Here is a 57,671-nt window from a genome sequence, read left to right on the forward strand (position 1 = left end):
AGATCGAACCACGCGGCCCCATCGAGACCGAAGCAGCCCGCCGCCTCGCCGACGATCTCAAGAACGAGTGATCACCCGGTTACCCAACACTTTCTAAGACGCGGCGCGCTCTCCGGCCACCGGGTAGTTCAGCAGGGCGAACCGCGCCAGGGAACGGACCTGGTCGAAGGTCTTGAGAGTGTCGAGGTCCTCCAGGCCGAACCATGCGGCCCCGTGCACCTCTTCGAGCTGCGCCTCCACGGCCTGTTCCCGGGTGCCCGGCTGCCGCTGGACGTAGAAGAACTGGACCAGCGCCGCCGTCGGGAAGCCTTCGCGCTCGATGTCCACATAGAAGGGCACAGGTTCAGGAGTAGCGTTGTGGTCGGCCGGGTGGATGGCCCGCTGACTGGAGATCGCCTCCACCAGTAGCCCCGTCTCCTCCTTGAACTCGCGCACCGCCGTGCCCGCGAAGGACTCCCCGGGCTCGATATGACCGCCCGGCGGAACCCATTTGTCGAAGCGATTGTGGTGCACGAGCAGCACTTTGCCACGCTCGACGAGGTAGCCCGAGCAGCAGTACACCAGACCGATGTCGCGGGACGTCTGGCCGTCATTGATCAGAATCGAGCGAGGCACCCCGCCACGATAGCCCACAGGAAACCACTCAAACTCCCGTCCAGGTGAAGCAAGTTCAGCGCAGTGTCAGCAGCGCGCCGATGACATGTCATCGGCAATGACAGCGCGATGTCATCGCGTCCACGTCATCGCGGGACGGATCGTGGTCGTATCCCCGGCCTGCAGCTCCCGCTCGCGGCCGGCGATGCCCCTGTCCGTCGAGGAGAGGTCCCCGATGTGCTCTCGTCCGTCCCCGTGGCGTGCCCGGTACCAGCAGCGGTTTGCGGCTCCGCAGACCGTGGTGGTGCAGCCCACGACCTGGTGCAACCTGGGCTGCCTGTACTGCTACCTGCCGTTTCGCAAGCTCAAGCACCAGATGCCCCCGGAGGTGGCCGAGGCCCTGACGCAGGCGGTGGCGCAGTTCAACGACAGCGGCCATCCGATCGGGATCGTCTGGCACGGCGGGGAGCCGCTCGCCGTGGGCCAGCAGAAGTTCGCCGCCCTGCTCGCGCCGTTCGAGGCCCTGCGGCGGGCGGGCCGAGTCCATCACTATGTGCAGACCAACGCGACGCTGATCACCGAGACGTGGTGCGACCTTCTGGCCGCGTACGAGGTCCGCGTCGGGGTGAGCGTCGACGGTCCGGCCGCCTTGAATGCCGAGCGTGTCGACCTGCGAGGCAAGCCCGCCTTCGACCGGATCCTGCGCGGAATCGCGCAGCTGCGCGAGCACGGCATCCCGTTCTCCGTCATCTCAGTGGTCGGCACCCTGGGCATCGCGATGCCGGAGGATCTGCTGGAGTTCCTGACCTCGCTGGGCGCCCACTCCGTGGGCTTCAACATCGAGGAGATCGAAGGGGTCAACACCAACCGGCAGCCGCCCACCGCGGTCCAGGCCGAGGAGTTCTGGCGCCGCACCCTTACCTGGACCCGTGAGCATCCTGGCGCCCCGGCAGTCCGGGAAGTCGAACGCCTCGCCGAATACCTCCAGCTGATCCGGTCCGGCCGGAGAGCTGAGTGGGACGGGCGCCGCCTCGACCCGATCCCCACCATTTCCTGGAAGGGCGACGTGGTCCTGCTCTCCCCGGAACTCGCGGACACGGCGGCGCCCGAGTACGGCAACTTCGTGGCCGGCAACATCCTCGACCGCCCCCTGCCCGAGATCCTCCGGGATGCCCACAGGCTGCGCTACGTCCGCGACTTTCTCACCGGCCTGGACCGCTGCCAGGCCGAATGCGAGTTCTTCGACTTCTGCCGCGGAGCCCAGGCCGCCAACCGCTACTTCGAGAACAGCGACCTCACGACCACCGAGACCAACTACTGCCGGGTCTCCCGGCAGGCCCTGGTCACGGCCCTGTCCACGCTCGCAACCAAGGAGGCTGTTGCATGAAGATCCTGAACCGACTCGCCACATCCGACACCCCCGTCGTGATGGAGTTGATAGCCACGCACGACGTCCCGACCCCGGTGATCGTTGAAGCGACGTGGGACAACCGGCCCACGTGGGACAACTGGGCGAAGAACCCGGCCCCCTTCGACAACCGCCCGACCTGGGACAACTGGAACAAGAAGAAGTAGCCCGCGCCGCTGCTGGCACGCCCCCCGAGGGGGCGTGCCAGCAGCGGCGACCGAGCCACCGCGTTGAAAGGCCTTTGATGAACACCCGCACGATCCGCCGTACGAGCGTCACGCTCCCTGCCCTGAACGAACCGGGTCTCTACCTCTCCAACGTCACCTCTCTGGAGGGTAGCCGTGGCCGGGTGGCGGAGTTCCACTACGCCGACGCCGACCTGCGGGACCTTGACCTGGCCAACACCCACCTGATGGACGGGCGGATCACCGGCCTCAAGGCCCAGCGCACCCGCCTGGAGAAGCTCCGCGTCGACTCCGTGGAGTTCACCGGCTGCGACCTGTCCTCGCTGCAGTGGACCGACAGCAAGATCTCCCGAGCCGTCTTCCGTGACTGCAAGCTCATGGGCGCCGCCCTCGAAGACGTGACGCTCGGCAACGTCCTATTCGAGAACTGCAAGCTCGACTACAGCACCCTCACCCGGGTCCGGACCACCGGACCCGTGATCTTCGCCAACTGTTCGCTGCGCGAGACCACCTTCGCCGCCGCTGACCTCGGCGCCGCCCTGATCGATGACTGCGATCTACGGCTGACCGAGTTCGACGGCGGGAAGTACCGCGGCCTGGACCTCCGGGGTAACGACCTCTCCCAGCTCCGCGGCCTGGCCTCGCTCAAGCAGATCGTCATCGACCAAGCCCAGACACTCCAGCTCGCTGATGCCCTCACCGCCGAGCTGGACGTCACATTCGGTGAAGATCTCGACGACAAGTAGCCCCGCACCCGCCCTGGGGAGGCACGGCCATGGGCCCACAGCTCGTATTCCACACCTTCGACGACCTACGCGGCCGGTGCGACATCGCGCCGATCCGGCAGACCGCCAGCGAGTCCGGATACGACGACGGCGCCATCGTCCCCGACGAGAACTGGAAATCGATCACCGCCACTGACGCCGAGCAGCATCGTGCCGATGACTCGGTGCCGGACAACATCCGGATCGAACTCGTACACCGACCGCTGCCGGACCTCGACTCCGACGACTTGGCCGGCCGCCTCGAAGCCGCCGCCCGCCTCGACCCCCTCGACGGCCGCTGGCCCACCAGCCTCCTGGGGTGCGCGGCCAGCCCCGGCCACTGGGCCACCACCACAGAGGACTCCGCCACCGGGCGCCGGATCGGACTGCACGTCGACAACTTCGACCGGCTGCCGTACGCCCGACGCCACCAGGGCCGCCGACGGCTCTGCCTCAATCTCGGCCCCGGCCCGCGCTACCTGCTCATCGGCGACCGCGACATTCAGCAGATCTGCCGCACGCTCCACGCCAACCTGGACCGGCACTACCCCCACACCGAGGACATCCGCCGGTACGTCGCCGCAGGACACCCGCTGCGTTGCCTGCGCATCCGCCTCGATCCGGGCGACGGCTACATCGCTCCGACCGAATTCCTTGCTCACGATGGCTCGACCGCTGGTATCGACCAGCCCTCCGTCGCCGCCTTCTGGCTCGGCCAGCCACCGAACGCGTCATGACCGATCAGGCACGAGACAGAGCTCAAGGACCGGGAGACCCGAGCGTGGAGGCGAGGGTGCCGCACCCTGCGCTCGCCCCCGCCATCGCCTGGCCCACGCTCGGCATGTGGGTTCGATGGGACGGCGAGCGTCTCGACCTCGTGTCGCTGGCGCCCACACGCGGCACCACAGCGGATCAGGTCCTGCTGCCGTGCTCCTCGGAACTCCTGATACAGCTCGGGAAGATCTCGCTCGGCAACAGCCGTGCCGGCCTGTACGCCATGCGCCTGACGGAGGACGGGGCGGACCACCGTCTGGTGCTCTGCCAGCGAGGTTGGGAAGGTGCGGTCCGAATCAGCGGAGCCGTGTCCTCGGTCGCGGAGCCGCTGTACGGGAAGACCCGGGCGGCCATGCTCGCAGCCGGCCGCGAGCATAGAGCCGCAGGCAAACAAGACGGGTCAGCGCAGTGGAGCGCGATGGCCCGTCAGCTGCTCATGGCCAAGCGTGCGAGTCGGCGCGGACGCAGTGTCCGAACGGTCTCAGGCGGACTGCCAACGCTCGGCAAGCACCGGTGACCGGAAGGACGAAATGTGGCAAAACTCCGGGCATTCCGAGAGATTCAATATCCGACGCTACCGTTACGTGAGGAAGCGTCCTCCGACGATGCCCAGCGCATCCTGCGCCGGGTTCCGGCTGGAGCACCACATAATGCGGATCAAGAACGATCATGAAGGGCGAAGCGGATGCGCCGCACCCTCTGCCGGCGCCACGGAGCATCCGGGATGTCTCCTGCACCCGGTCCAGTCCTCCACAGACCGGTGCACCGACGCTGCAACTGTGCGGCACACCCCTCGTCTGCGATACGCGCCGTCATCCCTGCCGGCTGTGAGAAAGAGGCTTCACCGGCATGCTCGTCATGCCTGCAGCGCAGCAGCAGGCACGGGAGTCGGGTGGAGCGGTCGGGTAGCTTGTCGGTGTGGCGTCGTGCGGCGAGGATGGCGGGGTGATCGAACGTGACCATGCGCCGAACCCCGGGACGGGACTGCTCGGAGCGAACTTCAGTCGTCGCAGCCGTCTGGAACCGACCGACGACCGGGCCGGGGCCGGGCGGTGGATCGCCATCGACGAGTCCAGCTACCACGGCGATCAGCTGCACGGCGGCGACCGCTACATGGTCATGGGCTCGGTGGCCATTGATGACGCTGATGCTGCCGCCATCGTGGACACCCTGCGTGTCGAGGCGCGGATCCAGAAGTCCGCGACAGAGCTGAAGTTCCAGAAGATGTTCGCCGGCACGGCTGCGGGCCGGCGCCGTCACCTCCTGGGCGACCTGCTGGCACCCGATGGTCCGCTCCATGACCGCGCCTCGGTATACGCGATCGACAAGCACTACTTCGTCGCGGCCAAACTTGTCGACCTCCTGCTGGAGGAGCGGTTCAACGCCATGGGCATCGACATCGTCATGAACGGCGTCGCCAGGCAGTTCGCCCTGGACCTGGCCACCGAAGGCCCCCGGGCGATGGGCCGCGACGGCTTCGACCGACTCATCACCACCGCCGTGGGCTTCTTCTCCAAGAGGAACCGTACGGGCGACCATGTCACCGTCGACGAGCTCTTCACCGTCATCCAGCAGTGCCACGCCTACGCCCGCCGCCGTAAAGCCCCGCAAGCGAAGAAGGCGACAGCGGTCTTGGAGATGCTTCGAGAAACCCGCCGCGAAGCCGAAGCCTTCGCCCGTGAACGTCCGGCCAAGGCCACTCCGACCGGAGAGCTCGGGTTGCTCGACGACTCCACCGATCCGCTCGTCACCGCCGTGCCGACGGTTATCCTCCACGCCTCGATCCGACACGGCGGCAAGCTCCAGGTCCTCGCGGACGACCAACGGCTGCTGACCGACGACAAACTCGACGTCCTGGAACGCGGGGCGACAGCCGTGGGTCTGGTGCAAGGTCTGATCAAGCAGAGCCACCTTCAGAGCCTGGTCCGCGGCCGTTCGGTGGACCACCCCTCCCTCCAGCTCGCCGACCTGGTGGCAGGCGCCGGCCGGGCGGTTGCGCGATGGCACAACGGCCAGGACGACCCCGCCGGACAAGACCTCCACCCCATGGTGGCGCCACTAGTCGATCCCGGCGGTCTGCTCATGGATGAGAAGCCCGACGATTTCGCGCGAGTCGACACCGCCCGCGCGAAGCGCCGCTGAACGCCGTGCGCTGCCGCAGAGTCACCTGCGGCTCGAGCACCGGATCGGACGCTGCCCGCCCGAGGTGCTGTGCCGTCGCTGCCCCTGCCGCCGCGCAGAGAGCTGATGCCCCGTGCCCGGCCAGCAGTCGACGAGCCCTTCCGTACGGCAAGTGGAATATGCGCGTGTCGCATGCGAGGGAGGTGGATGCTGGTGTAAGCAGGCGTGAGACCCCGCGGCCGTAGACGTCCGGCGGGGGCAGGGATCGGGGTGGGGCTCGTGACAGAAAGCGCGTACGAGGAGCTGCAGAGCGGCCGGTTGGGGCCGACCACGTTCGAACTGCTGCGGAGGTTGGTTCACCAGGTCCGCCGTGGCACCGGTTTTCCGCCCCCGGAGGGGCACACGGTGTGGAGCGATGACGCGGCTTACGACGTGATTAGTGCGATGTTGTCCCAGGAAGGAGCGGGACAACGGTTCGTGACCGTCTGCTTCACCCAGGCCGCCGACGAAGCCTCTCTGGAACGACTTTTTCTCACGTCGATCAAGAACTTCCTCATCGACGAGGCGAAGAAGACACCGCGAGGCAAGCTTCGGCGCCGTATCGCCCGGCTGATGGGCGAGGACGCGGCCTACCGCAAGCTCAAGGGTTCCCCGCCGCGCTGGGCACTGGCCGACCACGCCGAAGGAGCCGTATGGCAGGGAGATCTCGACGATCTCATCGCCCAGGCCGCACAGGTGAATGGCGTCGGCATCACCCGCTGGAACCACTCCGGCCCCACACCCCAGCAGACCGTGCACGCCCTGATGGCCATCCTGCTGTCCGTGCTGCAGTGCGCACAGGGAGCGGTACGGGAGGAAGACCTCGCCAAGGTTCTCGAGGCCCGGTTCGGGCTTCTGGCACCGGCCCGCATGACCCCTCTGTTCGCCGACGAAGGGACCGTCGCCGCCATCGTCGAGCAGCATGCAGCCACCACCTCACCGGACCCGGCCGGGGTCGAAGGGGTTGCCGAGGACATCTGGCAGCGTCTCTCACCCAACGAGCGTCTGCTGCTTCCCTACTTAGACAAGGACGCCCACCACGCGGCGCAACTACTGGAGATCCGGCAAGGCCATGCGGCGCTTGTCCTGTCCAACCTCAAGACAATGCTCCGTGATGCCCTCTCCGCTGACAGTGACCCCCAGGTCGTCATGGCTGCCCTGTTGCGGCGCTGCAGCGAGGCTGCGCCGTGAACAGCCCCAGTTACGTCGTCTGGACCCAGTGAGAAGAGAATGCGCTGATGGACCACAGCCGAGGAGACGGGGGAGACGGCATGAGCTCTGTCCACACCACTGCCTACCAGAGGCTTCTAGCCGCCGCAGCGAGCCTGAAAGTACCCGACGCCGTCCACCGAGTGGCCACCGCAGCACCCCAGGACCCCCGCCCCGGCCAAATCTGGCGCGCGATGTGGGAGGACACCATCCAGCTGTTGCTGATCACCACGGCCTGTGACGACGACACCGCGCGCATCGTGCCGGCCTCATTCGAGCGGTACGCCGACGCCGACACCCTGCTTCTGCCCGCCCAGGCAACCACCCTGGAGCAGCCGCTGGCCCTGTGGTGGGGCCTGGAGACCACCGTGCCGTGGTGTGTGCTGGACCGGCAGGTCAGCGAGCTGACAAGCCGCCCCGACAACCTCACCTCCCGTGCGCTCGCCGACACAGTGACCGGCGCCCAGTGGGGAAGCCGTACCGTCTTGTCCTCAGCGGCAGACGAATACCGCGCCGTTCTCACCGGCCACTTTGAGGTCCTCGGCTCCGCATGGTGGGCCCCGCAAGGATCGGGAGGTCTCTCCGAGCTCCTTGGCGAGCACGGAATCACCGTCAAGCAGCTCGCGGCCGAACTGAAACTGCCTCCCCCTCTGGCGCTGGACGTGTGGCGGGGCCAGCAGCCCCTCACCGCCGAACAGGCCGCCACGCTCGCCGCACTCCTCGGCCAGCCCGCAGCCCGCTTCCTCGACGCCAACCCCGCCCTGCCACCCGCCGTCGTCCACGAACTCAACCGGCCTCTGCGGCGCAGCCAGGTCAAAAAGCTCTCCGCCCAGTACAACGAGACCGAACACGCCGCCCGTCTGCGCGCCGCCTATGGCGTCTACACGCTCGCGGCACGCGACGACAACCGCACCCAGCCGAACTGGACCGCACGCACCGACCGCTACTTCGAACTCCTCCTGGACTAATAGAGAAGAGGGGGTACCCCCCGAGTGGTCAACTACGTGCTCGCCAGCACCGCCCGCACCCAGGCCGCCGCCATGATCACAGAACTCGAAACGGTCCGCCCCGGCGCCGTCGAACTCCTGGCACAAGGCGCCCTCGCGGAACTGCGGACCTGGCCCGAACTCACCGTCAAAGACGTCCCCGAGAACGAGGCAGCCCAAGGCTGCAGCGTCGCCGGCGCGTACGACTACGGCCCCCCACCCCGCCTGTCCGTCGCCACCTCCAACAGCCACGCACGGCGGGACTTCACCGCCCTGCACGAACTCGGTCACCACCTGCAGAAGAACAGCTTCGACCTCATGGAGCCCTTCAGCAAGGAAGCCGACCGCGGCGTCCTCCTCGAAGACGCCTCCTGCGACGCGTTCGCCGCCCAGATCCTGCTCCCTGCACACCTCGTCGACCAGCACCTGGACGCCAAAGGGCCCACCGCCTCAGCGATCACCCTCCTGTGGGAGACGAGCAACGCCTCCCGCATGGCCGTCTGCGTACGAGCAGCCCAGCACCTCCCCGCCCCCGGTCACGTTCTCCTCCTCGACCCCGTCGGACACCTCGCTTTCGCCGCCTCCCACGGTCTGCCGCCCCTGCGGCGCGGCAGCTTCCAAGGCGACATCCCTGTCATCGACCGCGCCTTGGCCGGCCCCGGCCGCGTACAAGGACGGACCCAGGTCCGCTACCGCGACGGCATCCTCGGACGCGAACTGCACACCGATACGGCCCCCATGGACGGCTACATCGTCGCCGTCCTCGTTACCGACTCCGCCCCCTGGCGCGCCTTCACCCCGCCCACCACCGACACCGGCCCCCGGTCACGCGACTACATCTGCGCGAACTGCGACGAGAACTACCGCTCCTTCGAACCCGCCTGCCTGCGCTGCCGCGTCCCTCACTGCCCCGAATGCGGCCGCTGCGCCTGCCCGCCCCGCACCCCCGGCCGCTCCTGCCCCGGCTGCTTCCTCGAGCACCCGCCCGCGATGTTTGCCCCGGACAGCGACCGCTGCCTCGACTGCTCCTGACACTCCTCCAGCCACACGCGTCTTCCTACCCGCGAGTTACGTCGTCTGTCCCAGGCGAAGCACCCCACCCGGGGTGCTCACGGAACCCGGGCGCCGGCCGCGGGGACCCGTAGGAACGTCGCCGGCAGGAACAGCAACATGGCTATCCAGATCACCGCAGTGCGCCTGACGGTCGGCGGAACCGCGCACGAGCACATCACCCACCTGTGGTGGACCGAGCAGGCGACTGGCAAGACCGGCGACAACACCCGGTCCCAGATCGTCCACTGGATCGAGAACAAGGCCGGCAAGGCCTACACCAGTGACGCAGCTGGCCGCAGCACGGAGGTGCTCGTGGTGACGCCCACCCGAGGCGAGAAGTACCTGCGGACCCACGCCGACGGCGTATGGACCAACAACCTTCTCGCCCTTCCCAGGCGCTGACCCGCCACAACCCCGGGCACTTGGCGCGCCGCCCCCGCAGCGGCGCGCCGGGGTACCCCGGCATCCACAGTCCGAACACGCGCTCCCCACTTCAGGAGGACCCCATGTCCCACGACACTCACGGGCCTAGGCCCGTCACGATCATCGTCAACGCCCGCCCCCACATCTGGGAGGCGAAGGAGATCACCTATGAGCAGGTCGTTGACCTCGCCTACCCCGGCCAGCCGCCGAATGACCAGGACACCTACACCGTCCGCTACAGCCGTGGGCACGACGGCCACGGAACAGGCAGCCTCACCGCCGGCCACAGCGTCCGGGTGAAGAAGGGAATGGTCTTCGATGTCTACCGCACTTCTCGCTCGTGACCCCGACCTGTCCCGCCTCATCGACGACGGCTATGTCATCACCGTCCACGCCGGCCACATCATCGTCCGGATCCCGTACGTCACCGAGAACCGCACTGTCGAGCGCGGCTTCCTCGCCCACCCGATCACCGTCAGCGGAGACCGCCTCGTCTCCGGCACCGACCACCGCATCTGGTTCGGCGGCTCCACGCCCTGCACCGAGCACGGCCACCCCCTGCCCCTGGCCACCCCCGAGAGCCGGGTGATCGCCGAGGGCATGCAGGCGAACTTCATGCTCTCCAGCAAGCCCCCGGACGGCTACCCCGACCAGTACACGAAGATCACCGCGTACACACGGATCATCGCCGACCACGCCCGCGCCCTCGCCCCCTCGGCCACGCCCACCCCCGGCGCCGCGTGGCAGGAGATCGACGACGACACTCCCTTCGCCTACCGCGACACTGCCACCTCCCGCGCCGGCATCACGGCCATCAATCACCGCTTCCGAGGACAGCGCATCGCGATCGTCGGCCTCGGCGGTAGCGGAAGCTACATCCTCGACCAGGTCGCCAAGACCGAGGTCGACTCGATCCTCCTCATCGACGGCGACACCTTCGACAACCACAACGCCTTCCGCGCACCCGGCGCACCCACCCTCGACACCCTCCGCGAACGCCCCTCCAAGGTCACCTACTTCGCCTCGCTCTACGCCAACATGCACCGCCGCGTGACCGGCTGCGCGCAGTACCTCGACGAGGACAACCTCGACCTCCTCTACGGGGCGACGTTCGTGTTCCTCACCTCCGACGACGCCGCCAGCAAGCCGCCCATCATGGACTGGCTCGAAGCCCACGACGTGCCGTTCATCGACGTCGGCATGGGCATCGAAGAGATCGACGGCAACCTCAGCGGACTGCTCCGTGTCACCACCAGCCTCCCCGGCCGCCGAGACACGGCCCGCCAGCGCATCCCCCGGCCGGCACCCGAACGCGACGCCTACGCAAGCAACATCCAGACCGCGGACCTCAACGCGCTCAACGCCGTCCTGGCCGTCATCCGATGGAAACGCTCCCTCGGCATCTACGCCGACGCCACCGACGAGGCCCACGCCACGTACTCACTGATCACCAACGAGATCGCCAACGAGGACCTTCCGTGACCCCGCAAGACACCCTGCGCCCGGTCTTCACCGAGACCTTCCCCGAGGCCATGGGGGCAGGAGTGCTCTACATCTCGATCCCGTACCGCACCTGTGGCCACCTGTGCTGCTGCGGATGCGGCCACGAAGTCGTCACGCCGCTCTCCCCGGCCCAATGGTCCCTCGCTTACGACGGCGAGAACGTGTCACTGACCCCCTCGATAGGCAACTGGTCCCTCCCGTGCCAGTCGCACTACTGGATCCGTGACGGCCACGTCCGCTGGGCCCGCCGCTACTCGCCGGCGGAAATCAACCAGAACCGAAACCGGGACGGCCGCCTGCTGGCCGTCCACGACACCAGAGATCCCCAGCCGAAACGACGGGAAGGGTTCCGCCGCCGTCTCCGGTTCTGGCACCGTCCGTAGACCGACGGGCGAGCCCCCCCCACCGCCCTGCCGGACAAACAGACGCCCACAACGCACTTAGCGACGTTGATGGGGCCTCAGGGGCGAATGGATGTGACGGTGGTTGAGATGCCCTTGTCGAGTTGCTGCCACAGGGCTTCGTAGAACGGATCCTAGTCTAGGGAGCCGCCAGCGGGAGCCCGCCCACGGCTCCCAAGATCGCCCGGACAAGTCCTACTCTAGCGGCGCTCGTTCGCAACACGCTCACAAGGACAGAAGAACCCGCACCTTGTACCAGGTGCGGGTTCTTCCTCGTCGTGGGATGCTCAGCTTCGCCCCGGGAACAGATCGCATGCGTTCATGGTCGCCTGCGCATCTTCCGCCGGGTCGAGCGCGAGCGCCCCGCCCTCTGCGCGAGATGCAGAGGCGGAGCGCTCGTTCACGTCAGGTCAAGAACCGGCAAGTCCGCGAAGCACGTACTGAGACATGCTCCCGTTGCACGTTAATCCTGCGGGATTTCGAGGACGATGGCGTTCTGGCCAATGATTCTTGCGTCAGATTGCCACAATGACCATGGATTCTAGGCACAGAGAGCGCACCTGGCCGAGTTTCCCTACCGCTAACGCAGCACCTCGCGACACCCGCGGCACGGCGAGTCAAGGTGCTTCATTGGCGATTGTTTGTCGGTGTGAGGTCTCAGGAGATGCTTGACCGTTTGCGCTCTGGACATGGTTGACACGTTCGGCTGAACGTCCGCTGTCCTCCACCTGCCGGTGCGGCAGGGGTGCGCTTCCGTCGGAGTCGTGGCTGCACAAGAGTCGGCCGAGTACCGCTACGGGGCTGTCCGCGAAGTGCTCGGCGGGTCTCCGATCAGTGAGGTCGCGGCCCGCTACGGCACCTCGCGCCAGACCCTCCACAGCCGGCGGCGGCGGTTCGAGCAGGAGGGCATGCCCGGTCTACTGGATCGCTCCCGTCGGCCGCGGAGCAGTCCCACGCGCCTGTCCGCCGAGGTCGAGGCCGAGATCCGCGAGCTGCGCCGCCGGCATCCCCGGTGGGGTGCCAGCCGGATCTCCCACGAGCTGTCCGCCCGCGGGCTGGAGTCGGCGCCGTCGCGGGCAACGGTTCACCGGGTACTGTCCCGCAACGGCGTGGTCCGTGCCCAGGAACAGCAGCATCCGCATGGTGCTGGTCTGGATGGCCAAGGGGGACACGCTCGCCCAGCTCGCGGCCCATTTCGGCGTCGCGACCGACACCGCGTGGCGCTATGTCAACGAGGGCCTGGACGCGCTCGCACCCCTGACGCCCACGCTGGAACAGGCACTGTCAGCCTCCGGCGAGGAACGCCGCCCGCTCCTGGACGGCACCTTGATTCCCACCCGGCGCTGCACCGCTGTGGCCACCGAGGTGAACCCGGACCCCTTGTACAGCGGCAAACACCGCGACCACGGCATGAACGTGCAGGCGCTGACCACGACGGAGGGCGAGCTGGTCTTCCTGGGCCGGGCCCGCCCCGGCTCCATCCACGACCTGAGCGCCGCCCGGACGGCATCATGGACGCGGTCACCGCAGCCGACGTGGAAACCCACCGCCGACTCCCGCTACCAGGGCGCCGGCGGCATCGTGCGTACTCCGATCAAGGGCCCCCAACGGCAAAGGACACAACGGCTGGGAGAAGCAGACGAACTCCGCCCCGGCCAAGCCCCGCGCCGCCATCGAGCACCCCTTCGCCATGCTCAAACGCTGGCGCGCACTCGACCGACTCCGCATCAGCCCCAACCGGACCACGACAGCCATCCACGCGATCTTCGCCATCACCCGTCAACGATCTTCACTCACCAGCGCGTAGATCGGAGCGAGCCACTGGCGCGCCCTGAATTACCCACCAGAGTCATGAGGCTGATCAAAGTCCCCGCGTCACCACGCCCTGCGGCTCGCCGTTGACCGTCACAGCCGGATCGGCCTCCACCACACGCACAGACATATCGATCAGTTCGGGGCGGGTGTTGGCTGATTCAGCTGCCGAGAAGTGTCGCAGGTTGGACGAGCCGTCAGCGAACGGACGGACAGTGTGGGCCAGAAGACGGGTCAGTTCCTCGTCGAGACCGTGCTGCAGAGGGGTGCCGTCGGGGCCGAAGGAATCGATCTCGCGCTCGACAAGCTGCTTGCCGGTGGCCGCGTGGGTGGCGGTGAAGTGCAGGATGCCGCTCTCGTTGTAGCGGAACTTGATCTCGATCCTGTTCCGGTGGATGTCCTGCTCACGGGTCGGTAGATCCACCTCGATGTTGGCCAGAGGGAAGGCACGATCGCTGTCGGCCGGGTAGCCGGCCTCGCCCTCGATCACCGGCACGCGCACGAAGGAAGCGCCCGGCGTGTCCGGGCAGAAGTTGGCCGAACCCTCTGCGGGGAGCGTGGCGTTGCGTCGGATGATGGCGCGGAAGCCCTTCTGTTCGCCCGCGCTCACAGCCGTGCCCAGGTCGTAGCTGGTCACCAAGGAGAAGTCGCTGTCATCACCGAGTTCGCCGTCGAGGGAGGCCGCGTAGATGGCTGCGCCTCGGGCGACGGCAGTCATGGGCCGGCACAGGCCGCTGTCGACGATGCGGTCGTGGCCGAGGAGCTCGCCCAGGGCGTGACGCGCCTGGGGGATCTGCGAGGTGCCGCCGATCATCAGAACCGAGTCGATGTAGTCCGCGGTGATGGCCAGGTCTTCCAGTGCCTGGTGGACCGGCTCCAAGGCGCGGGTGATGAGCGGGGTGACCGTCTCGGTGTACTCGGCCGCGGTGATCCTGACCTCACGCCTCGAGATCGAGGGGGCCAGGCCGACCGGAAGGTCGAAGAAAAGCGCGCCGTCCATCGGCACGGAGGACAGGGCGATCTTCGTCAGTTCGACCGCCCGGCGCCACCGGCGTCGTTCGGCCTTAGTGAGCTGGTCCGCGGCCAAGCCGATCTTCTGCTGGATCAGCTTGGCCAGCACGTTGTCGAACTCCAGGCCTCCGAGAGCGGTGATGCCGCGGGAGGTCCGTTCCTCGAAGAGGCTGTCGTCGTATTCGAGGACGGTGACATCGATGGTGCCGCCGCCCCAGTCGAAGACGAGGAAACGGCCGGGGATCGGGACATCGTGGACATACGAGATCGCAGCCGCGGTGGGCTCGTTGAGTAGGGCCCGGACCTTCACTCCGCCGAGCGCTGCTGCGGCACGGGTGCGGTAGCGAGCACCGCCCGTGGCATTGGCGGGGACGGTGACGACCGCGTCGGAGAGGTCGAGCAACTGGGCCGAGACACCTTCCTTCATCCGACTGAAGAGTGAGGCGGCCGCGACCGTGCTGTGGAACTTCTCCGAGCCAACCCAGACGTGGTGTTCCTCAAGCTGAGCTGCCGCGTCAAGGCCGTCGATGTCGCCGTTCTTCTCGGCACCGGAGCGAGTGCCAAGCATGCGCTTCACGGCGTCGAGCGGCTCGCTGGTACCGGTCTTCGCCTCCCAACCGAAGCAGAGGGTGCGCTGGAGGTCACGGACGGACAGCGCGGAGGGGAAGAGCTGCTCGAACTCCGACATCCGCCACTGGGCGGGCACGTTGTCGCCGTCGACCGGCAGCACTTCGGTGGTGTGCCCGTTCCAGTGGGCCACCACGGAGTTGCTGGTGCCGAAGTCGATTCCGAAAGTCATCGCGTTTCCCTCCACGTCATCCGGCGATCCTCGTTACCTCCAGGGCGGGAGCGTGACCCGCCGTTTCGCCGCCTGTTGCCTCTGTTCTGCCACTTTTCGGGTTCCTGACCCCGGTGGGGTTTCTTCCTCTCCTGCGGTGCAGAAGCCTGCTTCTCCGGCTGCTTGTCCTCATTTTTGGCATGGGTTGCTCTACGCCTCTGCCCGGGCGTCATTTCCGCGGGCGGGATCTTGGCAACGGCCCTCAACCAGCCGCGTTCGACGAGCTTCCCCGACTCCTTGTCGACGTACGCGGGCGCGACGACTTCAAAGGTGACCGGGCCTCTCTTCATCACGCCGGGCTGGTCCTCCACGACGTTGAACAGCGACTGATCGCCAACGTCGCCAACGATCTGCAGGCCGGCCTTCGCCGCCTCGTGGTCGAGGCGGGTCAGCACCACCTTCAGGGTCTTCGCGTCCAGTGCCTGCCGGTGCAGGAGCGCCAACTGGGCCAAGTGCATCTGGCGTGTGCGGACACTCTCCAGCACACCCTTGCGCACAGCCTCGGTGAACTGGGGAAGCACTCGGCGCATCAGCTCGGCACGGAAGGCGGAGACCAGATCAGCCTCGATCTCCTTGTCGGCCAGAGCTGCACCCAGTTTCTCCGTCGCCGCGTCCAACTCCTTCTCCACCAAGGGCAGGAGCGTCTCGTTGACCGACTTCAGGATCGCAGCGGCGTCCAAGGCCCCTGGGGTGAAATCGGATACGTGGCTCTCCGTGAACCGCCAGGGAGCGGCCTCGGCCGCCCTGCGCTCCCCACGATTCCGCACGCTTCCGCTGTTCGGCCCTCGTCCCCGTATGGGCCGGGATTTATCTCGGGGACCAGAACCACTGTCGCCTTTACCGGCTCCGTTGCTCACGATGTGCTGCTCTCTGAGTCTTCAAGGGCTGTGTTGTCTTCAGCAGCCGGGGAAAGGCGCTCTGTCGCCCTGGTGATTATTTCTCGGGCCGCCTCGGTACGAGACCACTCGCGGTCGCTGTCCGTGGGCGGCTCGGTGAGCCTCTGCAGAGGTTCGGGCGGAAGTTCCAGCCGGTGGCTCGTGCCGGTGGGGTCCTTCCAGCGGTGTGGGGCGAGCGGGACGGCGAACGAGGGTACTTCCTGCTGCTCCCGCTCGGCCTTCTCGATCATGTCCTTGGCGCGGTTGATCCGAACGCGGCCGCTGTCGTCGAGTTCCCTCCTCAGAGCTCGCCAGGCCTTCTTCCAGTCGTCTGCCCCGTCAGGCACGCCGAGCACCAGACAAGGGCTGAGCAGCTGGTCGCGCTCTCCGGAGGGACGGTTTTCCAGAAAGTCCCGATTCTTTCGCAGCACGGCTACGGCACCTCCGCCGAGCTGCTCCCGTACCGGAGGACGGCCTTCGGCGTCCTGCTCCAAGAGTTTGAGCGACTCCGTCATCTCCTGGCCGGCGCGCAGGTAGGCCTGGATATTCTGGGCCTCCCAGCGCACCGGCTGCGAGTGATGCCGAAGCCTTGCGGCCATGGTGAGCGCCGCTTGCCTCCGCTGCTCCGCGGTCTCGTCGTCCCCGCGGAGGAGTGCACGGTGCATCTGCCGCACGGCTCTGATCAGGGTCCGGACGCCGATCCAGCCGTTGAACTTCTTGTTGCTCGCGCTGTGCGCACGGGGGTGGACCCTCTCCAGGAGGACCCACAGCCGCTCGTCGGCGACGAGGTCGTCCGGGACCTCCCCGGTCCGCTGCACCTCGCGCAAGGCGTCAAGGAGCTTCTGTGCCGGCGGAAGGAGCTCGGTCCACTCATCCGCGATGGCCTTGGCCTCGTTGGCCTGCAGTCTCACCAGCAGACGCCAGTCCTGCGGCCAGCCACGGCCGGGTTCCGTTCCCGGGCATGCCTCCCGGCGTTCCCGTTCCAGGGGCCAGGCCAGCAGGTCCATCTCCTCGTCGGTGAGGGACGCCGGGTCCAGGCGGGCGCGGAAGTAGGCAGCGCGGGAGGTGCCGTCGCGCTCGGGGACCTCGCTGATCCACTCCTCGTCGATGCAATCGTCGAGAAACGGCCGGGGAAGCTTCGCCAGGAGCGCCCTCTGCCGAGGGGCTGGCAGGTTGGTCTCCGTCAGGCGACGCTCGTCCTGGTAGATCTGCCACATGCTGCCTGGCTCCCCCAGGAGTGGCAGCGGCTTGTCCTCCAGCAGGGCGCGGGCGCGGTCGTTGAGCCGGCCGTTGAAGACGTCCAGCCCGTGGTTTTGTGCCATGACGAGCAAGGAGACACCCGAGACCGGGTCGTCCTGCCGGGACGCTGCGTCAGCCGCAGCCCGCGCCAGCTTCTGCGCGGAGAGCGCTCCGGTCTCCGCCTTCAGTGCGTCGGGCAGCATGAGTTCAGCGAAGGAGCAGGCGCACTCCCAGGCCTCCCGGTCGGCGAATCCTTCAGGGACCGGTTGAGGCATGACCGGTTCCGGCGTCGGCTGCTTCTGCGGCGGAACGACCGGCACGGGGCTACCGACGGCTTCCGCGACTTCCGGAGCTGCTCCGACGGTCCGGCCCTGGGCGCGGGCTTGGCGGAGGGCGAGGCGGCGGGCGATCTCGCGCTGCCGCAGCTCCTCCAGTCGGGCCTGCTCGTCGTGGCCCGCTCCCAGCGGGATTCCGGCCGTCATCAGAACTCCTCCGCGAAAATGCGCACCTGCTCGATCACCGCGGCAGGGGTCCGGTCCAGGCTGTAGGAGTCGGCGAAGGCGATCCTCTCGGCAAAGCCACCGGCACGGACCTCGTTACGAAGTGCCTGGAGCCGTTCGTTCCCACACTCCTCGGCGGCGGACTCCAGCGGATGCTTGACGGCGACCGCGACGGGCTCGCCGGTGAAGTCCGAGGTGAAGAGCGCCACCGGTCCGGCAGCGGTCTCCTTCAGGCTGACGTTGGGCTCCTCCTCCGCCCATCCCTTCAGCAGAACGGCGTGCTCGTTCGGGTCGATCTGCAGTTTCCGGCCGCGCAGGGCGTCGGTCAGGTCGCGGGCGAGCCGCCAGTCGTACAACGGGTGAAGGCGCATATTGGAGTAGTCGCGCAGACAGGCGTAACAGGAGCTGCGGCAGTTCTGCGCATGATGGTCGGCTTCCAGGTCGTGCACGTACCGGTCGACCGCCTGGAGGAACTCCTCGATGTGCTCCTCCGAACCGAGATAGGTGCTGAAGCCCGCGCCGTTGTCGAGGCTGTCCGCCAGGTAGGCCATGACAGGAGCGGCCACCGGAGCGTCCGAGCCGTGGATGCCGCTGAGGAGTTCCTCCGGCTGCACGTCCAAGTGAGGGGCGGCGGCACGGCGCAGCAGAGCCGCCAGCGAGTACCAAGCGGCGCGCCTGCCGTGGTATGCCTCGGGGAAGCCGTCGATCTGCTGGGACTTCGAGATGTCGAAGCGGAGGCTCCGGCTCGTGTCGAGGGCGTCCTTGGCACCGATGAAGAGCATGTCGGTGTGCTGGATGGCGCCGAGGGCGATCTCCAGGTCGGCTTCCGCCTTGGGGTGGTCCAGAGCGACGTATCCGCGCCACGGGCCGGTGTTCTTGGCGAACCGGAAGAGCTTTCCGGCATTGGTGTTGACGATGTAGCGGTCGCCGCTGCCGGTGTGGACGACCATCCAGTCGTCGGCGGCACGGTGGATGCGCGGGGCGGTCTTCTCCAGGTCAGTGGCGGTCCGTGCGCTGGTGGCGTTGGAGCCGAACTCCCGGTAGCCGTCGTAGTCCCGTGCTTCGTGGGCGGCCCGGAAGCCTGCGGGTTCCCGGAAGGGGACGGCCCTGTAGTACTTGCTCTCCGCGCCGCAGGCTGGGCAGGTGCCCGCGCTCCCGGTTTCCGGGTCGACGACGGCCCGCGGATCCACGTGGGAGCAGATCCGGCACATGGCGACCAACTGTTCCGGTCCGAACGGATCTTCGGCGGCTTGTACTCCGCGACCGCTCGGGACGAGGGAGACCACTCCCTTGGAGCGCAGCAGACGGCCGTCCTGCGGGGTTTCGCTGCCCGGTGCGAACTTGCTTAGGGCGACGGCCAGGTCGCGGTTGACGGAGTCGGCCGGCGGCCAGGGGAAGGTCTTCTGCGGGATACTCCGGTAGAGGAGGCGGGAACGGGTCGGGAAGCCGAACATGGGCAGTAGACCCGCCTCTGCCAGACGCTGGCTGAGGTCGGAGTGGCCGACCGTCTTGGCTGCCACCTCGTCGACCTGGCCGAGGAGTTCCTCGATGGCGGCCACCGGCTCGATGGCGGCGATGCTTTCCGGTGTTCCGGCCCGGAGGGCGGCGGCAGCGGCTGTGACGCGGTCCGGACGCTCGGCTATCCAGCGGCGGACGGCACCACGGTGCGTCGGCCAGTCGGCGGCGAGGCCGAACTGTCCGTGGACGTTGGTCGTCATGTCCGGCCCCTTCCGGCGGTCCTCCGGCTGCAGGGGCTCGAAGGCCTGGCGCAGGACCTCTCCCAGCAGGACCCGCCGGAAGACGGAGACCATACCGAGGACCAGGTAGGGCGGCGGAGTCGGATCGTTGGTGATGGCTTCCGGTCGGGCGAAGTAGTGCTCGTCATGACTGCGGCCGCGACAGACGGTGAGGGCCACGGCGACCGGACTGTTACGGCGGCCCGCGCGCCCCACCCGTTGCTGGTAGTTGAAGCGGGTTGGCGGCATGTTGGCCATGATCACGGTGTTGAGGGGGCCAATGTCGACACCGGCTTCCATGGTCGTGGTCACGGAGAGCAGTTCCAGACCGTCCGCCTGCGGGACGTCGTTGTCGCCGAAGAAGACGTCCTGGAAGAGGCTCTGCCGACGCTGGGCCTCCAACCGGTCCGTCTGGCCGGTCAGCTCCGCTGTGCGCAGGGGGAAGTCACCCGTGCGATGGGCGGCCTTCCATGCGTAGTAATCTCCTTCGAGGACTCCGCTGTACTGCTGGGGAACTGCGGGGAGCGGGGTCAGGCACTTGGTGCACAGCCCCGTGCCCGGGTGAAGGTGTGGCCGGTGACAGGAACGACATGTCCAGGTCTTGTTCTCCCCCGAACGGAGCGCCACCTTCTCCGGCTTGATGACGTAGTCGACCACGGCGCCCTTCCAGACGCCGAGCACCCAGTCCTCGATCGTCTGCACATCAGTGCCCTGGCGTTCGGCGACCTGCTTCCAGAAACGCTTCAGAGGCGCAGGTGGCCTCTGAAGAGAGGCACGTATCCGGGCGAAGCGCCGCATCAGGCCGAGAATCCGCAGACTGGCGCGCGCCACGGCCTGATCGCTGTCCGGGCCGATCTCCAGCGGCGAGCGGTCGTCGCGCAGGCAGAGCCAGCCGAGTCCGAGCGATTCGAAGTCACGGCCGCCACCGGAGAAGAGGCTTCCGATCGTCTCGAGGCGGAGGCGGGAGCGGACGCGGTTGAGCAGTTCTTCCTGTGCCTGGGTCTCCACCACCGCTTCCCGGTCCCGCTCCCAGTTGTAGAGCGCGGTCCAGGGCTGTCCGGCCGAGGTCTGCTGGAGCGAGGCCGCGGGACCGGCGGGGTTGGTGCCGTACTTCAGCAGCATGCCTTCGAGATCGGAGGCGAGGTCGTCCAGCGAGGGCAGTTCGGAGAACTTCCGCTCCAGGTCGGGCAGAAGTTCAGGTTCGGCGTCGAGGTCGTCGGCGAGGATCGCCTTCAGGCGCCCCCAGTCCGCCGGGCTGCGGTCCCGCAGCCGTTCCATCGCGGCACGGGCGCCCGCACGATCGGTGGACTCCCCGGCATAGTGGGCCTTCACCAGCTGAAGGTCTCCGAACGGATCACCTTGGTCCTCGACGGCTTGGGCACTGAGCAGGCGGAGAAGGTCCTGGTGGTGGCGGAGGGCAAGGCCGCTGGCGAGTTCGGAGGCGTCGTCACGACTATCGGAGAAGGCGATCGCCTTGCGCTGGCCGTCAGGGAGGTGGCCAAGGGCTTCGGTCACCAGCACCTGGTTGATCTTGTAGAAACCGGTGCGCATCCGCCGGACCGGCGCGTTGCGCAGCCGGTCAGGAGATTCCAGTGGGATGAACCGGCCGTCCCGGTCGTATCTGATCTCCCAGTCGTCGCCGCAGGCGGGGCAGCGGGTGGGGAAAGCCTGCAGCCGGGCCGGGTCGTATGCCGGCTTCTTGCCTTCCTTGCCCAGGGGCACGGAGATGTGAAAGGACCATCCGGTGTGCTGGACATCGCGGTTCTCCAGGCGGCCGGTGGCGGGCTGGTAGGCGCTGCGGCGGAACTCGAACTCGACCTGCGGCCCGCCGTCAGACAGGCCCGCACTCCAACCGTGGTCGTCGAGGCCGAGGCCCTTGGTGCGCGGCCAGTACACGACGTAGTTCGCCGCGGTGGGTGCGCCGCTAGCCTCGTCGGGGAGCAGGTCCAGGTCCGGGAAGTCGGTGTGGAGGGCTCCGGTGAACGTGCGCCGCTGGGTGTCTTTGGGACTGGCGTACCCGCCGAGCATGAGGTCGCCGCAGGCCTGGCAGGAGAGAAGTTCCAGTACGCGGGCACCGCAGGTGCAGCGGGACGTGGGATCGGCGAAGAGCCTGCCGACCCGCCGTTCGGGGCCGTGCTCCACGGGGATGTCAGGGCAGTTCGGGTCGGAGCAGGCCCAGATGCCCTCGATGTTCCGGAAGAAGAAGTGGGCGCGGAGCTGGGGAAGTCCGGGGTCCTGGGCGGAGCCGAGGATGCGTAGCACTCCGTGGAGTGCGTCCTGGCGTTGTTTCTCGGGGACGTCCGGGAAAAGGTTCTTCGCCAGTGCGGGGGCGGGCAGAACCCAGGGCTTGTCGTTTGGAGTGAGCGCGCGCTGGAGCGCCGGGCCGAGACCGGTCTCCCGGGCCAGGGCTACGGCTTCGTCCTGGGTGACGGGGGCCTTCGCGGCCTGCGCGAGGCGTTCGGCGTGTGCGGCCAGTCCCCCCTCGCCGTGGATCTCCTCCGCCTTTCCGGGGATGATCACACGCCGGGAGCCTGGCAGGGCGAAGAACCCGTCGAGGAACTCGTCGTCCCGGCCGGCTTCCAGAGAGGCAGACGCGGCGAGCACACGGAACTTCTCGGGGCTCTTGTCGAGGCCGAGACGGTGGCGGAGGTTGCGCAGCAGGTAGGCCACCTCGGTGCCGGCCGTGCCTCGGTACATGTGGAGCTCGTCGAGGATCAAGGTGAAGCGGGCGTCCGGGGTCTCCTCCAGCCACTTCCTCGTGGTGCTGAAAATGTGCTCCTCCTGCTTGCGGAGCAGCATGATGTTCAGCATCGAGTAGTTGGTGACCATGATGTCCGGCGGCGCGGCCTGCATGTCCCAGCGGGTGTGCATCTCCGCTCCGCCGAGGCGCGGGATGAAGGGCTGCAGTTCCTCGTCGAGCTTCTCGTCGAGCTTGCGCTGCCGTTCCTGGACCTCCCGCAGGTACTGCCGGAGACGGAAGTTCGCCGGTTCGGAATCGCGGCTGCCGGAGACGGGGGTGGCTCCGGTGTAGCGGCCGAAGTAGAAGCGGTGTCCGTTTCGCTTCCGGTCCAGCCACGCGTGGGCCTCGCGACTGTCCAGCGACTTGCGGAGCCGGACCAGTTGGTCGTCGGCGAGGGCGTTGGTGGGGTAGAGGATCAGCACGCGCATGGCGGCGGAGTGTCCGCGCTCGCTCTGTCGGCTGGGCACATGGTCGCCGTCCCCCTGCCACCATTCCCGCTGTACAGCACGAGTGCCCTGCCAACGGACGGACTCGGCGACCAGGTCGGCGAGGACCGGCAGCAGGAAGGACTCCGTCTTGCCGGAACCGGTGCCTGCGGTGACCACGAAGTCCTTGCCCTCGCAGGCGGCGACCAGGGCGTCGTGCTGATGCTGGTAGAGGCTGGTCACGCCGTCGGGGAGCGTGAAGCGGGCGAACTCGGCCGCGTCGGGATGCGCCCCCGCTTCGGCGAAGGACTCCGCGATGCCCATGTCCCTGGAGGCATACCGCGGGCGCAGTTCGATCATCGGGTCGCGCCAAGCCCCGTTGTCCCGGTCCAGGAGGTTGCGCCGTTCCTCCATCACGGAACGGTCATCGACGCCGAAGGGGGTGTCGTAGTAGCGGAAGAGTGCGCTGCGCAGGTCGTCGAAAGTGCCCATGACGTCCTGGACATGGGTGTCCGTCACCGCTGTCGTCTGCTGTTCGACGCTCACTTGGTTCTCCCGCCGGTGGCCGCCACCAGTCGCGGCACGGTCTCCAGGTTCTGCCGCAGCGAGGCCGCTATCGCCTCGGCGAGCGCCCTCGGCACGTTGTCGTACGCGCGGGTCTGCGTCTGCTTGCCCACCGAGGGCGGGAAGCCGCTACACAGGACCGCCGCGCGCTCGTGCAGGGCGGGCAGGGGCGCGTACCGGTCGACGAGGAGTCGGCCGATGCCGATACGGCCCTTGCCGGATTCCGGCCGCCAGCGCATCGCGCCGGCGTGGTGGCGAGCGAGCTCCAGGTAGACGCCCGTCTCGCGTTCGACCGCATGGAAGACACCGTTGCGGCGGACTCGGGTCAAGCGCGCGTAGTCGGCTCCGCGCCACCGGTACAGGCCGTCCTCGTCGTCCCTTTCCACGGGGACGAACCGCTGGAGGCGCAGCTCGTACTTCTCCAGCGTGTTGACGGTGCTTCCACCGGGCGGTGCCGACTCGGGGCCCGGCATCGCCTGCGGCAGCAGCTCCACCAACTGCAGGGCGGCGCAGGGAACGTAGCGGGCCCCGAGGAGCTCTGCGGCTTCCTGCAGGGTCAGCGGGTCCTCGTACTGGAACAGGAGAGTGTCGGGCAGCGGAGCCTCACCGGCCTCCGGCGCGTGAGGAACGGTGATCAGCTCCATCCACTCCCGTGCCGCCTCCTCGACGCGCGTGCTGATCTGCGCGGTGCGCGCTCCGGTCAGCACCGCGAGGCCGTCGGCATGGGGCAGTCTGGTCAGCACCGGCGGGGCCACCGACCAGCGGTCGGCGCGCAGGTCCACGTCGATGAAGCCGAGGGCGACGACCTTGCGCATCCAGTCCCAGTCGGCGTACTCCTTCAATTCCAGGCCCCATGTCTGGGCTTGGCTGCGGACCCCGTCGCGCAGTGCGGACGCCTTGCCACTGCGGCTCTCGCTCAACCAGCGCAGAAGGGTTCCGCCGAACTCGTTGCTGCTCATCGGTCCCGTCATCGGTCAAGCTCCTTCGCTGCCTGTACGTACACGGTCCACGAGGGCTCGACGGACGCCTGCTGGGCGTTCAGGACGGCGCGGGCCCATGCCCGCGGGTTACCGGCGCTCTTCGGCTTCGGAGTTCCGGGGTTCACTGGGCGGCCCTTCCAGCGTCCGCTCCGGCGCTCCAGGAGCCAGCCGCCGACGCCGTGGAAGTCCGCCTCGAAGCGGAGCGGCGCGGGAACATCGGGGAGACGTTCCGTCCACCAGTCCGGTTGCTCCGGGGCGTCCAACGTCCACAGCCGTCCGTCGGCCGCCGCGAACAGCGTCTCGTCCGCGTCCCGACGGCACAGCTCCATCACGGCTGTCGTGTCCTGGACCGTGGCACCCTTGCAGTCAGCTCCCGTGATGCCGGTCGACAGGGTCTGCTCGACGAGGAGGGAGGGCGACTCCGCGGCCTTGCCGTCCACAACGGTGAAGCCGCAGGTCTTGGTCACCTTCGGCTCGACGACGGCCTGGTCCGCGGTGACGAAGTCGATCCCCCCGCCCGCACAGCTCACCGTGTGACGGCCCGGCTCCAACCGGAGCACGGCCAAGGGGACGGAGCGGCCCGCGGCAATCGCCTCCTTGAGCTCAGGCCGCTCCTTCCCGTCGACAAGCAGCGTGTCGTCCACGGCGTTCGGCAGAACCACATGGGGCTCGCCACCCCGCAGATACAGGTGAGGGTCGAGCGAGGGCGCGAGTTTCAGGCCGCCCTCAAGGCGAAGCTTGAACTGGGCCGGAGGCTTCAGGATACCGACCGCGCCTTGGACCTCCTGGAGCGCCCGGCGCAGGGTGACCGCGTTGTTGAAGGTGACGGGCTTGTGCAGGGACCAGCCCCGCGGCACCCAGGCCAGCTTGCCGGTGTCGGCGCTCCGGCCCGGGGTCGCGGCCTTGTCCAGCAGCCGCTGCACGTCTCGCTGCGCGGACGGGGCGGCGAGCATCACGTGTGCCTCTCCCGGGCGGAAACCGTCAGTGCTCGCCCAGACGCCGAGCACGTCGTCCCGTGCGAGCAGCAGGACGGAGCAGGAGGGGCGGCTGAGTACCAGGTTGTCCCCGTCTCGGCGGATGCCGCTGGCGAGGGTGTCCGCACTCGGGGCAGGCAGGCCCGTCACTTCGTAGTAGGCGGTGTCGCCGAGCTGTTCGAGGACGACGCCGTCCTTGAACTCGACACGCTTCTTCGGTTCTGCGGACCTCAGACGCACCACCCAGCCAAGACGTCCCGCATCCAGCCGCACCAGGAGTTCGGCCCGGGTCACACCGGTGGGCACCAGCTCGTCCGAACCGTCCCAGGAAGCGGCGTAGTTGCCGATCAGGTCGGCGAGGAAGGGACGGAACTCCTTCTCCTGCAGAGCGTTGCGGAAGCCCTTGGAGAAGTGCTGCTCCATGGCCCGGATCTCGATCTGGGCCAGCAGCGTCTCTCCCGGCAGGGGCCAGGTCGTGCCGTATTCCCGCAGCGACTGGAAGAACTTCGGGATGAAGGACCGGTCAGCGCCGCTGAGGAGCGCCTGGGACTGGGCGAACCCGATCATGCTGCGGTTGGAGGGCAGGTCGGCGGAGACCGGAATGGTGCAGAGGCCCCGCGCGCCCTTCTGGCTGTGCTGCCAGGAGGCCAGCACCTGCCACATGCGGGAGATGGGTTCGTACTGGTGGCTGCCCAGTTGCTTCTCGTCACCGGTCAACAGCTCGGAGAAGCGAGCGTGGTAGGCGGTGGCCCGGTGATGGTGGTCGTTCACCATCCGGGACGCGGCCATCACCGAGCAGGCCAGAAGGGGCAGGAAGGCGGGCACGCCCCCCTTGTCCTGCTGCCGCTTGCGCCAGCGGTAGTCCTCCAGCGCGCTGTACGGTTCCGCGGTCCCCAGCCGCAGGAACTTGCCCACGCACCGGGCGAGGCTGTCCTCCAAGCCATATCCGTGCCTGAGCTCCTGCTCCACGTCGTCGTCCACGTAGAACAGCGTCGGGTGGCCGGTGTGCTGCTGTCCGAAGAACTCCTCGGCCAGCACTTCCTGCCACGCCCGATAAGGATGATCCACTCTGTCCCCAAAAAAGAGGTTTTGATGCCCCGCGCGTGATGCCCCCTGGATACGGAACAGTCTTGCGCATCCCCCGAGCCCACCGCAGACAACGGGCTGCCGCCGAACGCCTACTGACGCGTCGGCCTCTCGGACCGGCGACCCTCGGCCGTCACCGTCCGTCGCGGCCTAACGCCGCGTGACAAGCGAAGGCGTGTCCACTCATCCCCCACCAAGTTTCACAAGTGGCCCGTCACAGTTCCTGCATTGTGCACCGGAAGCCGGACATCGACGCAGGTTTCCCGCAAAGAGAGGCCGCCCGTGAAGGGTATGTGTGTGAGCGGGAGGTAACCAACTATTCTGCCGTCGGGGCGGCCCACCCAGGAGGGCGAGGCCGACCACCATGGCACTTGTCGCCCGCTCCCGTCGATCGCTTCGGTGACCACTGTCCCGCTCCTCCGACCTCCTTCGATGCAGCGACCCCCTTCCCATGCCCGCATCGAGCCACGGGCTCAGGCAGCGACCGAGAAGGGGCTGGCTCCGGAGCCAAGCGAGCGCAGGCTCCGCGCCTCCTCCTTCCGCACGGCGAAGGAAGGTATCCGGCCGTTGGCTCGGCGGAGGGCGAGGCCGGCGAGGGTGTCGGCGGTCTCGTTGAGGTCGTGTCCGATGTGACCCGATCATTTGATCTGGAGCGGGCCGCACATACTGACGAGCGAGGGAAGACCGCGGAGGAGTCGGACCGTTCACGTGTCGGACAGCACGACACATGCGTGCCGATGCCGGGAGGAGGGCTGACCGCCGAGCGTGGCCTGGAGGGGAGGGGGTCAGGCTCTGTCCGGAGCGGGGCCCCAGTCGACCACTCGTAGTCCGGCGTTCACCATCTGCATTTCATCAACATGCAGTTGTTGTATCGGGGTGCTGCCGTGCCGCTCAAGCCATCGCTGTCTGCGGGCACGCTCGCGGGCGGTGAGGCTGTTCCCGTCGTCGTAGTGAAGGCCCACATCCCCGATCCGACCTGCCTCGTGTGTGGTCTGTCGCACAAACCCGAATTCATCGGGACTGCGAGACAGGGTGACGAGGGCCCAGGCCGTGGCATAGTCGAGGGAGGGGCCGTGCTGGCGTATGAGGCGAAGGGCGTGGCACTGGCGCAGTGGGGCGAGTAACCAGCGTCTCGTGCGTGGGTTCATGCCGTGTCAGCTCCAGGTTTGGCGGGGGCAGAGGGCATCCAGCGGGTTGCGGCGCTCTGGAGGTCGGTGCTGCCAAGCGCGTGGAGCGTCTGGGTGAGGGCGCGGAGGAACACCTCGCGCTGCTGTGGGGTTCGCATCTCGGCGAGCAACTGGTCTACAAACCAGGCGACTTCGTCCTCCACGGTGTCGCGTGTGGAATCGTGCGGCGGAGTGAGCCCTCGGACCGCCTCCTGTACTTGTTTGAGTTCGGCGAGTCGCTCTGGGTACTGGTCGATCCACCAGACGGTGCGCTGATCAGGGTCGGACAGGATGGCCCGGAGGAAGCCGATGCGGCGTCGTGTCTCCTCTCGGCCCAGGTCTCCTTGCTGTGCGCGCCGGAGGTGCTCCTGCGCGAGGGCCTGGTCGGCGTCCGACACCGTCAGGCAGGCCAGGCCGTGCACCCTGAGTCCGGGTTCGGGTGCGAGTGGGCGTGCGATGACAGCGTTCACGGCGTCCCGAGCGGCGGGGATGGCCAGGACGGTGTGGCGCTTGAGGATACGAGCTGCATGCTCACGCAGGTGGTTGCGGGCGAGCGAGTCCGGTGCGTGGTGTTGGAGTGGGGAGCCGTCGTCCAGGTTCCACGTGCCGTTGATGGCGATGGTGAAGTGGAGGCTGGGTACGCGGCTGGGTATGTGCTCGTCGCACAGGCTGAAGGGAGTTCCCGCTTCGGGGGCGACCGGAACCGTCGCCGTGTCGTATGCCGAGGGTGACGGCCCCGGGGCGCCGCGGCGCCTGGCGAACAGACTCATGCTTCGGACTTGGCCGACTCTCCTTCATCAGCGGATTGTTCACCAGGGTCTTCGGCCGTCTGGGGCAGTGGAGTCTCCTGTGCGGCAGCGGGCAGGATCCGGTTGAACACCTTGACCCGGCGGGCCCGTCCCTCCGGCGTCGTGGCGCTCTGGCCCACCAGGAGATCGGCTGTGCGGGCGTCGACAACGTTGCCGGTCAGGACTTCCACGGTGATCTCCACCGCATGGTCGTCGGGGACCGCAGGAGTGTCCAGCCATGCGGCCAGTGACTTCTTGGCTTCGTCGGCAGCGGGTTCATGACGCCAAGCCGCACGCCATCCTCGTACGAAGATGTGGCCCTGAAGACTCTGCCCGTCGTCGGCGCGCAGGTCTTCCACCAGCGCCAGGACGAGCGGTGCGTCGCCCGTCAGCTCGGTCAGCGCCAGGAAGGCCCGCGTGCCAGCCTCCCGGATCCTGGCATCGTCGCTCTCAGCCCAATCGACGATCTCGCCCAGAACCAGGGACCGGAGATCCGGCTCGGCAGCCAGGTCCCGCACGGCCGCGGCGACAGCCTGCGCACCCCGCTGGTCGCTGCGGCCCGCCAGGATACGCAAGCGTGTCAGGGCGACGCGCGGGTACTGGTGTCCGAGCCGCCCCGCACACACCTCGGCCACCGTCCGGGCGAGCGCCTCGCTCAGCCTCTCCTGACCAGCTGCGTCGTAGAGGTACTTGCGGACCGCCACACCGATACCCGGATGCGTCGCGGTGCTCTCCAGCACGCCCGCGGCCAGACGGCGCTGCGGCTCGCTGTCCGCGGCGATCCACTCCTTGACAATGCCCAGGACCGCCTGGCCTCCTGGCCCCGTGGCCAGCCGTGTGAGCGCCTCGGCAACCTGCGGACGGCACTTCGCGGCGATCCCCTTCGGCATGGTGATCTGTGAGGCCCAGCGTAGGAGTCCATCGCGCAGATGCGGGCGTTGAACCCAGACGTGCGCCAGCACCGCCTCGTCCAGGCCGCGACGCACAGCGCTGAGCGACAGGCCGTCGTCCTCCGTCCGGGCGGCGTCGATAATCTCGAGACGTGTCTCCAGGTCCGGGCCCGCCAAGGCGCCACCAGCCGGCACTTTCCCCTTCACCTGCTTAAAAAGCTGGTCTGCGGCGGCCATGACGATATCGGCGGGATGTCCGTCGAGAAGTGCGGTCGAGATGAGCAGGGCACGGTCACGGAGGTGCTCCTCCTCGTCGTGATCCTTGAACCACTTGCGGAGATGCTTCTGCCACCCCTCGAACTCACCCTTCACCTCCTCCTGATCGTCGTCCTCCGCGTCCGCGATGATCTCAGCGAGCCAGACGGCGTCATCGGGTGCTGTGGCGGAAGTCAGCAGCTGGGCCAGACTGTCGGCTTCTTCCAACCAGGAAAGCCGCTCGGCCCTGAGCTCCTTCAGATGGGACCGGGCTACGTCCAGGGCAGGAGGGGCTACGTGTTCGATCTGAGGGATGTTCGCGCGATTCCGGGTCCGCCAGGTGGCAGGGGTGGCCAGGATCACGAGGTAAGCCCCCGCAGTGGAGACTTCCTCCTGGTAGCTGCTCAGTCCGTCGTAGAAGTCGTCGGGCAGGCTGTTGTAGTCGGACAGGTCAAGCACGAAGCCGTGCTGGGGCGTTGTCGGCAGCTGCTCCGTGCGCGGGCGGTCCCAGTCCAGGACGAGGCTCTGGAGGTTCTTCGGCTCCACCCCGGCGTCGCGCAGCACGCGCAGGGCCGTGGTCCGGCGCCCGGTGCCGTCAAGTCCGGTGAGCACAATGACACTGTGCCGGTCCATCGTCTGCTTGAGCAGCCGGACCCCCCGTGCGACCTGCCGCTCACCCGACGCGGACTCCCCCTCCGCGTGGACATACACGTGATCCACCAGGCTGACTTCGTCAGCGTCGACCGTCACGGACTTCAGGTACTGCCACTCGCGCACATAGCGGTGGTGATGTTCCTCGTAGTCCCCCGCCACCTGCTTGACTACGCCGTACTCGGAGGCTTCGGCCTCCTGGTGGATCTGTGCCTCAGCGGACTCGGCCGCGGAGCTCATGACCGCCGCTCCGGACGGACGGTGATCTGGTCCCGGCCCACCTGCGTGACTCTTGACCTTCCCGAGGTTTGCGCCTGTTGGCTGACCACCCCGACCCGCGGTACAGCCTGCGGATTCTCGTCCCGCCACTGCTTCACATACGCGAGCAGCTCGCGGCCTGCCTCAGGGTCCTCGTCTACTGCGTCCTGCAGCCGCACGGCCCATGCCGCCGCAAGGTCCCCGGCACGGTCATCCCGCTCGTTCTCCAGGACAGCCAGAAGCGCCTCGCGGTCCCGGTCGAGCCGGTCGAGCTGACGGTCCGTGGCCAGGTCTCCTCCACGCCCGAACCAGCGCCCCAGCCAGTCCCGAAACCCATGCCACCCATCTCCCGCCATCGCCACGGCCAACGCCGACGCGGCTGCCGTCCCCACCGTGGCAAGTTCCCCTGATACGTCCAAGATCACCCTCATCTCTACGCTTTGCATCAACGAGGCCCAACTGTTCCGCTCGTCCCCCTACCTTCATGACTACAGAAAGAAGCATGACGCGTTCACAGCGTTACAACGTCCGGAAACAGGCGCTGCGAGAGGCGCACTCGCAGCTCGTGTTGTCCTGTCCCATGGAAGCTGTCGGGCCCTCGCTGCATCGCGCGCTGAGCGAAGACGTTTGCCTCGTACGTGGGGATAGGCTTCAAAAACGGAAGAATCCCGTACCTGGTACCAGGTACGGGATTCTTCGTCACCGTATGATGCGCAGCTCTGCTCAGGGAACAGAGCGCCTGCGATCATGGTCGCAGGCGATGTCTTCCGCCCCGTCGAGCGCGAGCGCCCCGCCCACTGCGCGAGATGCGAGGGACGGAGCGCTCGTTCACGTCAGGTCAAGAACCGGCAAGCCCGCGAAGCACGTACTGCATGATGCCGCCGTTGCGGTAGTAGTCGGCCTCACCCGGCGTGTCGATGCGGACGACCGCGTCGAACTCCACGCCCGTGTCGGTGGTGACCTTGACGGTGCGCGGGGTGACGCCCTCGTTCAGCTCGGTGACACCGGTGAAGGAGAAGGTCTCCTCGCCGGTCAGACCCAGCGAAGCGGCCGTCGCGCCCTCGGGGAACTGGAGCGGCAGGACGCCCATGCCGATGAGGTTCGAGCGGTGGATGCGCTCGTAGGACTCGGCGATGACGGCCTTGACGCCGAGCAGCGCGGTGCCCTTGGCGGCCCAGTCGCGGGACGAGCCGGAGCCGTACTCCTTGCCCGCGAGCACGACCAGCGGGATGCCCTGGTCGATGTAGTTGCGGGAGGCGTCGTAGATGAACGACACGGGGGCGTCGGCCTGCGTGAAGTCGCGGGTGTAGCCGCCCTCGGTGCCCGCCGCGATCTGGTTGCGCAGCCGGATGTTGGCGAACGTGCCGCGGATCATGACCTCGTGGTTGCCGCGGCGCGAGCCGTAGCTGTTGAAGTCGCGACGCTCGACGCCGTGCTCGGTGAGGTACTTGCCGGCGGGGGTGTCGGCCTTGATGGCGCCGGCCGGGGAGATGTGGTCGGTGGTGACCGAGTCGCCCAGCTTGGCCAGCACCCGGGCGCCGGAGATGTCGGAGACCGGGGTGGTCTCCATCGTCATGCCCTCGAAGTACGGGGGCTTGCGCACGTAGGTGGACTCGGCGTCCCACTCGAAGGTGTTGCCGGTGGGGATCGGCAGCGCCTGCCACTGGGCGTCGCCCGCGAAGACGTCGCTGTAGGACTTGTTGAACATGTCCTCGCCGATGGCGTTGGCGACGACGTCGTTCACCTCGGCCTCGGTGGGCCAGATGTCCTGGAGGTAGACCGGCTTGCCGTCCTGGTCGATGCCCAGGGCCTCGGTGGTGATGTCGACCTTCATCGAGCCGGCGAGGGCGTACGCGACGACCAGCGGCGGGGACGCCAGGTAGTTCATCTTGACGTCGGGGTTGATCCGGCCCTCGAAGTTGCGGTTGCCGGACAGCACCGAGGTGACCGCGAGGTCGTGCTCGTTGACGGCCTTGGAGACCTCCTCCGGCAGCGGGCCGGAGTTGCCGATGCAGGTGGTGCAGCCGTAGCCGACCAGGTTGAAGCCGACCTTGTCGAGGTAGGGGGTGAGCCCCGCCTTGTCGAAGTAGTCGGTGACGACCTTGGAGCCCGGGGCCAGGGTGGTCTTCACCCACGGCTTGCGGGTGAGGCCCTTCTCGACCGCCTTCTTGGCCACCAGCGCGGCGGCGACCATGACGTACGGGTTCGAGGTGTTGGTGCAGGAGGTGATCGCGGCGACGGTGACGGCGCCGTGGTCGATCTCGTAGGTGGTGCCGTCGGGGGCCGTGACCTGGGTCGGACGGCTCGGCACGCCGTTGGTGGAGGCCGGGGCGTCGGACGCGGGGAAGGACTCCTTGCCCGCCTCCTCGTCGTCGGCCACGTAGTTGCGCACGTCCAGCGCGAACTGCTGGGCGGCGTTGGCGAGGACGATGCGGTCCTGCGGGCGCTTGGGGCCGGCGATGGAGGGGACGACCGTGGAGAGGTCGAGCTCCAGCTTCTCCGAGAAGTCCGGCTCGGCGGCCGGGTCCAGCCACAGGCCCTGCTCCTTGGCGTACGCCTCCACGAGCGCGACCTGCTGCTCGCTGCGGCCGGTCAGGCGCAGGTACTTCAGGGTCTCGTCGTCGATCGGGAAGGTCGCGGCGGTGGAGCCGAACTCCGGCGACATGTTGCCGATGGTGGCGCGGTTGGCGAGCGAGGTCGCGGCAACGCCCTCACCGTAGAACTCCACGAACTTGCCGACGACACCGTGCTTGCGGAGCATCTCGGTGATGGTCAGCACCAGGTCGGTGGCGGTGGTGCCCGGGGTCAGCTCACCGGTCAGCTTGAAGCCGACGACGCGCGGGATGAGCATCGAGACCGGCTGGCCGAGCATCGCGGCCTCGGCCTCGATGCCGCCGACGCCCCAGCCCAGCACGCCGAGGCCGTTGACCATGGTGGTGTGCGAGTCGGTGCCGACCAGGGTGTCCGGGTACGCCTGGCCGTTGCGGACCATGACGGTACGGGCCAGGTGCTCGATGTTCACCTGGTGGACGATGCCGGTGCCGGGCGGGACGACCTTGAACTCGTCGAACGCGGTCTGGCCCCAGCGCAGGAACTGGTAGCGCTCGCGGTTGCGGCCGTACTCCAGCTCGACGTTCTGCGCGAAGGCGTCGTTGGTGCCGAACTTGTCGGCGATGACGGAGTGATCGATGACCAGCTCGGCCGGGGCCAGCGGGTTGATCTTCGCCGGATCGCCGCCCAGCTCCTTGACGGCCTCGCGCATGGTGGCGAGGTCCACGACGCAGGGCACGCCGGTGAAGTCCTGCATGATCACGCGGGCCGGCGTGAACTGGATCTCCTGGCTGGGCTGGGCCTGCGAGTCCCAGCCGCCGAGGGCCCTGATGTGGTCGGCGGTGATGTTCGCGCCGTCCTCGGTCCGGAGCAGGTTCTCCAGTAGCACCTTCAGGCTGTAGGGAAGGCGCGCGGAGCCCTCGACCTTGTCCAGCCTGAAGATCTCGTACGACTCGTCACCCACGCTCAGCGTGGCACGGGCGTCGAAGCTGTTCGCCGACACGACAGTCTCCTTCTTCATTGCGCGTCTACCGCAATCGCAAATCCTGCCGCCACGGCCTCTCGCCGATCCGCTAAGGTAAGGCTAAGTTAGGTTGACCTTACCGAGTTGGCGGCTGCGGTACGCCTAGGCAGATATCTCGATGTCGAGATAACTCTAGTACATCGCGGCCGCTCGGTCATGCCCGGACCCCGCTTCTCCCCTGCCCGTCACCGTGCGCAGGGCACCGGGTACGAGGCGTTCCCGACCGGCGCCCCGGACTCCCGCGAAGGAGCACCCCGCCCTCCTCGCACCCCTGCGCGGCCACTCCCGCGACCCGGTGCCGACCCCCTCCGCCGGGCGGCCGTCGTCGAGGGTTCCAGTCGGTATCCCGCCACTGGCGAACCGCGGCCTCCGCGGACGGCTAAAGTCCTGGTGCCGAGCACGAACGTCAGGGGGGATCATGCAAGCGCGTCTGGGGCCGCTGGAGCGGTACGCCGACGGAGGGGGCGGATGGATCATCGGGGACCCCAGGCAGGAGGGCGGGGCCTTCTTCGTGCTCCGGGCCGACGGCGCAGCCCACCGTGCGGCCGGGGCGCCGGAGCGGGTGGTCACCTGGGACCGGTTCCTCGATCTCGACACCCTGGTCACCTCGACCCGGGAGAGCCCCCGCCCGACGGGCGCCACCACCGACCTCGCCGGCGAGGTCCCCGCACCCGGCGCCGGGTCCTGCCTCCGGGCGACCCTGCGCGACCCCGACGAGAACTGGGTGGGGAGGTTCAGCCACCACGCACGGCTCTACACCGTGAGCGAGGTGCTGTTGGCGGGTGAACTGTTGCGCCAGACCGTCGAGGCGGGCCACGCGGCATGGCTCGGCGACCTCGGGTGGCTCGACCACACGGTCGGACGGCTCGCACCGCTGGAGCCCCGGACCAACCGGGCCGCCCGCCTCGCGGTGGCCGAGGTGCTCGCGAGCTGAGCCGGCGGGACGGGGAGACCCCCGGGGGGAGCACATGGGACTGGACGTCACCGTCGTCGTCGTGGACTGGCGACGACTGGAGGACACACCGCCCGGCCGGCGGTTGGCGCTCCTGGAGTCCGCGCTCGACGAGGACGCGGACCGGTGCCGTTGCGGTGCGCGCTGCGCGGACGGGCGGTGCGACGGGGGCGCCGGCTGCTGGGACTGCCCCGACTGCGCCGATCCGGACGCGGGGTGGATACCGCCGCGGGCCGCGGGGCAACCCTGGTACCTGGCCTACGAGTTCACGCTGACTTGCGGCTCGTTCAAGCCGCACTTCTGGGCCGGCGAACGCTGGGAAGAGCTGCGGGACGCCCCGGCGGCCCACCGGGTGCGCGGCGCCCTGGACGCCTTCCTCGCGGGTCTCCTCTGGGTGCCGCCCGGCGAGGAGGACACTCCGGAGCCCCTGCTCGCCGCGGTGCCCGACCGGCCGGGCGCCCCGCTGCTGGTCTCGGCCGCTCCCACCGCCGTGGCGCCGCGGGCGGACGCCTGGCGTCGGGCCGCACCGCATCTGACCGATCTGCGCGCACCGTTCGACGCCCGGCCGGCCCGGCCGAACAGCTGGATGGAGACCTACGAGGAGTTCGCCCGGTTGGTGGGCGAATGGGGCGAGGTCGTGACGGCCGCGGAGCACCGCGGCTGGGGCGTGGTCGGACTCGGTCGCTGACGCGCCGGCGCCGACCGGAGCGCGCGGTGGCGGTCAGTCGCGGGCCCAGCGCTCGGTGAAGAGGCGTGCGGAGGGCGGCCCGCCGGGCAGCGGGTCCGTCCCGGGGGAGCGCAGTCCCTCCAGGACCAGGGCCACGATGCGTCGCCGGGCCTGGCGCGCTTCGGGGAGGAGGTCGTCGCGGCCCTGTTTGCGGAGCTGGTCCAGGACGGGCGAGGTACCGAACTGTTCGATGAGGAGCGTCAGGTCCACCGCGGTGACGTCCGGACGCAGGACGCCCGCCCCGCGGGCCCGGTCCACCAGGGCGCCGAACAGCCGGTCGGAGCGCTCGCTCGCCTCCCGCATGGCCTCGGTGACCTCGATGGTCCCGGCGACGGGGCCCAGTGAGCCCTGACCGAACTCGACGCAGGTGACGACGAAGTCCGCGAGGCCGGACCAGGGGTCGGGGTCCGCGAGCCCCCGCTCGGCCGCCTCGGCCCAGTGCTCCACGGACAGTTGGCTGAGCCGCTGGAACAGCTCCTCCTTGGTCCGGTAGCGGCGGTAGAGGCTGCCGATGCCGACGCCCGCCCGCGCGGCGATCGCGGCGACCGAGGCGTGCGCACCCTCGGCGGCGAGGACCTCGCGGGCCGCCTGGAGGAGGGCACGGTCGTTGCGTTCGGCCTCCGCCTGGCGGGGGCCTCGTCGTTCGGAAGGCGTCATACGGCCGCATCGTAATCGGCGGCGCGCCGGCGGTCCGTCGCGGCATCGACCCGGACCGCGGGCGCGCTCCAGGGTCCGCGGCCCGTAGGGGAGTTCGGGCACCCCTGACGAACTGGTCCCCCGCACCCCCTTGCGGAGCGAATCGCTCCGCACCTAAGCTGACGTTCCGACCGGAGCAAAATGCTCCGCAGTTAGGAACCAGCGAACTGCGGGAGCCTCCACAACAGCAGGGAGCGGAGCCATGACCGACACCCGCACGACGTCGACCCCCGGAACCGAAGGGGCCACCGACCCGGACCCCGCGTCCACGACCCCGGACGCGACCGCCCGGGAGGCCGACCTCGCGGAGATACGCCGGGTCGTCTCGGACGCCAGCACCCACCAGAGCGACCCCGAGCGCTTCCTCCCCCTGTACACCCCGGACGCATCCGTCGTGAACTTCGGCGGACGACGGGTACTCGGCCGGGACGCACTCGAACAGGCCATGCACGCCGCACTCGCCTCCCCCCTGGCGAAGGTCCTGACGACGGTGGAGATCCTGGACATCCGCTTCGTCCGCCCCGATGTGGCGGTCGTGGTGAGCGTGAAGCACGTTTCGGACGAACGAGAAGAAAGCGAAGGGAAGCCGCTGCCCGGAACGTCCGGCTCCCTCACCCACTTCCTGGAGAAGAGCAGCGAGCCCGACACCGGCTGGAGGATCACCCACTCGCAGACCACGCCGATCCTGGGCTGAACCGCACCAGCCGCCGCGGGGCCGGCCCCCTCCCCCTGGCCGCCCCGGACGGCGCAAGCCCGCTTGCCGCGCCCCCGACGCACCATCGAGGATCGGAACCAAGAAGCGCCCGGATCCGGACGAGCACGGACGGACCGGGCACCGTGACCCTCCGGTCGATCCAGCCGGGTGACGCCGTCACCCATCCGCGGGCCCCATCAACTCCGATGGCTCACCCTGGCGGTAACTTCATCTCATATCTGAGATAGCCTGCGGCACATGGCAGACGACTACCTCGTACGCATCGGCAAGCTCATCCGTGACGCGCGACAGCATCGCGGCTGGACCCAGTCCCAGCTCGCCGAAGCGCTCGGCACAAGCCAGAGTGCCGTCAACCGCATTGAACGCGGGAACCAAAACATCAGCCTTGAGATGATCGCGCGCATCGGCGAAGCGCTCGACAGCGAGATCGTGTCCCTGGGGTACGCGGGACCCATGCATCTGCGGGTGGTCGGCGGGCGCCGTCTGTCCGGTTCCATCGACGTCAAGACGAGCAAGAACGCCTGTGTCGCGCTCCTGTGCGCCACGCTCCTCAACAAGGGCCGCACGGTCCTGCGCAGGGTCGCCCGGATCGAAGAGGTCTTCCGGCTGCTGGAGGTCCTCAACTCCATCGGGGTGCGCACCCGCTGGATCAACGACGGCGTCGACCTGGAGATCGTGCCGCCCGCCCAGCTCGACATGGCCGCCATCGACGCGGACGCGGCCCGGCGCACCCGGTCCATCATCATGTTCCTCGGTCCGCTGCTGCACCGCATGGACCACTTCAAGCTCCCCTACGCGGGCGGCTGCGACCTCGGCACCCGCACCATCGAGCCGCACATGATCGCCCTGCGCCGGTTCGGCCTGGACATCACCGCGACCGAGGGCCTGTACCACGCCGAGGTCGAACGGGACGCCCAACTCGACCGGCCCATCGTCCTCACCGAACGCGGCGACACCGTGACCGAGAACGCGCTGCTCGCCGCCGCCCGGTACGACGGCACGACCGTGATCCGCAACGCCTCCTCCAACTACATGGTCCAGGACCTCTGCTTCTTCCTGGAAGCGCTGGGCGTACGGGTCGACGGCATCGGCACCACCACCCTGACCGTGCACGGCGTGCCCACCATCGACGTCGACGTCGACTACTCCCCCTCCGAGGACCCGGTCGAGGCGATGAGCCTGCTGGCCGCGGCCGTCGTCACCGAGTCCGAGCTGACGATCCGCCGGGTGCCCATCGAGTTCCTGGAGATCGAGCTGGCGGTCCTGGAGGAGATGGGCCTCGACCACGACCGGTCCGCCGAGTACGTCGCCGACAACGCCCGGACCCGGCTCGTCGACCTCACGGTCCGCCCCTCCAAACTGGAGGCGCCGATCGACAAGATCCACCCGATGCCCTTCCCGGGCCTGAACATCGACAACGTCCCGTTCTTCGCGGCCATCGCGGCGACCGCGCAGGGCAAGACCCTCATCCACGACTGGGTCTACGACAACCGGGCGATCTATCTCACCGACCTCAACCGGCTCGGCGGCCGGCTCCAACTCCTCGACCCGCACCGGGTACTGGTCGAGGGCCCCACCCGCTGGCGCGCCGCCGAGATGATGTGCCCGCCCGCGCTGCGCCCGGCGGTCGTGGTGCTGCTCGCGATGATGGCCGCGGAGGGCACGTCCGTGCTGCGGAACGTGTACGTCATCAACCGCGGGTACGAGGAGCTGGCGGAGCGGTTGAACTCCGTCGGCGCGCAGATCGAAACGTTCCGGGACATCTGACACACGGAGGCCGCCGCGCCCCCATCGACCCGCGTTCCGGGCGGGTCGATGGGGGCGCGGCGGCACGTGGGAAGCCTGCCTGGTCAGGCGGGTGAAGCACCGGGACGCCCCCCGGCTATCTTGATCTCGTCCCGAACAGGCCAGGGAGGTCCCGCCATGAGCAGCACCACGTCGCCCTTCCCCGAGGAGATCGAGCTCGTGGGGGAAGGACTCGTCCTCCGCCCGTGGACGGAGTCGGACCTGGCCGCGATGCCGGACCTGTTCGACCACCCTGACATCGCGTACTGGACGCCGATCGTCTCGCCCTTCGACGCGGCGGCCGCCCGGGCACGGCTGGACCGGAGCCGGCGGCTGCGGACCGAGGGCACCGCTCTCCTGCTCGCCATCACGGTCGACGGCGGCGCACCGCTCGGCGAGGTGATGGTGCGGCGGGCCCCCGAGGGCACGGAAATCGGGTACGCGGTCGGCCCCGCGCACCGCGGCCAGGGCCTGGCGGCACGGGCGGTACGGGTGATGGCCGCGTACGCCTTCGAGCAGTTGGGGGTGGACCAGGTGATCCTGGAGCTGGAGGCCGAGAACGCCGCCAGCGTCGCCGTCGCCGTCGCCGAGAGGACGGGCTTCGAACTGCTCGACGTTCCCCTGATCGCGAGCGAGGACAAGGGGCGGACCTACGCCTTGCAGACCTGGGGCTTGCGTCGCCCGTGAAGCCGCCGCACCCCCGCCCGCCCCGCTGGGACGCGGGTCGGGCGGGGGTGCGGCGGTGCACGCCGGAGCATGCGGTCAGACGCGGTCCGCGGCGATCAGCAGGTACTGGAACGAGCCGTCCCGGTAGGAGTTGATGAACGCCTCCTCGATCCCGGTGACGAGCGAGGAGGTGGCCCTCAGCTCCCAGTACGGCAGGGTCGCCTCCGTCAGGTCCACCACGGCCTGCGGGACGAGACGGTTGTCGGCCATGGCGCGCAGGTACTCCCGACGGGAGTGGATGTTGCACTCGAAGTGCGCGTTGATCTGCGAGACCCACTTGGACGGCTGCCCGTAGACGGGGTTCCAGCAGCCCGTGATGGTGACGTAACGGCCGCCGGGAGCGAGGATCCGCGCGTGTTCGGCGAACAGGTCGTGCAGATCGACGTACATGCTGGACTCGTTGTTCCAGGAGGCCGCGGCCCGCCCGGTCTCGAAGGGCATGTCCAGCATGTTGCAGACCCGGGCCCGTACGGACCCCTCGTAGTCGAGTTCGCGGGCGCGCCCGTTGGCGAAGTCGGCCTGCTTGGCCGAGAGGGTGACCCCCTCGACCTGGCAGCCGAAGCGCCGGTGCGCCATGACCATCGAGCCGCCCCGGCCGCAGCCGGCGTCCACGACTATGTCGTCCTGCTGGACCGGGCCGAGGTGGTCCAGCAGCACTTCGGCCTGGGCGGACTCCAGTCGGTGCAGTTCGTCGATCAGGCGCTGCTCGTACCCGGGTGCGCCGGGGTCACCGAGGGCGGTGCGGTCGACGTCGCCGATGCCGTAGTGGTGGTGGTAGAGGCCGTCGACGTCGCCGAGCCGTAGGTTGACGGGCCTCGCCTCGTGGTTCCAGTAGCGGGCGATGTCGCCCTGGTAGGGCGTCGCGGGCGCGGAGACGAGGCTCTCGCGGGGGGTGGTCAGTTCGGGCGTGGTCACGGACGGTGTTCCTTCCTCACCAGAAGTCCGGCAGGCTGTAGCGGTAGGTGTTGTTCTGGTGCCAGTGGTGGTTGCCGTCGACCCACACGGCGACGCCGCGCAGGAAGCGCACCAGGGTGGGCAGGGGGCAGGCCGCGGCGAGGGCCGCCGATTCGGCCTCGAACGCGTGCATCAGCTCGTTGTGGACCTCGACCGCCTTGAGGTACGCGTCCTTCTCGGTGCGTTCCTCGCGTTCGGCGATCACCACGGGCAGGTTCAGGTGCCGGCCCGGACTGTCGAGTTCCTTGGTGTAGGAGTAGAGGTCGTTGACGATGGTGGTGGCGTTGGAGGCGAGCGCGATCACCCGTTGGAGCTCGGGCCGGGCGTGCAGGTCCGCCGGGAGTTCGTACCCTCCGACGGTGTCGGTGATGGTGGGGCAGGGGCGGAAGTTGTTGAACTGGCGCATCGCCAGGTACTCCCACACCTCGGGGACGTGGTCGGTCTGGTCCCAGGCCGCTTCGGCGAGGTACCCGAGGTGCAGTCGGGCCATGTCGTGCCGGAAGCGGTCCGCCTGGGAGGGCGTGGCCGCCCGCAGGAAGTGCTCCATCGCACAGTGGTAGGCGCGCCGGGGCGCGTCCGCCCTGCGTGACCCCTCCCACGCCGGTGCGTACTCGCCTGTGGTGTGCACCGGGTCGAGCACCGTGTGGGCCAGCAGCAGCCGGCCGCCGAGTCCGACGGGCGAGCCCCCGTGGTCCTCGCAGTAGCAGTCGTCGACCGCGTTCTCGGCCACCATCAGCCGGGCGGCGACCAGCACGTGGTCGGTGGTGGGGGCGTCGGGGTGACAGACGGTCATGTAGCGCCCGACGCCGAAGCCGTCGAACTCCTCCTCCCATTCGGGCGGGTACAGCTCGATCTCCTCGATCGCCCATTCCTTGATCCGACGACTGACCTCGGCGGTGCGGACGGGGTCGGGCTCCGGTACGGGATGGTGGTACAGGCCCGGAACGGGGCGGCCCTCGTCGGCCGGTCCCGTGCGCCGTGCCGGGTGCAGCCCCGACGTGCCCAGACCGGTCGGGCCGCGCAGAATCCGGTGCAGCGCATCGGTGCTCATGGTCGCACCACTACTCCTCGCGTGAAGTGCTCGGTCGCCGGGCGCCGGCGGGGGCCGGAGCCCGGCGCTGCGACTCGGGCCCGACCGCCGCCGGGTCCGGGGCGGCCGGGCGGACGGACTCAGGCGCCGGTACGGGCGATCTGCACGTTCTCCAGCACGCCGAGCGCGTCGGGCACCAGGACCGCGGCGGAGAAGTAGGTGGTGACCAGGTAGGAGATGATCGCCTGCTCGTCGATGCCCATGAACCGCACCGAGACGCCGGGCTCGTACTCGTCCGGGAGGCCGGTGGGGTTGAGCCCGATCACGCCCTGGTTCTCCTCGCCGGTGCGCATCACCAGGATCGAGGTGGTGTTCTCCTTGCTGATGGGGATCTTGTTGCACGGCAGGATCGGCACGCCGCGCCAGGCGGGGACCTGCTGGCCGCCGACGTCGACGTGATCGGGGTAGAGGCCGCGGGAGTTGAACTGCCGGCCGATCGCGGCGATGGCCCGGGGGTGGGCGAAGAAGAACTTGGAACCGCGGCGGCGGCAGAGCAGCTCGTCGAGGTCGTCCGGGGTCGGCGGGCCGGAGTGGGGCTGGATCCGCTGGCTGAAGGCCGCGTTGTGGAGCAACCCGAACTCGCGGTTGTTGATCAGCTCGTACTCCTGGCGCTCGCGCAACGCCTCCACCGTGAGCCGCAGTTGCTGCTCCGTCTGGTTCATCGGCTGGTTGTAGAGGTCGGCGACGCGGGTGTGGACCTTCAGCACGGTCTGGGCGAGGGAGAGTTCGTACTCCCGGGGGTTGAGCTCGTAGTCCACGAAGGCGCCGGGGAGTTCGACCTCGCCGCTGTGGCCAGCGGACATCGCGATCTCCGCCTCGCCGCGCTGGTTCTGCCGGTGTTCCGACAGGGCGCGGAACTCGTGCAGGTGCGCTTGGAGGGACGGTGATCCAGCGATCACGGAGTCGAAGTCGGCGCGGGAGAGGGTGAGCAGGGTGCCCGACGTCCTGGCGACGGCGGTGTACTCCCAGACGGCGTCCGGGTCGAGCAGCGCGTCCTGGCCGAACCGGTCGCCGTCCGCGACCACGCCGGTCACGTTGTCGTCGCCGTACGGGCCGGTGGCGATCTTCTCGATCCGGCCGTGGGCGACCAGGTGGATGCGCTCGGCGGGGGCGCCGCGCTCGGCCAGCACCTCGCCCGCGCGGAAGTCGCGCTGGACGCATCGGCCCGCGAGGGCGGCCAGCACGGCTTCGTCCTCGAAGCCGCGGAGCAGCGCCAGTTCGCCGAGTTCCTGGGGGATGACCCGGACCTCGGCCCCGTCCTGGATGAATTCGATCCGGCCGTCGCCGACCGCGTAGGTCAGCCGGCGGTTCACGCGGTAGGTGCCGCCGGAGACCTGCACCCAGGGGAGCAGCCTGAGCAGCCAGCGGGAGGTGATCTCCTGCATCTGCGGGACGGACTTGGTCGTGGTGGCGAGGTTGCGGGCCGCCGCGGTACTGAGGCTGCTCTGGGGGCGCGGCTCTCCGAGCGCTTCCTGGCTGGTCTCCACGGTCACGGGCAGGGCTCTCCTTCAGGAGGTCGGGCATTGCGGTACACGCGCACGGCGGGGCGGAGGCGCGGCGGGGAGTGGATGCGGAGGTGGGGCGCAGTGGGGGCGTCCCGAACCACGAGAACCGTAGGCGCAGGCCCACCACCTGGGCCATTGGGAGGCGTGATCACTCGCTCGATGAAGTGAACTTGTCGCATGAGACGTTTATCCGAGCCGAGAGCCGTCACGCGCCCGATCCGTATGGGTGAACCAGTGGGGGTTGCCCCGTCCCTGCGGCCGTGGGTGCCGTCGGTGTCGGTCGCCGGTCGGTGCCCGGGGATTGTCCGGAAGACGTCGGGTGCCGTTGACCGGTGGGGGGCGTGACCGTACGTTCGGTGCGCGGCGCTCCGCCCGGTGTGGTCAGGGGGTTCCGGTACCGGCGAGACCGGGGAGAGGGGTGTGGCTGCTTCGTGCGCGTTCTGGTGACGACGATGGGCAGTCCGTCGCACGGCCGTGCCCAGTTGCCCCTGGTGGGGGCGCTCGTCACGGCGGGGCACCAGGTGCTGGTGGCGACCGCGCCGCCGCTCGCCTCCGTCTTCGCCCACGAGCGGGTCCGGGTGGTGGAGTGCCTGGCGGACCAGGTGCCCGGGTACCACGAGACACCGCGCCTCTTCGAGCTCGCCGAACGCAAGGACCTGGACGAACCCGAACGGCAACGCCTGATGAGACGCGTGTTGGCCACCGCGTTGACCGGGACGAGCGCGCGGGACATGCACGCGGCGCTGCGGCCGGTCGTCGAGGAATTCCGGCCGGACCTGATCCTCCGCGACGGCATGGACATGAGTAGCGTGCTGACCTCGGAGCAGCGGAGCGTCCCGCAGCTGCCGACGCCTTCGGGGGCGAGCAACGTCCTCGATCCGGTCGACCTGTTGCCCGGGCTCAACGAACTGCGCGCCGAGAACGGGTTGCCGGCCCAGGACGACCCGCTGTCCTTGGTCCCGTACGGGCGCGTCGACTACGTACCGGCCGGGTACTCCTTCGCCCGGCACCTCCCCACGTCCCTCGCGTACCGGCAGACATTGACCGTGGGGCGCGGGCTGGCGCTGCCCCCGTGGGTAGTCGACCTCCCCGTGGACCGGCCCCTGGTCTTCGCCGCGCTCGGCACCGCGCTCCCCCATCTGCTGCGGGAGTCACAGGGGCGGGGGTCCGGGCGGTTGCCGATCCCGATGCCGCACCCCGCCGAGACGCTGCGGTCGATCACCCGGGCGGCGGCCCTGCTGGAGGACTGCACCGTGATCGTGGCCTCGGTGGGCCTGCCGGTGGAAGCGGGGGAACTGCCCCCGCACGTGCGGCTGGTCGAGTACCTTCCGCAGCCGCTGCTGCTGGAGTCCGTCGACCTCTTCCTCACCCACGGCGGGTTCAACAGCGTCCGGGAAGCGCTGCGCACCGGCACGCCGATGGCGGTGCTCCCGCAGTTCGGCGACCAGTTCTCGAACGCCGAGCGGGTGGCGGAACTGGGGCTCGGCCGGCAGGTCGGCGAGGCCACGCCGGAGGGCATCGCACGGGTCTGCCGGGCCGTGCTGGCCGACCCGGAGGTCTCGGCCCGCGCCCGGCGGGCCCGGCTGGCGATGCTGACCCTGCCCGAGGCCGACCGCGCGGCCAGCGATCTGGAGCGGATCGCCGGCTGAATCGGGTCCGCCCACTGAATCGGGTCGCCCGCTGATACGGGTCACGGGCCGAAGCGGGGGTTCGCCTGCTGGGCGGGGGCGGAACCCGTTGGCGCGGTGGCACCCGTTCCGGAACGCTGGGCGCCCATATCCGTGAAGCCCCTGACCGGCCCCCTGCGACCTGGCCGACGCCGTCACCCATGCCGAGTCCTGGCTGGTCGAGCACCGGCCGCACGGCGACGGGTGACCGTACCGGCGACGGCAGGGGGTGTGACCAGGGGCGCAGGTGCGGGCTTCGCCCCGCGTTCGGCGGGCGGGGGCCACCCCGTACCATTCATGAAGTTGACGGCCGGACCATCTGCGCCCCGAACGGACCCGCCTTGCACGAGTCATCCGCCCCCGCCTCCTGGCGCATCGCGCTGCCCCACTCCACCGCGGCGGTGCCGGTGGCGCGCGCGCTGGTGCGGACGGCGCTCGCCGACGCGGCCGACACCCGGGACACCGCCGACTGCGACACGGCCGAACTGCTCACGGCGGAACTGGTGGCGAACGCCGTCGAGCACACCTCGGGCGACGAACCGATCGAGTTGGTCGTGGCGCTGCTGCCCGGTGGCTGTCAGGTCGAGGTGCACGACCCCGATCCGTGTCCCCCGGGCAGTCTCACCCGCCCCGCGCTTCCGGAACCGCCGGACCCCTGGCAGGAGCACGGGCGGGGCCTGCTGCTGATCCGGGCCCTCAGTTCGGCGTGCGGACACCGGGCCACCGAGTCCGGCAAGGCCGTGTGGTTCACGCTCTCCGCCGTGCCCCGGCCCCGCCACGCCCACTGAGCGCTCCCCCGGCGGGCTGCGAAGAACTCCCTCCTTCGTGGGGAACGCCCGCGCCGAACTCCCCGTCCTGCTGTACGGAAGGCGCGGTGGATCACGCCGCGCCCACGTCCAGAGGGGGATTCCATGTCCAGTTCCACCAGGAGCGCCGCCACCGTACTGGCCGCGTCCGCGCTCATGGCTGCGGGCCTCACGGTCACCGCGGCGCCGGCCAGCGCCATCCACGGCGGGAAGAACGCCACGACCGGTACCCACCCGTACGCCATGCAGCTGAGGACCGCGGACGGTCAACACGTGTGCGGCGGCACCCTCGTGGCGCCCACCAAGGTGCTGACCGCGGCGCACTGCGTCAAGGACGTCGACGCGGCCCGCCAGCTGAAGGTCATCGGCGGGCGCACCACCCTCGCCGGCACCAACGGCACCCTCCGCGGGGTGGCCGATGTGACGCTGCACCCGCAGTACGACGGCTTCCTCGGCCGTGACGCGGCCGTGTTGACGCTGTCGGCGCGGATGCCGTACCGGTCGCTGCCGGTGGCGGGTCCGCGGGACAACGCGCTCTACGCGTTGGGGAAGACCGCGACGGCGGTGGGTTGGGGGCAGACCGCGCGGGACACCTCGGCGACCCGGCTCAAGTCGGCGGTGCTCAAGCTGGCGTCCATCAAGACCTGCGAACCGTTCACCGGTCCCACCGACACCCGGGCGCTGACGGTGTGCGGTGCTCCCACCGCGGGCACCAAGGACAGCACCTGCCGCGGCGACTCGGGCGGTCCGCTGATAGCCGGCGGCAAGGTGATCGGCATCGTCTCCACCGGCAACAAGTACTGCGACGACGTGCACCCCGACTCGGTGTTCACCCGGGTCAGCGCCGTCGCGGCGGACCTGGGCCTGTCCACCTCCTGACCCGGAGGGAGCGGGGGCGGGTGACGAGCCCGCCGCCGCTCCCGCCCCGGTCAGTCGGCGAGCGTGGCCACCAGGACGGCCTTGATGGTGTGCAGCCGGTTCTCGGCCTCGTCGAAGACGACGGAGTACGGGGACTCGAAGACCTCGTCGGTGACCTCCAGCGACTCCAGGCCGTACGTCTCGTGGATGTCGCGGCCGACCCGGGTGCCCAGGTCGTGGAAGGCCGGCAGGCAGTGCAGGAACCGCACGTCCGGGTTGCCGGTGGCCTGGAGCACCTCCAGGGTCACGGCGTACGGGCCGAGGGCGGCGATCCGCTCGGCCCAGACCTCCTTGGGCTCCCCCATCGACACCCAGACGTCGGTGGCGACGAAGTCCGCTCCGCGCACCCCCTCGGTGACGTCCTCGGTGAGGGTGAGGGTGGCGCCGCTCTTCTCGGCCAGCGCACGGGCCCGGTCCACCACCCCGCGGGCGGGCCAGTACGCCTCGGGGGCCACGATCCGGACGTCCATGCCGAGGAGCGCCCCGGTGATCAGGTACGAGTTGCCCATGTTGAACCGGGCGTCGCCGAGGTAGGCGAGGGAGGTCCCGTCGAGGGGCTTGACGCAGTGCTCGGTCATGGTGAGGACGTCCGCGAGCATCTGGGTGGGGTGCCAGTCGTCGGTGAGGCCGTTGTAGACGGGGACGCCCGCGAAGGCGGCCAGTTCCTCGACCGCGGGTTGACTGTCGCCCCGGTACTCGATCGCGTCGTACATCCGGCCCAGTACCCGGGCCGTGTCCCTGACCGACTCCTTGTGGCCCATCTGGGAGCCGGAGGGGTCCAGGTAGGTGGTGCTGGCGCCCTGGTCGGCGGCGGCGACCTCGAAGGCGCAGCGGGTCCGGGTGGAGGTCTTCTCGAAGATGAGGGCGATGTTCCGGCCGCGCAGCAGGGGGGTCTCGGTGCGCGACTTCTTGGCCGCCTTCAGTTCGGCCGCGAGGACGACCAGGGCCTTGAACTCGTCGGCGGTGAAGTCCAGCTCCTTGAGGAAGTGGCGGCCGGTGAAACCGGACGGGACAGTCACCATGCGGGGCTCCAGGGGCGAGAACGTCGGTCAGGAAGTTTGGAAGTCTATACGATAGACAGCATTTCTATGCAAGGCTGCTTCAGGCCGTTCCCGAGGTCGGCGTTCAGCCGGCACCCACGGCCTCCCGCTCCACCGGGCAGCTCATGCACCGCGGCCCGCCCCGACCGCGCCCCAGCTCGCTCCCCGGGATCTCGATCACCTCGATGCCCTGTTTGCGCAGATGGGTGTTGGTGGTGGCGTTGCGTTCGTAGGCGATGACCACGCCCGGTTCCACGGCGAGGACGTTGCAGCCGTCGTCCCACTGCTCCCGCTCCGCCGCGCGCACGTCCTGGGTGGCGGTGAGCACCCTGATCTCGCTGAGGCCGAGGGCCGCGGCGACGGCCCGGTGCATGTGCTCCGGCGGGTGGTCGGTGACCTTCAGCTCCCGCACGTCGACACCGGGCTCGATCGTGTACGAGCGGAGCATGCCGAGCCCGGCGTACTGCGTGAACGTGTCACCGTCGACCATCGTCATCACCGTGTCCAGGTGCATGAAGGCGCGCCGTTTGGGCATGTCGAGCGCGACGATGGTCCGTGCGGACCCGGCCGCGAACAGTTTGTGGGCGAGCATCTCCACGGCCTGGGGCGTGGTCCGCTCGCTCATCCCGATGAGGACCGCGCCGTTGCCGATCACCAGGACGTCACCGCCCTCGATGGTGGACGGGTAGTCGGCCAGCCCCTCGGACCAGACGTTGAACGGTCCCGCCGACTCCGGTGCGAACAGCGGGTGGTGCCGGTAGATCGCCTCGAAGTGCACGGTCTCGCGGCGGCGCGCCGGCCAGCGCATCGCATTGATGGACACGCCGTCGTAGATCCATGCGGAGGTGTCCCGGGTGAACAGGTGGTTGGGCAGCGGGCCGAGCAGGAAGTCGTCCAGCTCCATGGCGTGGAAGCGGACGGAGGTGGGTTCGGCGTGGCCCTCCAGGAACTCCCGCTTGGTCATGCCGCCGACCAGCGCCTCGCACAACTGGGGCGCGGGCAGCCCCGCGAAGGCGGCCCGCAGATGGCCGGTGGCGAGCGGACCGTACTCCTTCTCCTCGAAGACCCGGTCCAGGACCAGCGCTCGGGCCTCGGGCACGTCCAGCACCTCGGTGAGCAGATCACCGAAGAGGTGGACCGTCACGCCGCGGTCCCGCAGCACGTCCGCGAACCCGTCGTGCTCCTGACGGGCCCGGCGCACCCACAGCACGTCGTCGAAGAGGAGGGCGTCCTTGTTGCTGGGGGTCAACCGCTTCAGCTCCAGGTCGGGCCGGTGCAGTATGACGCGGCGCAGCCGCCCGGTCTCGGAGTCAACGTGGAATCCCATGGCGTCTACCTTCCCCGAATCCGCACCCTCACGACGCGAGTGCGCCTTCCCGCCGGCGCGCCGCGCGCCGCGCGACCGTGAAGGCCCCGGTGCCGGCGGCGGCCGGGTCAGGACCGCAGGTAGGCGAGGACGGCGAGGACCCGGCGGTGGGTGTCGCCCGCGGGCGGCAGGTCCAGCTTGGCGAGGATGCTGCCGATGTGCTTGACCACGGCCGCGTCGGAGACCACGAGTTCCCGGGCAATGGCGCTGTTGGAGCGTCCCTCGGCGACCAGGCCCAGCACCTCCCGTTCGCGCGGGGTCAGCCGCTGTAGGGGATCGCGGCGGCGGCGCAGCAGTTGGCGGACCACCTCCGGGTCGACGACCGTGCCGCCGTCGGCGACCGCGCGCAGTGCGCCGAGGAACTGTTCGACCTGGCCGATCCGGTCCTTGAGGAGGTAGCCGACGCCCGTGCCGTCGCCCGAGTCGAGGAGGTCGGCCGCGTAGGCCCGTTGCACGTACTGGCTCAGTACGAGGACCGGCAGGGTGGGCCGGGCGCGGCGCAGGGCCACGGCGGCGCGCAGCCCCTCGTCCTCGAAGTCGGGCGGCATCCGCACGTCGGTGACGACGACGTCCGGGTCCGTGTCCGCGACGGCGACGGTCAGCGCGGCGGCGTCCCCGACGGCGGCCACCGTCTGGTGCCCGAAGCGGGCGAGCAGGCCGACGAGTCCCTCGCGCAGCAGGACGCTGTCCTCGGCGAGGACCACCCGCAGCGGCCGGGGCGCACGGGTGCCGGCCGTCAGCTGGGACGGGTCCGCTCGGTCGGTCGGCAAGGGATCTCCACGCGCAGCAGGGTCGGTCCGCCCGATGGGCTGGACAGGGTGAGTGTGCCATCCAGGGCCGACACGCGGTCGCCGAGTCCGGTCAGTCCGCTGCCGGCCGCCGGGTCGGCGCCGCCGCGGCCGTCGTCGTCGACCTCCAGGACCAGCGTCCCGGCGGCGTGCCGGACAGCGACCTTGGCCCGGTGGGCACCGCTGTGCCGGGCGACGTTGGCCAGGGCCTCCCGGGTGACGAAGTAGGCGGCGGCCTCCACCGGCCCGGGGAGCCGGCCCGGCAGTGCGGCGACGACGTCGACGGGCACCGGTGAGCGGTCGGCGGCGTCCTGGACGGCGGCCTCCAGACCGAAGTCGGTGAGGACCTTCGGATGGATGTCGTGGATGAGTTCGCGCAGTTCGGCGAGGACCCGTCCGGCCTCGTCGTGGGCGCGGGCCAGGGTGTCGGCGAGCGGTCCCGGCGGGGCGTCGAGGCGGGCGAGGCCCAGGGTCATCGTCAGGGCGACGAGCCGTTGTTGCGCCCCGTCGTGCAGGTCCCGTTCGATCCGGCGCCGTTCGGCGTCGAAGGCGTCGACCAGCCGGACCCGGGAGCGGCTCAGCTCCCGCACGGTCCGCTCGGCCGTGGTGTCCCGCGGGCCCAGCAGGGCCCGGGCGATGCCGGCGCGGACCTCGGCGAGCCAGCCGAGCGCGTACAGTCCGGGGGCGATCAGTACGGCCCCGAGGGCGGCGCAGGCGCAGGCGAGCGGCCACGAGGTGACGAGCCACAGCTTGAGCACCCGGACCTCCTCGCCGCCGCCGACGGTCGCCATCAGGGCCGGCGCGCCGACGAGGGTCAGGGGCGCGCCCAGGGCGAGGGCCACCGCCAGCGCCTCCAGCGGCCACAGCAGGAGCGCGGTGAGCCCGGCGTACCCGAACTCCCGCCAGGTGACCGGTTCCCGGAAGCGGACCCGGGCCCAGGCGCCGGGCCCCGGTGCGGTGACCCGTCGGTGCGGATCGGTCGCGGTGTGCCGGACCAGGCGCAACCGCCACCGTTCGAACCGGGCGAACGGCAGCCCGAGGAGCACCAGTGAGGCCAGCAGCGGCAGTCCGAGGAGCACCGGCGCGAGGGCGAGCCCGGCCGTGGCGGTGAGCAGGAGGGCCACCAGGAGGACGGGGCCCAGCAGGGCGCCGGTCAGGAGGTAGCCGACCGCCCGCCAGGGCCAACGGGTGCGCAGGTAGCGCAGTCGGCGCGGGGAACCCAGGGCCTCGCGCAGGCCCGTGCCGGGCCCTTCGCCGGCGGTCGATGCCGGGGCCCCGTCCGCCAGGGGCGCGACCAAGGTGAACGGTGGGGCGGGAGCGGGGTGCCGCCCTGGTTCGCTGCGCATGGGCACCACGGTAGGCGGGCGTCCGGGGCCGGCCCAGGGCGCTGGGTGGAGGTCCGGGGGTGGGGCAGGCCCTACCCCGGTTCTCCACCGTGCCCCGCTGACCCGGCGGGGTCCGGCGCGGTGGAGTGGACGGCATGGACGACAAGGTGATCAGGCTGGCCGCGGTGACTCGGGTGCACCGGCCGCACGGCCGCGGCGGCACCCCGGTGACGGCCCTGGACGGAGTGTCCCTCTCCTTCGAGCGGGGCACCTTCACGGCGGTCATGGGCCCCTCCGGGTCGGGGAAGTCGACGCTGCTCCAGTGCGCGGCCGGGCTCGACCGGCCGACCTCGGGGTCGGTGGTCCTCGACGGGACCGAGCTGACGGGACTCGGTGAGCGGCGGCTGACCCTGCTGCGGCGGGAGCGGGTCGGGTTCGTGTTCCAGTCCTTCAACCTGTTGCCGTCGCTGACGGCCGAGCAGAACGTGGCGCTGCCGCTGCGGTTGGCGGGCCGCCGTCCCGGCCGGGCCCGGGTGCGGGAGGCACTGGCCCGGGTCGGGCTGGCGGACCGGGCCCGGCACCGGCCCGCCCAGTTGTCGGGCGGTCAGCAGCAGCGGGTCGCGGTGGCCCGCGCCCTGATCACCCGCCCCTCGGTGGTGTTCGGGGACGAGCCGACCGGCGCGCTCGACACCGTCGCGGGCCGCGGGGTGCTGACCCTGCTGCGGGAGTTGGTGGACGAGGAGCGGCGGACCGTCGTCATGGTGACCCACGATCCGACGGCCGCCGCCCGCGCCGACCGGGTGGTGTTCCTGGTGGACGGGGCGCTCGCCGGGGAGGTCACCGCGCCGGGCGCCGAGGAGGTCGCCCGACGGATGACCGCGCTGGAGGCCCGGGTGGGGGCGGCGACGTGCTGAGCGTGACGTGGTGCGGACTGCGCGAGCGTCTGGTCACCTTCCTCGGGGGCTTCCTGGCCCTGGCGCTGGGCGTCGGAGTGCTCACCGCGATGGGCCTGGCCCTGGCCTCGGCGACCCGGACCCCGGAGCGGCAGCCGGAGCGGTTCGCGGCGGCACCGGTGCTGGTCCGGGGGGCGGACACCCTCCGGGTGGACACCCCCGCCGGCCCCCGCAAGGGCAGGTGGAGCGGGCCCCGGGCGGTGCCGCGCGCCCTGCTGCGGGAGTTGGCGGAGCTGGGACCCACGGTGGTGGACCGGACGTTCCCGGTGCGGGCCGAGGGCGCCGGTGAACTCGTCGCCCACCCGTGGTCGACCGCCGCCTTCGCCTCGTACCGGCTGACCGCGGGGCGTGCGCCGGTGCGGGACGGGGAGGCCGTCGCGGCCGGCGGCTGGGCGCGGCCCGGCGAACGGGTCGACACCGACCGGGGCGTGCTCCGGGTGGTGGGGACGGCCGCCGCCCCCACCGTGTTCGAGCGGGCCGTGTTCCTCACCGAGCGGCACGCGGCGCGGTTCGCCGCCGGGGACCACGTGGTCGTGGACGCCCCGTCGGCGGCGGTGCGCGCGGTGGTCGCCGACGACCGGTACCCGGGGGTGCGGGTCCTCACGGGCACCGAGCGGCGGCTCGCGGACCCCGGTACGGAACGGGAGCGGGCGGCGCGCACGGCACTCGTCGCGCTGCTCGGCACGGCGGGCGGGGTCTGCGGGTTCGTGTCGGTGTTCGTGGTCGCGTCGACGTTCGCGTACTCGGTGGCCCGTCGACGCCGGGAGTTCGGGTTGCTGCGCACGGCGGGGGCGACCCCGGGTCAGGTGCGTCGCACGGTGTACGCGGAGGGGCTGCTCGTCGGGGGGACCGCATCGGCGGTGGGGTGTCTGCTCGGCGGCTGGGCGGCGCCGCTGCTGGCCCGCCTGCTGGTGGCCCGTCAGGCGGCGCCCGAGGGCTTCCGGATCGGCCCGGACCGCTGGCCGTACCATCTGGCGTTCTGGACGGGGCTCGCGGTGGCCCTCGCCGGGGTGGCGGCGGCGTCCTGGCGGGCGGGGCGCACCGGCCCGGCCGAGGCGTTGCGGGAGGCGTCCGTCGACCACGGGGTGCTGACCCGGGGCCGGCTGCTGTGGGGCGGTGGCCTGCTGGTGGCCGCGCTGGGACTCCTCGGGTACTCCCTGGTCGCCGAACCGGGCGAGCTGTTGCACCGCAAGACGTACACCAGCCGGCCCGCGCTGCTGATCGTCGCGGTGGCGCTGCTGGCACCCGGCTGGGTGGGTCCGGTGGCCCGGGCCCTGACCCGGTTGCCGGCGCGGCTGCCCGGGGCCGGCGGCGAACTCGTCCGCGCGGGCGTGTCCACGGCGGTCCGGCGCGGGGCCGCGGTGGCGTCCCCGGTGTTGGTGACCGTGGCGCTCACCGGCACCCTGCTCGGGACGACCGCCACCCTGAACGGGGCGAAGGCGCGGGAGGTCGAGCGCAGGACGACGGCGGACTTCGTGGTCACGGGCGTGGACCGGGCGGGGGTCGCGGCGCTCGCTCGGGTGCCCGGCGCGCTGGTGTCCCCGTCCGCGGCGAGCGAGGTGCACGTACTGGAGGAGGGGACGGCGCTGGTCCGGTCCGAGGCGCGCGCCGTCGACCCCGCGGCCCTCGCGGCGACCACGACGCTCCCGGTCGCCGCGGGCGACGTGCGGGACCTGGACGACGGGTCCCTCGTCGTCAACGAGGAGTGGCAGCGGCACCGGGTGGGGCAGCACGTCACCGTGTGGCGGGCGGACGGTCAGCGGGTGCGGTTGCGGATCGCGGCGGTCCTGCGCACCGGTACCGGCTCCCAGGGCGTGTACGTCACGCCGGCCAACGCGCCGGGCGCCGTGGTGGACCGCGTCGAGGTCCGGGTGGTGCCCGGGGCCCGGGCGGGTGCGGTCGCGGCGGCGCTGCGGACGGCCGCGGGGGACGGCCGGGTCCGCACGGGCGAGGCGTACGCGCGGGCGCTGGCTCCGCGCGCGAACGGGGCGACCCGGATCGGTTTCCTGCTGGTCCTCGGGATCGCGGTGCTGTACGGGGCGCTGGCGCTGGCCAACACGACGCTGATGGCCGCCGCGGACCGGCTTCCGGAGCTTCGGGCCCTGCGACTGGCGGGGGCCACCCGGGGGCAGGTGCTCCGGGTCGTCGGGTGGGAGGCGGCCGTGCTGGTCGGCACGGGTGCCGTGCTGGGCTCACTGGTGGCGGCGGTGCACCTGGGGGCGCTGGCTGCGGCGTTGGCACTGGTCGGGGCGCCGGCCCCGGTGGTCGTCCCGTGGGGGCCGCTCGCCGCGGTGGGCGCCGGGTACCTGACGGTCGCCGTGCTGACGGCACTGTGGGCGACGGGCCGGGCGTTGCTCGGCGCACGTCGGTGAGGCCCGCCGCCACCGGGTCGGGCCCGTCGGTGGGGACCGCCGGCGCCCGGTCGGGCCCGTCGGTGAGCCTCGCCGGCGCCCGGTCGGGCCCACTCAGCCGGAGGAACCCGGTCAGGCGTGCCGGTCGACACCCGAAGGTGCCAGCTCAGCGCACGCCGGTGAGGTGGGCGAAGACGACCACGTTCGCGTCGTAGCCGCTCTCCCCCGCGTAGGAGCCGCCGCAGGTGATGAGGCGCAGTTCCGGGCGCCCGGTGTCGCCGTAGACGCGCTCGGCGGGGAACCCCTCGCGTTTGAAGGTCTCGACGCCGTCGACGGTGAACACCGCGGTCTGCCCGTCGGCGCGGGGCACCTCGACGGTCTCGCCCGGGCGGAGCAGGCCCAGTGAGTAGAAGACGGCGGGGCCGGTGCGGGTGTCCACATGGCCGGTGATCACCGCGGTTCCGCGCTCGCCCGGGGTGAGTCCCTCGCTGAACCACCCCGCGGTGTCCGGCCGGGTCGGCGCGGGCGCCTCGATCTGTCCCTGCGGGTCGTAACCGACGTCCAGCAGCGGGGCGTCCACCCGGATGCTCGGCACCTGGACCCGCGCCGGGCGGGCGACGGTGAGGGGTTCCGCGCCCGCCTGGGCCGCGCCCGCCGACGCCGTGGCCGACGGGGCGGGACGGACCGCCGCCGCGGGCGCCGGCTGCGGCGGTCCCGCCACCGGGTCGCCCTGCACCAGGCGCACCCCGACCAGGACGGCAAGCGCGAGGGAGGACCACCCCACCCGGTGCCGTCGATCGACCCGGGCCCGGGCGGCCCTGCGGTGGACGTCGAGCGCCGCGAGCAGCGCCTCGCCCTCGGCGGAGTAGCGCGCCGGCCTCCTTGGGTACGGGTCCATCCCGGGTCTCCTTCCGTTCGCCCCGTGCTCTTGCCGTGGCCGCACCCGGCCGGGGCACGGGTGCGGGCCCGTTCCGGGCGAGTGCGTCAGACGGCCCGGCGCCGCGCCCGGTGGAGGAACGCGCCGCCCGCCACCGCGCCGACGATCAGGACACCGCCCGCGGCCGTGGTGAGGGTGCCGTGTTCGTCGGCGCGGGAGCCGCCGAATCCGGCGTGCGATCCGCTGGAGGGCACGACCTCCAGCACTCCGGCGAGGTGCGCACCGTTGTTGCAGGTCCCGTGGACGTCGTAGCGGCCGGGGCGGGTGTTCCACGGCACGTCGAGGCGTCCGCTCAGTTCGTCCCGGGCGCCGGACTGCGGGCCGCCCCGGGCATCCTGGTCGTCCCTCAGGTCGCGTCCGCCCTGTCCGCCCTGTCCGTCACGTCCGTCACGTCCGTCGCGGGTGAGCCGGACGTGCCGCACGCCCAGGGACTCGGCGTTCACCGTGGCGGTGTCGCTGTTCCCGCAGGAGAACGTGCGCACGGTGGTGGTGTGTCCGGCCCGCACGGGGTCCGGCGAGAACGACAGGGTGTCGGAACCGGGCCGGGGGCCGGGCGCCCCGCCGGCCGGAACGCCCGCCGCGAGGGCGAGCGGCGCGGTGAGGGCGACCGTCGCCGCGGCCACCCCGGCCGAGGCGAGAAAGCGTCGAGCATGCATGTGATCCTCCGTCAAGCACCGGCCGCGTGCGGAGGCTTGCCCGCGCGCTGACGAGAGCCGGTACCGTCGCCCCCTCATGTGACGATCCGTCGGATGACGGCGCATCTCCACCGGCCCGCCCGCGGCGCCGGACCGTCCCCGCGGCCAGCCGGTCGCGCAGGGCAACATCGCAGGTCAGAACCGTTGCAGCTGGCGCACTCAGGTGATCTTGCCCAGGTGCGTCCGCACGGGTAGCCACACCCCGGCGGACCTCTCCGCCTGACGCACCCCCACGGACCACCCCGGGACGGGCGCCCGGAAAACTCCCTCGCCCCGGCCGGTACCCGCCCGCAATACTCGTACGGGTGTTCCTCACCATCACCGCTACAGGTCATCCTGAACGTCCCGCGACCGATCTGGGCTTCCTGCTGCACAAGCATCCCGACCGCAGCCAGGCGTTCTCCACCTCGCACGGCACCGCCCACGTCTTCTACCCCGAGGCGACCGCGGAGCGCTGCACGGCGGCGCTGCTGCTGGAGGTCGACCCCGTGGCGCTGGTCCGCAAGCTCAAGGGCAAGGAGCGCAGCACACCCGACGCCGCCCTCGCGCAGTACGTGAACGACCGCCCCTACGCGGCGTCCTCCCTGCTCGCCGTCGCGCTCAGCCGGGTGTTCTCCAGTGCGCTGAAGGGCCAGTGCACGACGCTGCCCGCACGGGCCGCCGAACCGCTGCCCCTGCGGATCGAGGTTCCGGTGCTCCCCGCGCGCGGGGGCGCCGAACTGGTGCACCGGATGTTCGCACCGCTCGGCTGGACGGTCACCGCGACCCCCGTACCGCTCGACGCACGCTTCCCCGAGTGGGGAGACTCCCGTTACGTGTCCCTGGTCCTGGAGGGCTCGGGCCGCACGCTCGCCGAGGCGCTGCGCCACCTCTACGTCCTGCTGCCGGTGCTGGACGACACCAAGCACTACTGGGTGTCGCAGGACGAGGTCGACAAGCTGCTGCGCGCCGGGGAGGGCTGGCTCGCGACCCACCCGGAGCGGCAGGTCATCACCAGCCGGTACCTCAACCACCGCTGGGGCCTCGCCCGCACCGCGCTGGAACGGCTCGCCCTGGAACGCCTCGCGCAGAGCGACGACACCGAGGTCGAGGAGATCGACAACGCCGTCGACGAGAGCACGGACACCGAGGAGAAGCCGGTGCCGTTGGCGCGGGCCCGCCGCACGGCGATCGTGACCGCGCTGGCCCGGACCGGTGCGTCCCGGGTGCTCGACCTCGGCTGCGGCCAGGGCCAGTTGGTCAAGGAACTGTTGGCTGACCCCCGTTTCACGGAGGTCGTCGGGGTCGACGTGTCGGCCCGTGCGCTCACCGTTGCCGCCCGGCGGCTGCGGCTGGACCAGATGGGCGAGCGCCAGGCGTCCCGCGTCACGCTGCTCCAGGGCTCGCTGACGTACACCGACCGCCGGCTCGAAGGGTACGACGCGGCCGTGCTGTGCGAGGTCATCGAACACGTCGACCCGCCGCGGCTGCCCGCCGTGGAGTACGCGGTGTTCGGCGCGGCCCGTCCCGCGACGGTCATCGTGACCACCCCGAACGTCGAGTACAACGTCCGCTGGGAGTCACTGCCGGCCGGACACAAGCGGCACCGGGACCACCGCTTCGAGTGGCGTCGCGACGAGTTCCGCGACTGGGCGCAGCAGGTGGCCGTACGGCACGGCTACACCGTGGAGCTGCGGCCGGTGGGCCCCGAGGACCCGGAGGTGGGCGCGCCGACGCAGCTCGCCCTGTTCCGCCGGGGCGCCGCCCCGGACACCGAGAGCACCGAGAGCACCGAGGAGGGGACCGCGGCATGAGCGGCACCGACACCACCACCGCGCAGGACGTGCGCGTCCTGCCCGTCACCGACCTGTCCC

General features: G+C 70.1%; 47 protein-coding genes and 1 pseudogene (1 of these 48 running past the window's edge). 27 read left to right on the forward strand and 21 right to left on the reverse strand.

Annotated features, from left to right (window positions below; all coding sequences use genetic code 11):
* Positions 1 to 93 precede the first annotated feature (93 nt).
* Entirely contained in the window at positions 94 to 615 is a 522-nt protein-coding gene (locus ACFV88_RS09950) for an NUDIX hydrolase (RefSeq protein ID WP_385488045.1), read from the reverse strand.
* Between the two features lie 214 nt (positions 616 to 829).
* On the opposite strand from ACFV88_RS09950, the gene amcB reads away from it, so the two are divergent.
* The 15 genes and pseudogenes from amcB to ACFV88_RS10025 all read left to right on the forward strand — a co-directional run bounded on the left by amcB (position 830) and on the right by ACFV88_RS10025 (position 13,362).
* Positions 830 to 1,981 carry a cyclophane-forming radical SAM peptide maturase AmcB gene (amcB, locus tag ACFV88_RS09955; protein ID WP_385488048.1) on the forward strand — a complete coding sequence of 384 codons (1,152 nt, stop codon included), beginning with the start codon at positions 830 to 832 and terminating at the stop codon, positions 1,979 to 1,981.
* Complete coding sequence (amcA, locus tag ACFV88_RS09960; protein WP_366261125.1) at positions 1,978 to 2,169, forward strand: multiple cyclophane-containing RiPP AmcA; 192 nt, start codon at positions 1,978 to 1,980, stop codon at positions 2,167 to 2,169. Before amcB ends, amcA begins: the two co-directional genes overlap by 4 nt.
* Positions 2,170 to 2,246: 77 nt before the next feature.
* Positions 2,247 to 2,933, forward strand: coding sequence for a pentapeptide repeat-containing protein (locus ACFV88_RS09965; protein WP_385488051.1), 687 nt, complete (start codon positions 2,247 to 2,249; stop codon positions 2,931 to 2,933).
* A gap of 29 nt (positions 2,934 to 2,962) precedes the next feature.
* A complete protein-coding gene (locus ACFV88_RS09970) occupies positions 2,963 to 3,688 on the forward strand; it encodes a hypothetical protein (RefSeq protein ID WP_385488054.1) in 726 nt (241 codons plus the stop codon).
* A gap of 56 nt (positions 3,689 to 3,744) precedes the next feature.
* On the forward strand, positions 3,745 to 4,242 hold the full coding sequence (locus ACFV88_RS09975; RefSeq protein WP_385488056.1) for a hypothetical protein: 498 nt from the start codon (positions 3,745 to 3,747) through the stop codon (positions 4,240 to 4,242).
* Between the two features lie 428 nt (positions 4,243 to 4,670).
* A complete protein-coding gene (locus ACFV88_RS09980; RefSeq protein WP_385488059.1) occupies positions 4,671 to 5,867 on the forward strand; it encodes a DUF3800 domain-containing protein in 1,197 nt (398 codons plus the stop codon).
* Positions 5,868 to 6,125: 258 nt separating this feature from the next.
* On the forward strand, positions 6,126 to 7,076 hold the full coding sequence (locus ACFV88_RS09985) for a hypothetical protein (RefSeq protein WP_385488062.1): 951 nt from the start codon (positions 6,126 to 6,128) through the stop codon (positions 7,074 to 7,076).
* Between the two features lie 80 nt (positions 7,077 to 7,156).
* A complete protein-coding gene (locus ACFV88_RS09990) occupies positions 7,157 to 8,062 on the forward strand; it encodes a hypothetical protein (protein WP_385488065.1) in 906 nt (301 codons plus the stop codon).
* A gap of 24 nt (positions 8,063 to 8,086) precedes the next feature.
* Positions 8,087 to 9,112, forward strand: coding sequence for an ImmA/IrrE family metallo-endopeptidase (locus ACFV88_RS09995; protein ID WP_385488068.1), 1,026 nt, complete (start codon positions 8,087 to 8,089; stop codon positions 9,110 to 9,112).
* A 138-nt stretch (positions 9,113 to 9,250) separates the two neighbouring features.
* Positions 9,251 to 9,535, forward strand: coding sequence for a DUF3892 domain-containing protein (locus tag ACFV88_RS10000; protein WP_385488071.1), 285 nt, complete (start codon positions 9,251 to 9,253; stop codon positions 9,533 to 9,535).
* A 104-nt stretch (positions 9,536 to 9,639) separates the two neighbouring features.
* Entirely contained in the window at positions 9,640 to 9,900 is a 261-nt protein-coding gene (locus ACFV88_RS10005) for a multiubiquitin domain-containing protein (RefSeq protein WP_385488073.1), read from the forward strand.
* Positions 9,875 to 11,038: a ThiF family adenylyltransferase gene (locus tag ACFV88_RS10010; protein ID WP_385488076.1), complete on the forward strand. Its 1,164-nt coding sequence runs from the start codon at positions 9,875 to 9,877 to the stop codon at positions 11,036 to 11,038. The genes ACFV88_RS10005 and ACFV88_RS10010 overlap by 26 nt, the downstream gene beginning before the upstream one ends.
* Complete coding sequence (locus ACFV88_RS10015; RefSeq protein WP_385488078.1) at positions 11,035 to 11,442, forward strand: DUF6527 family protein; 408 nt, start codon at positions 11,035 to 11,037, stop codon at positions 11,440 to 11,442. The genes ACFV88_RS10010 and ACFV88_RS10015 overlap by 4 nt, the downstream gene beginning before the upstream one ends.
* Before the next feature lie 782 nt (positions 11,443 to 12,224).
* Positions 12,225 to 12,545 (forward strand): annotated as a pseudogene (locus tag ACFV88_RS10020) (helix-turn-helix domain-containing protein); the annotation flags it as partial.
* A 55-nt stretch (positions 12,546 to 12,600) separates the two neighbouring features.
* Positions 12,601 to 13,362 carry a transposase family protein gene (locus ACFV88_RS10025; RefSeq protein WP_385488081.1) on the forward strand — a complete coding sequence of 254 codons (762 nt, stop codon included), beginning with the start codon at positions 12,601 to 12,603 and terminating at the stop codon, positions 13,360 to 13,362.
* Here the strand turns inward: ACFV88_RS10025 and ACFV88_RS10030 are convergent.
* From ACFV88_RS10030 to acnA, 10 genes are all read right to left on the reverse strand, one after another.
* Complete coding sequence (locus ACFV88_RS10030; protein ID WP_385488084.1) at positions 13,322 to 15,097, reverse strand: Hsp70 family protein; 1,776 nt, start codon at positions 15,095 to 15,097, stop codon at positions 13,322 to 13,324. The two genes, ACFV88_RS10025 and ACFV88_RS10030, sit on opposite strands and share 41 nt — an antisense overlap.
* Positions 15,079 to 15,801, reverse strand: a complete 723-nt coding sequence (locus ACFV88_RS10035) for a hypothetical protein (protein ID WP_385488087.1) — start codon at positions 15,799 to 15,801, stop codon at positions 15,079 to 15,081. Before ACFV88_RS10035 ends, ACFV88_RS10030 begins: the two co-directional genes overlap by 19 nt.
* A 173-nt stretch (positions 15,802 to 15,974) precedes the next feature.
* Positions 15,975 to 17,717: a hypothetical protein gene (locus ACFV88_RS10040; protein ID WP_385488090.1), complete on the reverse strand. Its 1,743-nt coding sequence runs from the start codon at positions 17,715 to 17,717 to the stop codon at positions 15,975 to 15,977.
* Positions 17,717 to 23,182, reverse strand: a complete 5,466-nt coding sequence (locus tag ACFV88_RS10045) for a DEAD/DEAH box helicase (RefSeq protein WP_385488094.1) — start codon at positions 23,180 to 23,182, stop codon at positions 17,717 to 17,719. The genes ACFV88_RS10040 and ACFV88_RS10045 overlap by 1 nt, the downstream gene beginning before the upstream one ends.
* Positions 23,179 to 24,171, reverse strand: a complete 993-nt coding sequence (locus tag ACFV88_RS10050; protein WP_385488097.1) for a hypothetical protein — start codon at positions 24,169 to 24,171, stop codon at positions 23,179 to 23,181. The genes ACFV88_RS10045 and ACFV88_RS10050 overlap by 4 nt, the downstream gene beginning before the upstream one ends.
* A complete protein-coding gene (locus ACFV88_RS10055; RefSeq protein ID WP_385488100.1) occupies positions 24,168 to 26,222 on the reverse strand; it encodes a hypothetical protein in 2,055 nt (684 codons plus the stop codon). The genes ACFV88_RS10050 and ACFV88_RS10055 overlap by 4 nt, the downstream gene beginning before the upstream one ends.
* A gap of 1,162 nt (positions 26,223 to 27,384) precedes the next feature.
* Positions 27,385 to 28,176 (reverse strand): hypothetical protein, encoded by a 792-nt coding sequence (locus ACFV88_RS10060; protein WP_385488103.1) that lies wholly within the window; start codon positions 28,174 to 28,176, stop codon positions 27,385 to 27,387.
* Positions 28,173 to 30,230, reverse strand: a complete 2,058-nt coding sequence (locus tag ACFV88_RS10065; protein WP_385488106.1) for a hypothetical protein — start codon at positions 30,228 to 30,230, stop codon at positions 28,173 to 28,175. Before ACFV88_RS10065 ends, ACFV88_RS10060 begins: the two co-directional genes overlap by 4 nt.
* A complete protein-coding gene (locus tag ACFV88_RS10070; RefSeq protein ID WP_385488109.1) occupies positions 30,227 to 30,673 on the reverse strand; it encodes a hypothetical protein in 447 nt (148 codons plus the stop codon). The genes ACFV88_RS10065 and ACFV88_RS10070 overlap by 4 nt, the downstream gene beginning before the upstream one ends.
* 413 nt (positions 30,674 to 31,086) lie before the next feature.
* Positions 31,087 to 33,801, reverse strand: a complete 2,715-nt coding sequence (acnA, locus tag ACFV88_RS10075) for an aconitate hydratase AcnA (RefSeq protein ID WP_385488112.1) — start codon at positions 33,799 to 33,801, stop codon at positions 31,087 to 31,089.
* Positions 33,802 to 34,240: 439 nt separating this feature from the next.
* On the opposite strand from acnA, the gene ACFV88_RS10080 reads away from it, so the two are divergent.
* A complete protein-coding gene (locus ACFV88_RS10080) occupies positions 34,241 to 34,756 on the forward strand; it encodes a hypothetical protein (protein ID WP_385488115.1) in 516 nt (171 codons plus the stop codon).
* Between the two features lie 34 nt (positions 34,757 to 34,790).
* The gene (locus ACFV88_RS10085; RefSeq protein WP_385488118.1) at positions 34,791 to 35,462 is read left to right on the forward strand and encodes a hypothetical protein; all 672 of its coding nucleotides are present in this window, start codon (positions 34,791 to 34,793) and stop codon (positions 35,460 to 35,462) included.
* 33 nt (positions 35,463 to 35,495) lie between these two features.
* Here ACFV88_RS10085 and ACFV88_RS10090 read toward each other — a convergent pair whose 3' ends face one another.
* Positions 35,496 to 36,158: a TetR/AcrR family transcriptional regulator gene (locus tag ACFV88_RS10090; RefSeq protein WP_385488121.1), complete on the reverse strand. Its 663-nt coding sequence runs from the start codon at positions 36,156 to 36,158 to the stop codon at positions 35,496 to 35,498.
* 241 nt (positions 36,159 to 36,399) lie between these two features.
* Between ACFV88_RS10090 and ACFV88_RS10095 the strand changes: the two genes are divergently transcribed.
* The 3 genes from ACFV88_RS10095 (at position 36,400) to ACFV88_RS10105 (ending at position 39,384) form a co-directional block, all read left to right on the forward strand.
* On the forward strand, positions 36,400 to 36,891 hold the full coding sequence (locus ACFV88_RS10095; RefSeq protein WP_385488124.1) for an SgcJ/EcaC family oxidoreductase: 492 nt from the start codon (positions 36,400 to 36,402) through the stop codon (positions 36,889 to 36,891).
* A 258-nt stretch (positions 36,892 to 37,149) separates the two neighbouring features.
* On the forward strand, positions 37,150 to 38,679 hold the full coding sequence (locus tag ACFV88_RS10100; RefSeq protein ID WP_385488127.1) for a helix-turn-helix domain-containing protein: 1,530 nt from the start codon (positions 37,150 to 37,152) through the stop codon (positions 38,677 to 38,679).
* 156 nt (positions 38,680 to 38,835) lie between these two features.
* Complete coding sequence (locus tag ACFV88_RS10105; RefSeq protein WP_385488130.1) at positions 38,836 to 39,384, forward strand: GNAT family N-acetyltransferase; 549 nt, start codon at positions 38,836 to 38,838, stop codon at positions 39,382 to 39,384.
* A 75-nt stretch (positions 39,385 to 39,459) separates the two neighbouring features.
* On the opposite strand, the gene ACFV88_RS10110 is transcribed toward ACFV88_RS10105, so the two are convergent.
* The 3 genes from ACFV88_RS10110 to ACFV88_RS10120 are packed head-to-tail and all read right to left on the reverse strand — an operon-like array spanning position 39,460 to position 42,960.
* Positions 39,460 to 40,338: a geranyl diphosphate 2-C-methyltransferase gene (locus ACFV88_RS10110; protein ID WP_385488133.1), complete on the reverse strand. Its 879-nt coding sequence runs from the start codon at positions 40,336 to 40,338 to the stop codon at positions 39,460 to 39,462.
* A 16-nt stretch (positions 40,339 to 40,354) separates the two neighbouring features.
* Positions 40,355 to 41,551 carry a family 2 encapsulin nanocompartment cargo protein terpene cyclase gene (locus tag ACFV88_RS10115; RefSeq protein ID WP_385488677.1) on the reverse strand — a complete coding sequence of 399 codons (1,197 nt, stop codon included), beginning with the start codon at positions 41,549 to 41,551 and terminating at the stop codon, positions 40,355 to 40,357.
* Positions 41,548 to 42,960 (reverse strand): family 2B encapsulin nanocompartment shell protein, encoded by a 1,413-nt coding sequence (locus ACFV88_RS10120; RefSeq protein ID WP_385488136.1) that lies wholly within the window; start codon positions 42,958 to 42,960, stop codon positions 41,548 to 41,550. Before ACFV88_RS10120 ends, ACFV88_RS10115 begins: the two co-directional genes overlap by 4 nt.
* Before the next feature lie 443 nt (positions 42,961 to 43,403).
* Between ACFV88_RS10120 and ACFV88_RS10125 the strand changes: the two genes are divergently transcribed.
* The 3 genes from ACFV88_RS10125 (at position 43,404) to ACFV88_RS10135 (ending at position 46,324) form a co-directional block, all read left to right on the forward strand.
* Positions 43,404 to 44,621: a glycosyltransferase gene (locus tag ACFV88_RS10125; protein ID WP_385488139.1), complete on the forward strand. Its 1,218-nt coding sequence runs from the start codon at positions 43,404 to 43,406 to the stop codon at positions 44,619 to 44,621.
* A 359-nt stretch (positions 44,622 to 44,980) separates the two neighbouring features.
* Positions 44,981 to 45,427 (forward strand): ATP-binding protein, encoded by a 447-nt coding sequence (locus ACFV88_RS10130; protein WP_385488142.1) that lies wholly within the window; start codon positions 44,981 to 44,983, stop codon positions 45,425 to 45,427.
* A gap of 123 nt (positions 45,428 to 45,550) precedes the next feature.
* Positions 45,551 to 46,324 carry a S1 family peptidase gene (locus tag ACFV88_RS10135; RefSeq protein WP_385488145.1) on the forward strand — a complete coding sequence of 258 codons (774 nt, stop codon included), beginning with the start codon at positions 45,551 to 45,553 and terminating at the stop codon, positions 46,322 to 46,324.
* Positions 46,325 to 46,374: 50 nt separating this feature from the next.
* Here the strand turns inward: ACFV88_RS10135 and argF are convergent, their stop codons facing one another.
* From argF to ACFV88_RS10155, 4 genes are all read right to left on the reverse strand, one after another.
* Positions 46,375 to 47,385, reverse strand: coding sequence for an ornithine carbamoyltransferase (gene argF, locus ACFV88_RS10140; RefSeq protein ID WP_385488148.1), 1,011 nt, complete (start codon positions 47,383 to 47,385; stop codon positions 46,375 to 46,377).
* Between the two features lie 103 nt (positions 47,386 to 47,488).
* Positions 47,489 to 48,730 carry an arginine deiminase gene (locus ACFV88_RS10145; RefSeq protein WP_385488151.1) on the reverse strand — a complete coding sequence of 414 codons (1,242 nt, stop codon included), beginning with the start codon at positions 48,728 to 48,730 and terminating at the stop codon, positions 47,489 to 47,491.
* Between the two features lie 107 nt (positions 48,731 to 48,837).
* On the reverse strand, positions 48,838 to 49,473 hold the full coding sequence (locus tag ACFV88_RS10150; RefSeq protein WP_385488680.1) for a response regulator: 636 nt from the start codon (positions 49,471 to 49,473) through the stop codon (positions 48,838 to 48,840).
* A 32-nt stretch (positions 49,474 to 49,505) separates the two neighbouring features.
* Complete coding sequence (locus tag ACFV88_RS10155) at positions 49,506 to 50,903, reverse strand: sensor domain-containing protein (RefSeq protein ID WP_385488154.1); 1,398 nt, start codon at positions 50,901 to 50,903, stop codon at positions 49,506 to 49,508.
* A gap of 134 nt (positions 50,904 to 51,037) precedes the next feature.
* On the opposite strand from ACFV88_RS10155, the gene ACFV88_RS10160 reads away from it, so the two are divergent.
* Together ACFV88_RS10160 and ACFV88_RS10165 are read left to right on the forward strand one after the other, a co-directional pair.
* A complete protein-coding gene (locus ACFV88_RS10160) occupies positions 51,038 to 51,796 on the forward strand; it encodes an ABC transporter ATP-binding protein (protein ID WP_385488157.1) in 759 nt (252 codons plus the stop codon).
* Entirely contained in the window at positions 51,790 to 54,207 is a 2,418-nt protein-coding gene (locus ACFV88_RS10165; RefSeq protein ID WP_385488160.1) for an FtsX-like permease family protein, read from the forward strand. The genes ACFV88_RS10160 and ACFV88_RS10165 overlap by 7 nt, the downstream gene beginning before the upstream one ends.
* A gap of 145 nt (positions 54,208 to 54,352) precedes the next feature.
* Here the strand turns inward: ACFV88_RS10165 and ACFV88_RS10170 are convergent, their stop codons facing one another.
* Together ACFV88_RS10170 and ACFV88_RS10175 are read right to left on the reverse strand one after the other, a co-directional pair.
* Positions 54,353 to 55,084 carry a class F sortase gene (locus tag ACFV88_RS10170; protein WP_385488163.1) on the reverse strand — a complete coding sequence of 244 codons (732 nt, stop codon included), beginning with the start codon at positions 55,082 to 55,084 and terminating at the stop codon, positions 54,353 to 54,355.
* 86 nt (positions 55,085 to 55,170) lie between these two features.
* Positions 55,171 to 55,779, reverse strand: coding sequence for a hypothetical protein (locus ACFV88_RS10175; protein ID WP_385488166.1), 609 nt, complete (start codon positions 55,777 to 55,779; stop codon positions 55,171 to 55,173).
* A 344-nt stretch (positions 55,780 to 56,123) separates the two neighbouring features.
* Between ACFV88_RS10175 and ACFV88_RS10180 the strand changes: the two genes are divergently transcribed.
* On the forward strand, positions 56,124 to 57,611 hold the full coding sequence (locus ACFV88_RS10180; protein ID WP_385488169.1) for a 3' terminal RNA ribose 2'-O-methyltransferase Hen1: 1,488 nt from the start codon (positions 56,124 to 56,126) through the stop codon (positions 57,609 to 57,611).
* Positions 57,608 to 57,671: the start of a polynucleotide kinase-phosphatase gene (locus ACFV88_RS10185; protein ID WP_385488172.1), read on the forward strand. It continues 2,492 nt past the right edge of the window; only the first 64 of its 2,556 coding nucleotides appear in the window; it begins with the start codon at positions 57,608 to 57,610; its stop codon lies beyond the right edge, outside the window. Before ACFV88_RS10180 ends, ACFV88_RS10185 begins: the two co-directional genes overlap by 4 nt.

The organism is Streptomyces sp. NPDC059816 (assembly GCF_042732055.1).
GTDB lineage: Bacteria > Actinomycetota > Actinomycetes > Streptomycetales > Streptomycetaceae > Streptomyces.

Coding starts and splice junctions, on each gene's coding strand:
- amcB (WP_385488048.1), top strand. CDS start 830: ATGTGCTCTCGTCCGTCCCCGTGGCGTGCCCGGTACCAGCAGCGGTTT.
- amcA (WP_366261125.1), top strand. CDS start 1,978: ATGAAGATCCTGAACCGACTCGCCACATCCGACACCCCCGTCGTGATG.
- ACFV88_RS09965 (WP_385488051.1), top strand. CDS start 2,247: ATGAACACCCGCACGATCCGCCGTACGAGCGTCACGCTCCCTGCCCTG.
- ACFV88_RS09970 (WP_385488054.1), top strand. CDS start 2,963: ATGGGCCCACAGCTCGTATTCCACACCTTCGACGACCTACGCGGCCGG.
- ACFV88_RS09990 (WP_385488065.1), top strand. CDS start 7,157: ATGAGCTCTGTCCACACCACTGCCTACCAGAGGCTTCTAGCCGCCGCA.
- ACFV88_RS10000 (WP_385488071.1), top strand. CDS start 9,251: ATGGCTATCCAGATCACCGCAGTGCGCCTGACGGTCGGCGGAACCGCG.
- ACFV88_RS10005 (WP_385488073.1), top strand. CDS start 9,640: ATGTCCCACGACACTCACGGGCCTAGGCCCGTCACGATCATCGTCAAC.
- ACFV88_RS10010 (WP_385488076.1), top strand. CDS start 9,875: ATGTCTACCGCACTTCTCGCTCGTGACCCCGACCTGTCCCGCCTCATC.
- ACFV88_RS10025 (WP_385488081.1), top strand. CDS start 12,601: ATGGTGCTGGTCTGGATGGCCAAGGGGGACACGCTCGCCCAGCTCGCG.
- ACFV88_RS10040 (WP_385488090.1), bottom strand. CDS start 17,717: ATGACGGCCGGAATCCCGCTGGGAGCGGGCCACGACGAGCAGGCCCGA.
- ACFV88_RS10050 (WP_385488097.1), bottom strand. CDS start 24,171: ATGACGGGACCGATGAGCAGCAACGAGTTCGGCGGAACCCTTCTGCGC.
- ACFV88_RS10060 (WP_385488103.1), bottom strand. CDS start 28,176: ATGAGTCTGTTCGCCAGGCGCCGCGGCGCCCCGGGGCCGTCACCCTCG.
- ACFV88_RS10065 (WP_385488106.1), bottom strand. CDS start 30,230: ATGAGCTCCGCGGCCGAGTCCGCTGAGGCACAGATCCACCAGGAGGCC.
- ACFV88_RS10080 (WP_385488115.1), top strand. CDS start 34,241: ATGCAAGCGCGTCTGGGGCCGCTGGAGCGGTACGCCGACGGAGGGGGC.
- ACFV88_RS10085 (WP_385488118.1), top strand. CDS start 34,791: ATGGGACTGGACGTCACCGTCGTCGTCGTGGACTGGCGACGACTGGAG.
- ACFV88_RS10090 (WP_385488121.1), bottom strand. CDS start 36,158: ATGACGCCTTCCGAACGACGAGGCCCCCGCCAGGCGGAGGCCGAACGC.
- ACFV88_RS10095 (WP_385488124.1), top strand. CDS start 36,400: ATGACCGACACCCGCACGACGTCGACCCCCGGAACCGAAGGGGCCACC.
- ACFV88_RS10100 (WP_385488127.1), top strand. CDS start 37,150: ATGGCAGACGACTACCTCGTACGCATCGGCAAGCTCATCCGTGACGCG.
- ACFV88_RS10105 (WP_385488130.1), top strand. CDS start 38,836: ATGAGCAGCACCACGTCGCCCTTCCCCGAGGAGATCGAGCTCGTGGGG.
- ACFV88_RS10135 (WP_385488145.1), top strand. CDS start 45,551: ATGTCCAGTTCCACCAGGAGCGCCGCCACCGTACTGGCCGCGTCCGCG.
- argF (WP_385488148.1), bottom strand. CDS start 47,385: ATGGTGACTGTCCCGTCCGGTTTCACCGGCCGCCACTTCCTCAAGGAG.
- ACFV88_RS10145 (WP_385488151.1), bottom strand. CDS start 48,730: ATGGGATTCCACGTTGACTCCGAGACCGGGCGGCTGCGCCGCGTCATA.
- ACFV88_RS10155 (WP_385488154.1), bottom strand. CDS start 50,903: ATGCGCAGCGAACCAGGGCGGCACCCCGCTCCCGCCCCACCGTTCACC.
- ACFV88_RS10160 (WP_385488157.1), top strand. CDS start 51,038: ATGGACGACAAGGTGATCAGGCTGGCCGCGGTGACTCGGGTGCACCGG.
- ACFV88_RS10170 (WP_385488163.1), bottom strand. CDS start 55,084: ATGGACCCGTACCCAAGGAGGCCGGCGCGCTACTCCGCCGAGGGCGAG.
- ACFV88_RS10175 (WP_385488166.1), bottom strand. CDS start 55,779: ATGCATGCTCGACGCTTTCTCGCCTCGGCCGGGGTGGCCGCGGCGACG.